The organism is Paraburkholderia sp. SIMBA_027, assembly GCF_046535315.1.
Taxonomy (GTDB): domain Bacteria; phylum Pseudomonadota; class Gammaproteobacteria; order Burkholderiales; family Burkholderiaceae; genus Paraburkholderia; species Paraburkholderia tropica.
The window spans coordinates 1-57,415 of sequence record NZ_JAWRWY010000021.1; the positions used below are offsets into that span (position 1 = coordinate 1).

Sequence of the window (57,415 nt, forward strand, 5' to 3'; positions counted from 1 at the left end):
CGGGCAAGGGCAGCACGACGCGCATCGTCCTGCCGCTCACGCTGGCGATTCTCGACGGCATGTCCGTGAAGGTCGGCAACGAGATCTTCATCCTGCCGCTGAACTTCGTGATGGAGTCGCTGCAACCGCGCCACGAAGACATCTACACCGTCACCAACGGCGACCGCGTGGTGCGCGTGCGCGGCGAATATCTGCCGCTCGTCGCGCTGCACCAGTGCTTCAACGTCGATGGCGCGCGCACGGATCCGACGCAGGGCATCGTCACCATCATGGAGACGGAAGGCCGCCGCTTCGCGATGCTGATCGACGAACTCGTCGGCCAGCAGCAGGTCGTGGTGAAGAACCTCGAAACGAACTACCGCAAGGTGCACGGCATTTCGGCGGCGACCATTCTGGGCGACGGCAGCGTCGCGCTGATTGTCGACGTGGCCGCGCTGAACCGCGAAACGCGTGCGTCGCACGGCGTGGGCGCGGGCATGAAGGGCGGCGCCAACGCGGGTTCGTTCCAGGAATTCGCCTGAGAGCGTGCGTGCGATTGATAGCTGATCGAAACACAACGCATCAACCAACCATTTCCCAACCGTTCAGGGGCTAACGTGGCAGAAGTCCAATCCATCCAGGGCGGCGGCGCGCAGGGCGCAGTCGCTGGCGCGCACCGCCGCGACGCGCAACAGGCCGACGCAGGCGGTCAGGAGTTCCTCGTCTTCACGCTGGGCGCGGAAGAGTACGGCATCGACATTCTCAAGGTCCAGGAAATCCGCGGCTACGAGAGCGTCACGCGCATCGCCAACGCGCCCGATTTCATCAAGGGCGTGATCAATCTGCGCGGCATCATCGTGCCGATCGTGGACATGCGCATCAAGTTTCACCTGGGCCGTGTCGAGTACGACCACCAGACCGTCGTGATCATCCTGAACGTCGCGCATCGCGTGGTGGGCATGGTGGTGGACGGCGTGTCCGACGTGCTCACGCTGCAGGCCGACCAGATCATGCCCGCGCCGGAGTTCGGCGCGACGCTGACGACCGAGTACCTCACGGGTCTCGGCACCGTGGACGGCCGCATGCTGATCCTGATGGACATCGAGAAGCTCATGACGAGCCGCGAGATGGAACTCATCGAGGCGCTCAGCGCTTAAGCGGTCGCGAGCGATCGCAGGCAGTCGCAGGCAGTCGCAGGCAGTCGCAAGCGGGCACGGTTGATACAGGCACGGACAGGTACGACAGGGCAACAAGGCGAGGTAGCTTCGGGGGTGAGGCCGCAAGGCCCGCGTTAGAGGAAGAGCGGAAAGCCGCCGGCATCAGACCGGTCAGAGCGGCGCACCGCCATGACCTCCGGCGCGCCCGCGCCACCGCGGCGAAACGGCCCGCCAACGTCGCACAGGACAGGAGCAAACGATGTTGCACAGATGGTCGATCCGCACGACGCTCACGGGCGTCGGGGTCATTCTCCTGGCGCTGACCGTGCTGGTCGGCGCGCTCGGACTCGTCGCACTCGGCAACGCGGGCGATTCGCTCGCGACGATTGCGCGCGGCGATCTCGTCGCGATGCATTCGCTCAACGACGCGTCGTCGTATCTGCTGCGCTCGCGCGTGTCGCTCGACCGCGCGAATTCGCTCTACGCGGCGGGGCAGAACGACGAGGCGAAGAAGGTCATCGACCGCGCCGACGTGCTGCTCGGCAAGTCGAACGACGCCTGGAAGGTCTTCCAGTCCGCGCCGAAGGCCGGCATCGACGCCGCCACGCTCGACACGCTCAACACCAAACGCGCGTCGCTCCTCAGCGACGGCGTGCAGCCCGAATTCACGGCGCTGCGGGCCAACGATCTGGCGGCGTATCACGCGATCGCCGACACGAAGATCAGCCCGATGTTCGTCGATTACGACAACTCGGCGGCGCCGATCGCGCAGCAGTTGCAGGACGGCGCCCAGGCGCGCGAAGAAAGCGCGCGCTCGCAGATTTCGCTGATGCGCACGCTGATCGGCGCGGTGATTCTGGTCGCGCTGGTGCTCGTGGTGGCGATCCGCTTCGCGATGCGCGGCCTGATCGTGCAGCCGCTCGAAGACGCGGTGAAGAGCTTCGAGCGCATCGCGCAGGGCGATCTCACCGAACGCATCGAGGTCTACAGCAACAACGAGATCGGCCGTCTGTTCGCGGGCGTCAAGCGCATGCAGGACAGCCTCGTTTCGCTCGTCTCTGCCGTGCATAACGGCGCGGGTTCGATCGACGTGGGCGCGCGCGAAATCGCGATGGGCAACACCGATCTCTCGCAGCGCACCGAGCAGCAGGCCGCATCGCTGCAGGAGACGGCGTCGAGTATGGAGCAGCTCACCGGCACCGTGCGCCAGAACGCCGAGAACGCGCGCCAGGCGAGCCAGCTGGCCGTGAACGCGTCCGATATCGCGACGCGCGGCGGCGAGGTGGTCGGCGAAGTGGTGCACACGATGCAGGACATCGCCGCGAGTTCGGCGAAGGTCGTCGACATCATCAGCGTGATCGAGGGCATTGCGTTCCAGACCAATATTCTGGCGCTCAACGCGGCCGTGGAAGCGGCGCGCGCGGGCGAGCAGGGCCGCGGTTTCGCGGTCGTGGCCGGCGAAGTGCGCACGCTCGCGCAGCGCAGCGCGGGCGCGGCCAAGGAAATCAAGGAACTCATCAACGATTCCGCCCAGAAGGTGCAGAGCGGCTCGCAACTGGTGGGCCGCGCGGGCACGACGATGGACGACATCCTTCAGGCCGTGCGTCGCGTGACCGACATCATGGGTGAGATCAGCGCGGCGTCCGAGGAGCAGTCGAGCGGCATCGAGCAGGTCAATCGCGCCGTCACGCAGATGGATACGGTCACGCAGCAGAACGCGGCGCTGGTCGAGCAAGCGGCGGCGGCGGCAGCTTCGCTCGAAGAGCAGACGCGCAATCTGCAAGGCGTGCTGGGCACGTGGCGCACGAACGGGGCCGATCGTGGCGATCGTGGCGATCGTGGCGATCGTGCGGATCGTGCCGATCGCGGCGCGTCGAACGGCGTCTCGCGCGCACATAACGTAACAAAGCCTTCAGTTTCCGCCGCGCCTGCCGTTGCTGCAAAGACGGATGCGCAGTTTGCAGCGGCGCCCGCGAAGCGGGTGACGCCGACGGCGTCCGCCGCCGCCAAACCCGCAGCCGCAGCCGCTGCCACGGCGACGGGTGCGAAGGCGGCACCGGCCGCGAAGGCGGCGGTACGCGCCGAGCCGCAGGCGGCGCTGGTCAGGGTGGCGGCTTCCGCGAAGGACGATTCCGACTGGGAAACGTTCTGAGCGTGAGCAGGGTCGGCGGCAGAGGCAACGGTTAAAGCAGCAGAGCAGCAAAAACGCAGCAAAAACGCATCACGGCAATCATCCACGCAACAACCAAGAAGTAGACACACGCAGACGAGAACGGCAATGCAACTGAGCGCATCATCACGGCAAGAATCGCCCCGCGCCGCTGCCCGCAAGGCAGCGCCCGCGCCGCGCGCCGCGCTTGCGCACGCATTGCAGGCGCTCGGAAGTGCGCAGACACTCGCGGCAATGCGCGCAGCGCGCGTAGGGGCAAGATCATGAAGTCGCTGCGGTTTTCCCGCACCGGAAGCACTACCCAGGCCGATCGCGGCGAGCGTGGCGACGCAACGCGTCTCGCGTCCGGCGCATCGGGCGAAGGCGCCGCGCGCGACTTCGACTTCACGACGGCGGACTTCGAGCGCATCCGCTCGTTGATCCATCGCCGCGCGGGCATTTCGCTCTCGGACCACAAGCGCGACATGGCCTACAGCCGACTCGCGCGGCGTCTGCGCGCGCTCGGTCTCGACAGCTTCCGCGAGTATCTCGACGAACTCGAAAAGCGCAACGACGCGAGCGAGTGGGAAGCGTTCACCAACGCGCTCACGACCAACCTCACGGCGTTCTTCCGCGAGGCGCATCACTTCCCGATCCTCGCGGATTTCGTGAAGCGCCGCCCGCAGCCGGTTTCGGTGTGGTGCTCGGCGGCATCGACGGGCGAGGAACCGTACTCGATCGCGATGACGCTGATCGAGGCGCTCGGCGACCGCGCCGCCCGCGAGGCGCGCGTGCTGGCCACCGATCTGGACACCCAGGTGCTCGCGAAAGCGGACGCGGGCGTCTACGCCTACGACCAGGTCAAGCACCTCACGCCCGAACGTCTGAAGCGCTTCTTCCTGAAGGGCACGGGCTCGCATGCGGGCCTCGTGAAGGTGCGCCCGGAACTGCGTCAGATGATCAAGTTCGAGCAGCTCAATCTCACCGACGCGGACTACGGCCTGCGCCAGAACTTCGACGCGATCTTCTGCCGCAACGTGATGATCTACTTCGACAAGCCGACCCAGGCGCAGGTGCTCACGCGCTTCGAGCCGCTGATGAAGCCGGACGGCCTGCTGTTCGCGGGGCATTCGGAGAACTTCACCTACGTGACGCAGGCCTTCCGCCTGCGCGGCCAGACCGTCTACGAACTCACGCGTGGACGCGGCGCGGCGACGTCCGCCGCAAGCGCGACGGGTAGCACGGCAAGCAGCGCGACCGGCAGCGCGAAAGCGCCCGCGAAGTCCGAAGCAGGAGCGAGCGTATGAGCACACGCCTGCCGATCGCGACCAATCGCTACTTCGACGCGCACTTCCAGCGCCCCGGCGTGAAGCTGCTGCCGAACGAATTCTTCACCACGAACGAAGACATGGTGCTCGTCACCGTGCTCGGTTCGTGCGTGGCGGCCTGCATCCAGGACCGCACCGCGGGCATCGGCGGCATGAATCACTTCATGCTCCCCGACGACGGCGCCGACGCGGGCACCGCGCCCGTGGGCTCCGACGCGATGCGCTACGGCGCCTACGCGATGGAAGTGCTGATCAACGAACTGATCAAGGCAGGCGGCCGCCGCGAGCGCTTCGAAGCCAAGGTGTTCGGCGGCGCGGCCGTGCTGGCGGGCATGACGACGATGAATATCGGCGACCGCAACGCCGCGTTCGTGCGCCGTTATCTGGCGACGGAAAGCATCCGCATCGTCGCCGAGGATCTGCAGGGCTCGCATCCGCGCAAGGTCGCGTTTTTGCCGCGCACGGGCCAGGTGATGGTCAAGAAGCTGCGTCTGTCGCAGGACACGGGCGTGGCCGAGCGCGAACAGGCGCTCGCCCAGCAGACGGCCGAAGCGCGCGCCGAGCGTCTTGCACGCGCGCGCGCCCGCGTCGAGCTGTTCGGACTCAATGGCGCGGCGCGCCCGGGCGCGCCTGGCGCGGCGGGCGGCGCTGCCGGCAACCACTTTTCAACATCCACGCCGCAGCCGGCGCGGCCGCGCGTCGAGCTGTTCGGCGCGGGCTCGACCCCGGCCACGCGGCTTCCCGGTCATGACAACGCCCGGACAGTAGAGGAGGCGTGAACGCTGTGCAAAAAATCAAGGTTCTCTGCGTCGACGATTCGGCGCTGATCCGCAGCCTGATGACGGAGATCATCAACAGTCAGCCGGATATGACCGTCGTCGCGACCGCGCCCGACCCGCTCGTGGCGCGCGAGCTGATCAAGCAGCACAACCCCGACGTGCTCACGCTCGACGTGGAAATGCCGCGCATGGACGGTCTCGACTTCCTCGAGAAGCTCATGCGCCTGCGCCCGATGCCGGTCGTGATGGTCTCGTCGCTGACCGAGCGCGGCAATGAAATCACGCTGCGCGCGCTGGAACTGGGCGCGGTCGATTTCGTGACCAAGCCGAAGGTCGGTATCCGCGACGGCATGCTCGACTACGCCGAAAAGCTCGCCGACAAGGTGCGCGCCGCCGCCCGCGCCCGCGTGCGTCCGGCCGCGCCCGCGCGTGCCCACGCCGCGCCGGCCGCCGGTCATCCGGTCGCCGCGCATGGCGCCGCGCACGCCCCGGCCGCCGCCGCGCCGATGATCAACAATCCGCTCGTGTCGACCGAAAAGCTGATCATCGTCGGCGCGTCGACGGGCGGTACCGAGGCGATCCGCGAAGTGCTGCAACCGCTGCCGCCCGACGCGCCCGCGGTGCTGATCGCACAGCACATGCCGCCCGGTTTCACGAAGTCGTTCGCGCAGCGCCTGAACGGGCTGTGCCGCATCACCGTGAAGGAAGCGGAGCACGGCGAACGCGTGCTGCCCGGCCACGCCTACATCGCGCCGGGTCACGCGCATCTGCTGCTCGCGCGTAGCGGTGCGAACTACATCGCGCATCTGTCCGACGACCCGCCGGTGAACCGGCATCGTCCGTCGGTGGACGTGCTGTTCCGCTCGGCCGCGCAGCACGCGGGCAAGAACGCGATCGGCGTGATTCTGACCGGCATGGGCCGCGACGGCGCGGCCGGTCTGCTGGAAATGCGCAAGGCCGGCGCGTTCACGCTCGCGCAGGACGAGGCGAGCTGCATCGTGTTCGGCATGCCGCGCGAAGCCATCGCACTCGGGGCCGCCGACGAGGTCGCTTCGCTCGCCGACATGAGCCGCCGCGTGATGACGCGTCTCGCTTCGATGGGCGATCGCGTCCAGCGCGTGTAATATGCCCGCCCGCACCGGGCGCGTACTTTTACGAGAGATCGTGTGGCTTTATAAGGCTTACACGATCGATCACGATTAATTTATCTGGATAGGCGTCGCGCTTGTCTGGATAATTGCCCAGGTTTTAGCCTGGAGGAATGGAACCGAGATGGACAAGGGAATGAAGATTCTGGTGGTGGACGACTTTCCGACGATGCGCCGGATCGTCCGCAACCTGCTCAAGGAGCTGGGCTATGCGAACGTCGACGAAGCCGAAGACGGCGCAGCGGGCCTCGCGCGCCTGCGCGGCGGCAACTACGAGTTCGTGATTTCCGACTGGAACATGCCGAACCTCGACGGCCTCGCGATGCTCAAGGAAATCCGCGCCGACGCTTCGCTGTCGCACCTGCCGGTGCTGATGGTGACGGCCGAGTCGAAGAAGGAAAACATCATCGCCGCGGCCCAGGCTGGCGCGAGCGGCTACGTCGTCAAGCCGTTCACGGCTGCGACGCTCGACGAGAAGCTCAACAAGATTCTCGAAAAGATGGCGAAGACCGGGAGCTGACGTGAACGAGCCCATTGATGCGGCGCACGACGGCGCTGCGGAGTCGGGCGATCTCGCGACGGACCGCATCCTCGCGCGCATCGGCCAGCTGACGCGCACGTTGCGCGATTCGATGCGCGAGCTCGGTCTCGACAAGCACGTGGAGCGCGCCGCCGAAGCGGTGCCCGACGCGCGGGACCGGCTGCGCTACGTCGCCAACATGACGGAGCAGGCCGCCGAGCGCGTGTTGTCGGCCATCGAGGTCGCCAAACCGATGCAGGAACAGGTCGAAGCCGACGCCAAGGTGCTGTCGTCGCGCTGGGCGACCTGGTACGACGCGCCGATCGGCCGCGAGGAAGTCCGCTCGCTGATGGACGACACGCGCCAGTTCCTCGACGGCGTGCCGCAAGTCACCACGGCGACGAATCAGCAACTGCTCGAAATCATGCTCGCGCAGGATTTCCAGGATCTGACCGGCCAGGTGATCAAGAAGATCATGGACGTGGTCTATGTGATCGAGCAGCAACTGCTGACGGTGCTGGTCGAGAACATCGCGCCCGAGCGGCGCGAGCAGTTCGCGGCCACGGCCGCGCTGCTGGCGGAGGCGCAGGCTAGCAGCACGGGCAGCCCGGAAGGCCTGCTCAACGGCCCGCAGATCAATCCGGAAGGCAAGACCGACGTCGTGCAGGACCAGGCGCAGGTCGACGATCTGCTCGCAAGCCTCGGTTTCTAAGCCGGGGCAGGAAGGACAGGCAGTACAGGCTGAACAAATCGGAACAAGCGGGAAAGCAGGGCTGGCGCAACAGAACGGAATACACAGGCAGCCGGACGCGGCGGTGAGGTGGGGAACGCCCGCCGCCATGCACGAGACCATGTCGGCGCGCTGCGCCGCAACATGGCTGCGTCTGGCCAAACAGCCATCTGTCGTGTGTAATCTTCGACAGGCATACTAGACAACGAACGCTGTTGTCCCGCCGCGGCGCGTGTCGCGGTGGAGTCAGACAGCGCAGCCAGCCGCTTCCCGTTTTGCCGTCGCCCCGGTTCGACTGCTCGACTTTTCGGCCGGGACGTCGCGCCACAGGCGGGAGCGTGCCACCGAGAGAAAGGGAGGGCCGCCTTGTATCCGCAAGCCTCGTCCGTCGCATCCGCCGCGACCCGCCGTGCCGGTTCGTCCGGCTCGCGTCTGTCTGTTTGTTCTTCGGTTTTTCAACGCGGGCTTAAGTCCGGGTTCAAGCCCGGGTTCAAGCCGACCGCGAATTCGGCTTCCGCTTCGCATTCCCATTCCGCATTAACGGTTTTTGGCGCACTGCAACACGCAATGGCAGCGCTCGTCTGCGCGGCGGGTGTGCTGTTTGTTGCCCAGCCGGCCAGCGCCGCGCTCGGCGGCGCGCCCATGGCCACGCCGGCCGGCGCGACCGTCGGCGCGCCCAGCGCCGCGAATACGGCCGTGTCCGCCGTGAAGCGGCAGGCTGTGCTGGCGAGCGCCGCGGCGGCGTCCACCACCTCGACGACTTCCGGTACGTCGGCCTACACGGTGCGCGAAACCACGCTCGCCAACGGCACCGTCGTGCGCGAGTATCTTTCGTCGGCGGGCACGGTGTTCGGCGTCGCGTGGAACGGGCCGCAGCCGCCCGACCTCGCCTCGCTGCTCGGCAGCTACTTTCCGCAATATGTCGCCGGCGTGAAGGCCAATCGCGCGGCGGGCCTGCGCGGGCCGGGCGCGGTCGACAGCAGCGCGCTCGTGGTCCATTCGGGCGGCCACATGGGCGCGTTCTCGGGCGAGGCGTGGCTGCCGCAGGCGCTGCCGTCGGGCGTCAGCGCCTCCGACATTCAATGACGAACGGGAGACGACGCGTGTACACCATCGGCATCTCCAAGGCAGTCGGACGCGCCCTGCGCGAAAGTCCCGTCATCGTCCGCGGCGCGTTGCTGGCCGCGTGTTTCGCGCTCGCGGCGGGCCTCGCGGCCTGCGGCGGCGGCGGCGGATCGGACAGCAACTCAAGCAGCAACAGCGCCGGCAACACCTCGCAACTGCCCGCCGGCCCCACGCAGCAGCCCATCGCCGTCGGCGCCGCCAATACCGTGGGCGTCACGGTCAATGCCGGCATCACCGGCAACATGCCGAACATTCCCACCATCAGCGTGACGGTGTGCGCGGCCGGCACGAGCACCTGCCAGACCATCAACAACGTTCAGGTCGATACGGCGTCGTACGGGCTGCGCATCGCCGCTTCCGCGCTCAACAACACGATGACGAGCGCGCTGCCGCTCACGACCGCGTCCTCGGGCGGCACGCTCGCCGAGTGCACGGCGTTCGCCGACGGCTACACGTGGGGCACGGTGCGCAACGCCGACGTGACGATCGGCGGCGAAAAAGCCAGCAACATTGCGATCCAGGTGATCGGCGACCTCAGCACGAGCAGCGTGCCGCAAGCCTGCGCGAGCTACGGCAGTTCGCAGAACTCGACGCAGGATCTGGGCGCGAACGGGCTGATCGGCATCGGCGTGGCGCCGTGGGACTGCGGCTCGCGCTGCGCGACCAACATCAGCAACAGCAGCAGCTACTACAGTTGCCCGGGCGGCACCAATTGCAGTACCGTCGCGGTCGCGACCAGCGCGCAGGTCGCCAATCCCGTCGCGCACTTCGCGACCGACAACAACGGCGTGATCCTGCAGATGGCCCCCGTGTCGCAGACGGGCCAGGCCAGCGCGACCGGCACTCTGGTGTTCGGCATCGGCACGCAGTCGAACAACACGATGAGCGCCAGCCAGAGCTTCGCGACCGACCAGTGGGGCGATGTCGTCGGCAACTACAAGGGGCGCTCGCTCGCGGCGTTCCTCGATTCGGGTTCGAACGGCCTGTTCTTCAACGACAGCTCGATCGCGCAGTGCGGCGGCAATCTCGGCACCTTCTATTGCCCGTCCACGCCGCTCGCGCTCTCGGCGACGCTGACCGATCTCAACAACAAGTCGGCGACCGTGAACTTCAACGTGGTGAGCGCCCAGGTCCTGCTCGGCAGCGGCAGCAATTTCGTCGCGAACGATCTCGCGGGCGAGTTCGGCTCGAACGCGAACCTCGACCTCGGTCTGCCGTTCTTCTACGGCCGCTACGTCTATTACGGATACGACCAGACCGCCACCGGCGGCACGCAGACGCCTTACTTCGCGTTCTGAGCGCCCTGAATGCCTGAACGCCCGAACGCCCGAATGCCTCGCGCCGCCCCCACGCGGCGTGAGGCGATTCCGTTCATCCCCTCATTATTGCGACGACCCACCACGCCCGCGTCAAACCCGCGCTAAACCCGCCCGCGCGCCTTCCCGCGCCGGTTCCGGCCGCCCATCCGGCGAAATACCCCGGTTTCACCGCCTTACTCCGCCAATCGCCGCTTGCTCCGCGCGGCAATAATCGCTCTCACTGAAAAAGGCTGTGCGCCGTCACCGTTGGGGTGGCGGACCGCGCGCGGCGCCGACCGGAGCATCCGTGGCAGAGGACAGCGACCTCGAAAAAACCGAATCAGCCACTCCCAAGCGCCTCGAAAAGGCGCGTGAGGAGGGGCAGGTTGCGCGTTCGCGGGAGCTTTCCACGTTCGCGCTGCTGTCGGCGGGATTCTTCGGCATCTGGCTGCTGTCGGGCACGATCGGCGAGCATTTGCAGGCGATGCTGCGCGGCGCGCTGACGTTCAACCACGACAGCGCTTTCGAGACCAAACGCATGCTCACGGGCGCCGGCGTGGCCTCGCGCGAGGGCTTGATGGCGCTGTTCCCGGTGCTCGCGCTCACGGGCGCGGCCGCGCTGCTCGCGCCGATGGCGCTCGGCGGCTGGCTCTTTTCCACCAAGTCGCTCGAATTGAAGTTCGACCGGCTGAACCCGATTTCGGGTCTCGGCCGCATCTTCTCGATCAACGGTCCGATCCAGCTCGGCATGTCGATGGTGAAGACGATCATGGTCGGCGCGATCGGCGGCTCGGCCGTCTGGAATCGCCGCGACGAGATTCTCGGTCTCGCGATGCAGCCCGCGCCGCGCGCGTTCGCCGATGCGTTTCACCTGATCGCCGTGTGCTGCGGCACGACCGTCGCGGGTATGTTCGTGGTGGCCGCCCTCGACGTGCCGTATCAGCTCTGGTCGTATCACCGCAAGCTGCGCATGACGAAGGAAGAAGTGAAGCGCGAGCATCGCGAGAACGAAGGCGATCCGCACGTGAAGGGCCGCATTCGCCAGCAGCAGCGCGCGATGGCGCGCCGCCGCATGATGGCGCAGATTCCGAAGGCCGACGTGGTGGTGACCAACCCGACGCACTTCGCGGTCGCGATCCAGTACACCGACGGCGAAATGCGCGCCCCGAAGGTCGTCGCCAAGGGCGTGAACCTCGTGGCCGCGCGCATCCGCGACCTGGCCACCGAGCACAACGTGCCGCTGCTCGAAGCGCCGCCGCTGGCGCGCGCGCTCTATTACAACGTCGATCTGAACCGCGAGATTCCCGGCCCGCTCTACGGCGCGGTCGCGCAGGTGCTCGCGTGGGTCTATCAGCTCAAACGCTTCCGCGAACACGGCGGCGACGTGCCGATGGCGCCGACCGATCTCGACGTGCCGGCCGACCTCGACAAGGGCGCCGTGAGCGACGACGACGCCGCCGAAGAGGCCGACGACGCGCTCTCGCCCGAGGATCGCGCAGCCGCCGACGCCGCGCGCAACGCCAACACCACCGCATCGAACCCCGCAGGCCGCGCCGACACCGCGCGCGGCGGCAATGAAGGAGCAACAGAATGAACGCCCGCACCGGTTTCCTGTCGCGGCGCCCGGAGGTGCTGCAAAGCACGAATCTGCGCGCGCTGGCAGGGCCGATCCTGATCTGCATGATCCTCGGCATGATGATCCTGCCGTTGCCGCCGTTCCTGCTGGATCTGCTGTTCACCTTCAATATCGCGCTTTCGGTGATGGTGCTGCTCGTCAGCATGTACACCATGAAGCCGCTCGATTTCGCGGCGTTCCCGAGCGTGCTGCTGTTCTCCACGCTGCTGCGCCTGTCGCTGAACGTGGCGTCCACGCGCGTCGTGCTGCTCGAAGGCCACACCGGCCCCGGCGCGGCCGGTCAGGTGATCGAGTCGTTCGGCCACTTCCTCGTCGGCGGCAACTTCGCCGTGGGTATCGTGGTGTTCGTGATCCTGATGGTGATCAACTTCATGGTGATCACGAAGGGCGCGGGCCGTATCGCGGAAGTGTCGGCGCGCTTCACGCTCGACGCGATGCCCGGCAAGCAGATGGCGATCGACGCCGATCTGAACGCCGGTCTCATCAACGAAGAAGCCGCCCGCAAGCGCCGTACGGAAATCGCCCAGGAAGCCGAGTTCTACGGCTCGATGGACGGTGCGAGCAAGTTCGTGCGCGGCGATGCGATCGCCGGTCTGCTGATCATGGCGATCAACATCATCGGCGGCCTGATCGTCGGCGTGGTGCAGCACGGCATGCCGTTCGCGGCGGCGGGCGAGACCTACACGCTGCTGACGATCGGTGACGGTCTCGTCGCGCAGATCCCGTCGCTCGTGATCTCGACGGCCGCCGGCGTGATCGTCTCGCGCGTGGCGACCAATGAAGACATCGGCACGCAGCTGACCGGCCAGCTCTTCACGAATCCGCGCGTGCTGTTGATCACGGGTTCGATCATCCTGATGATGGGCCTGATTCCGGGCATGCCGCACTTCGCGTTCTTGCTGCTGGGCGGCGGCGCGATCCAGCTTGGCCGCGTGATGAAGAAGGCCGCCGAGGCGAAGAAGGCGAGCAGCGTGCTCGCGGATATCGCGCCGGCCGCCGTCGCGCCGGTCGAGAACACCGAGGCGAGCTGGGACGACGTCACGCTCATCGATACGCTCGGTCTCGAAGTGGGCTATCGCATCATTCCGCTCGTCGACAAGAACACCGACGGCGAACTGCTCAAGCGCATCAAGAGCATCCGCAAGAAGTTCGCGCAGGAAATCGGTTTCCTGCCGCCGGTCATTCATATTCGCGACAACCTGGAACTGCGTCCGAACGCTTACCGCATCGCGCTCAAGGGCGTGGAAGTGGGCACCGGTGAGGCGTTCCCGGGCCAGTGGCTCGCGATCAATCCGGGTCAGGTGAGCGCGGTGCTGCCGGGCATGCCGACCACCGATCCGGCGTTCGGGCTGCCCGCCATCTGGATCGATTCGAACATGCGCGAACAGGCGCAGGTGTTCGGCTACACGGTGGTCGATTCGAGCACCGTGGTGGCGACTCACCTGAACCACCTCGTGGTGACGCATGCCGCCGAACTGCTCGGCCGCCGCGAAGTGCAGTCGCTGCTCGAACGCGTGCAGAAAGACACGCCGTCGCTCGTGGACGACCTCGTGCCGAAGGTGCTGTCGATCACGACGCTGCAGAAAGTGCTGCAGAATCTGCTGGAAGAAGGCGTGCCGATCCGCGACATGCGCACGATCATGGAATCGCTTTCCGAGCACACGCCGCGCTTGACCGACGCGCACGATCTCACGGCGGCGGTGCGCATCTCGCTGGGCCGCGCGATCACACAGCAGTGGTTCCCGGGCAGCGGCGACATGCAGGTGATGGGGCTCGATGCGAATCTGGAGCGCGTGCTCTCGCAGACGCTGACCTCGGGCCCGAATCCGGGCCTGGAGCCGGGCCTCGCGCACACGCTGCTTACGCAGACCGAAGCGGCGATGCAGCGTCAGCAGGCGATGGGCTTGTCGCCGGTGCTGCTGGTGCAGCATGCGCTGCGTCCGATGCTCTCGCGCTTCCTGCGCCGCAGCTTGCCGCAGCTCAAGGTGCTCTCGTATGCCGAGGTGCCCGATACGCGCAACGTGCGCGTGGTGAACGTGGTGGGGGCGAACTGAGGGTGAGTTTGCAGTGAATTTCTGGAAAGCCCGCCGGGAGGTTTCTGGCGGGCTTTTTTGCGTCATGGCTGCGGTTCAGCGCAGACGCGTATGCGCCTTGCGGTACGCCTCGCGCGCTTCACGCCTGCCGACGGCAATCACGAGCACGACGAGTTCGCCCTCTATCACGCGATACACGAGCCGGTAGCCCGAGGCCACGAGCTTGATCTTGTAGCAATCCGGCAGCCCGGCGAGACGCGCCGATTCAACGTGCGGCGCGCGCAGACGCTCCGCCAGTTTCTTGCGGAACTGCTCGCGCACGGTGGCGTCGAGATGCTGCCATTCCTTGAGCGCGGACTTGAAGAACTTCAGGTCATAGATCGTCAAGCTTGACGCTCACGATTTCGTCGCCGCTGCGTGAGCGGACGAGTTCGGCCAGCTCGATGTCTTCGAGCCGGTCGCAGATGGCTTCCCACTCGCTCGCGGGGATCAGGTAGGCCACCGGCTTGTTGCGGTTGAGGATGGCGACGGGGCCGTCGGCTTTCTCGATTGCAGCCATGGGATTCATCTTCAGTTCGCTGATACCTATCGAGGCTCTTGCCAGAATGCTTTCCATCGTACGGACTCCTGAAGCGCGGCGAATAAAATGCTCCCGGCGCCTAGTGACGCCGATCAATCGACCAGATTATAGGTCAAATGGTTAGTCGCTTATTTGGTCGATCCATCCGTGCGGCGACGCCCCCGCTGCGAGTCGGCAAGCTTCTCGCCACGTTCGGCGCGCGCTCGACGCCGCGCTCGCCCCCTCGACCGCCGTCGTCCGATGCACCGCGCACCCCGCCGTGCGCCGCGCCCGCGGCCCATCCCCCGAATTGCCCACATTTCCCCGTCCTGATCCACCGATCGTAGAAGGCTCACCTTCGAAATAATTCCAACATCGGAGAAGGGCATGCGCGACGCGCGGCTCGCAGTGATCCAGTGCAATCGACCGGCGGCGCCAGGCCGCTCACCTCAATCAGGGGCATAGCTTGAACATTCGCAAATTCATCGGTGGCAATAGCCGCGACGCTTTGCGCCTCGTGCGCGAGGCGCTGGGTGCGGACGCCGTCGTGCTGTCGAACCGCACGCTCGACGACGGCAGCGTCGAGATCGTCGCGCTCGCCGACAGCGACCTCGCGGCGATCGCGCCTGCGGAAGGTGCGGCGGGTGCAGCGGCCCTCGGTGCGGCGTTCGGCGGTTTGCCCTTTGGTGGTTCGTCGTCGCAAGGCGGTGCGCCGTCGCAGAACGGCGGCGCGCTCGCGCAGAAGCCGGCGCGTCTCGCGCTGCCTGCGGCTGCGTCGTCGACGCCTGTGTCGGGCAATCCCTACGCGAGCGGCGTGCCGGACGTGTTCTCGTCGGTGTTCGGCGCGAGCCCGGAAGTCGGCGCGGACCCCGCTGCCGCAGCCGCCGCCGACGAGCACGCCGACGCCGATAACGGCGACGACGCAGGCGTCTCGCTCGCGCAATCGATCCAAGCCAGGACCGCTCCGAACGACGCGCCCGAAGTCCCGGCGCAGCCGTTCGCCGCGTCGCGTGCGGCCGCCGGCCAGCACGCCCAGCAATCGACGATGCCGCCGACCGCGCAAGCCATGCAGTCGCAGCAGGCCACGCAGCCCTTCGGCACGCTGAAGGCCGCGCCCGCTGCGAGCCAGACGTCGGCGCGCGACGCCGCGTCGCTGCTCGAACAGGCGGTGTCGCAGTCGTTCCCGCAGTCGTTCCAGGAGTCGGGCGCGCCGCGCACGATGGCCGAAACGAATCCCTGGCTGATCGACCACGCGCGTCGCATCGCCAGCCAGCAGAACGGCCAGGACACGCGCACGCCGGGCCTCACGCCCGCCGCCGCGATGGCGCGCGGCTTCGGCACGACCGCCGATCCCGTGCATCCCGCCGACGTCGACGCCACGCAGCCCGACTGGGCGCTCAAGGCCGCCCACGTCGCGGCTCGCCGCGCGGCCCGCAGCATCGGCCAGAGCGCCGACGCCGCCGGTCCCGCGCCCGACGAAGACGGCGCGAAGTCGTCCGCCACGGCGGCGACCGTCAGCGAAGCGATTCGCGCGCGCATCGAGCAGGTGGTCAACGAAACGGTGATGAACGAACTGGCCTCCATGCGCGGCATGATGGAAGAGCAGTTCGCCGGTCTGCTGTGGGGCGAGCGCCAGCGCCGCAGCCCGGTGCAGGGCGCGCTCACCAAACAGCTTTTCGCGGCCGGTTTTTCGGCGCAGCTCGTCAAGATGATGATCGAGCGCCTGCCGGACGTGGAGACCGAGGAAGCCGGCATGGAATGGCTCCAGTCGGTGCTCGAATCGAATCTTCCCGTGCTGGAAGACGAAGAAGCGCTGATGGAGCGCGGCGGCGTGTTCGCGCTGATGGGCCCGACGGGCGTCGGCAAGACCACGACCACGGCCAAGCTCGCCGCGCGCTGCGTGATGCGCTTCGGCGCGAGCAAGGTTGCGCTGCTCACGACCGACAGCTACCGGATCGGCGGCCACGAGCAACTGCGCATCTTCGGCAAGATCCTCGGTGTGTCCGTGCACGCGGTGCGCGACGGCGCGGATCTGCAACTCGCGCTCACCGAACTCAAGAACAAGCACATCGTGCTGATCGACACGATCGGCATGAGCCAGCGCGACCGCGCCGTGGCCGACCAGATCGCCATGCTCTGCGGCGCGGGCCGTCCGGTGCGGCGCCTTCTGCTGCTCTCGGCGACCAACCACGGCGACACGCTCAACGAAGTCGTGCAGGCCTACCAGAGCGGTCCGGACAACTCGCCGCTCACCGGCTGCATCCTCACCAAGCTCGACGAGGCGACCAACCTCGGCAGCACGCTCGACACGGTCCTGCGCTACAAGCTGCCGGTGCACTACGTCTCGACCGGCCAGAAGGTGCCCGAGAACCTGTACGTGGCCACGCGCCGCTTCCTGATTCGCAGCGCGTTCTGCGTGCCGCGCGACCGCTCGCCGTTCGTGCCGCACGAGGACGACATTCCTGCATTGCTCTCCGCGCTGTCGAATCGTTCGAACGCGCAAGCACCCGAGGTCCGGTTTGGATAAGTTCGTGATCGATCAGGCCGAAGGCCTGCGGCGTCTGCTTGCGCGAGAAGGCTCGCGCGTGATCGCGGTGACAGGCGGCCCCGGCGCGCCGGGACGCACGACCGCCGTGATCAATCTGGCGGCGGCGCTGACCGGCCATGGCAAGGACGTGCTCGTCATCGACGAATGTCTCGGGCCGCGCTCGGTGAGCGCGCTGCTCGGCGGCATTCGCGGCGCGGGCAACTTCGCGGCGGTGATGCGCGGCGAGATGGGGCTCGACGAAGCCGCTGGGCGTCACGCGCTCGGCTTTCGCGTGCTGGCCGTCTCGCGCGAGCATCGCTCGCAGTACACCAGCGCGCAACTGAACAAGGTGCTGACCGGCCCGGCTGACATCGTCCTCATCGACGCCCAGCTCGACGCCGACGGCGCACTGTCGCCGCTCGCGATGCACGCGCACGACGTGCTGATCGTCATGCGCGTCGCCGCGCAGGCGATCACCGACGCCTACGCGTGCATGAAACGGCTGCATTTCGCGCACGCGATTGGCCAGTTCCGCGTGCTCGCGAACCACGTGGCGAGCGCGACCGACGCGCACGCCGCGTTCGACAACCTCGCGGGCGTCGCCAGCCGCTACCTGACGGTCTCGCTCGAGAACGCCGGGTGCGTGGCCGCCGACCCGCACATGCCGCGTGCGGTGCAACTGTCGCGCTGCATCGTCGACGCCTTCCCTTCGACGGCCGCCGCGCGGGATTTCCGCCATGTGGCCGCCGAACTGCCGCATTGGCCGATGCGCCCGGCGCTGTCCGCGCGCTCGTCCAATGCGGCGGATTTCGCCGAAGCGGTGGCGTCGTCGGATGCCGAAGTCAAGGCGGCGCGCGCGAGCGCGGCCGCAGCGGCTTCGGCCGGGCAGATGAACGCCGCGGCCGCGAGCCACGCCAACGTGCCGCGCGCGCCGATCGTCGAGACCGCGCCTGCCGGCGTGGCCGCCGCCGCCGTCTCGGCGCACGCAGCACATGCAGCACAAACTGAATCATTCGTTTCGACCGTCACAGGCGTCCCATCCGCGCCCGCGCCGGCCCACGCCGGATGGCGGGCGGACCCGCCCGTGCAGCGCCCCGCGCCGCAGCACGCATGACGTGCGGCGGACGGCAGGCGCAGCAAGGGAAAAGAGAAGCAGGAGAGCATGATGTATAACGCTCAAGGAAAAATTTCGCAGGCCGATGTCCTCGCGAAATACGCGCCGCTGGTCAGGCGTCTGGGTCTGCAGCTCGTGGCGAAAATGCCTGCGAGCGTGGATCTGGACGACCTCATCCAGGCCGGCATGATCGGTCTGATGGATGCGGCCAACCGCTACAAGGAAGACCAGGGCGCGCAGTTCGAGACCTACGCGAGCCAGCGCATCCGCGGGGCGATGCTCGACGAGCTGCGCAGCAACGACTGGCTGCCGCGCAGCCTGCGCCGCACCTCGCGCGAGGTGGAGAGCGCCGTGCATCAGGTGGAGCAGCGGCTCGGACGCTCGGCGAGTGAAACCGAGATCGCCGACCATCTGAGCATGCCGCTCGACGAGTATCAGTCGATGCTGCAGGACCTGCATGGCAGCCAGCTGATCTACTACGAAGACTTCGACCGTTCCGCCGAGGACGAGCCGTTCCTCGACCGCTATTGCGTCGATCATTCGGATCCGCTCTCGGCGCTGCTCGACGACAGCCTGCGCGGCGCGCTCGTCGAAGCGATCGAACGCCTGCCCGAGCGCGAGAAGCTGCTCATGTCGCTCTACTACGAGCGCGGCATGAACCTGCGCGAGATCGGCGCGGTGATGGAAGTGAGCGAGTCGCGCGTGTGCCAGTTGCACAGCCAGGCGGTGGCGCGTCTGCGTACGCGTCTGCGCGAGATGTCCTGGGCCGGCACCGAGAATTAAGCGGCGGCGGGTTCGGGGCGAGAAGAGCCGGAGTGCGCAAGCGCTCCGGTTTTTTTATGGGCGCTCGACTGCGCCGATGGCGTTCGCGACGCGCGCGAAGCGCAAAACAAAAAAGCCGAAGCAATCCGCTTCGGCTTTTTTTGTCGCTGCGCGGCGTTGTGCGGCGCGCTTTAATCCCGGCTCACAGCCCGCTTCACAACCCGTTTTACAACCCGAACGCGGGCAAACGGCCGTCGGGACCGTACAGCATCGTCGCGCCGGTATTGGTCTCGCCGCGCAGGATCGCCAGCGCACGGCGGTTATGTTCCATGCGCGTGCGGATCATCATGCCGATGGTGAGATTCTGGCGTCGCGCGCGCTCGGTCGAACCCTTGAGCAGCGCCCATTGACCCGTGAGACGCGTGTCGCCGTCGCAGGCCAGTTCGATGCCCTTGCGGCCGCCCGGCAGACCGAGACCGGCCAGCTGCGCGTCGCGCACCTTTTCGAGCCCGGCCAGGCGCTGCGTGAGCGTCGACTTCTGCTCGACGATCTGCGGCAGCGAATCCATGCCGTCGGCCGAGGTGAGCGCCTTCTCTTCGAAGGCGAGCAGCGACGCGAAAGCCTCAACAGCGGCGTGTTCGTCGATCAGTGTGGCGAGCAGGTCGTCTTTCATCGGTACCACCAGTCAAAGCGGATTGCGGGCCGGCGAAGGCGATCAGTTGCCCGTTGCCGGCTGCTTGATCAGACCGCGCGCCGTGTCGAGGATCCCATCGGCGATCTTGCCGGTGTCGATCTGCAGCGTGCCGTTCTTGATAGCGTCCTTGATCGACTGGACGTGATCCATGTCGATGTCGGCGCTATCGCTCGACGGCGCCGAACGCAGCGTCGAGGACAGCGAGGAAAGGCTCACGTTGGCGTCTCCGGGAGTGCTGCCCGTCGACGCGGTGCTGGCGGACGCGGCGGGAGACGCCGTGCTGCCGGCGCCGATGGCGCTCGCGGTATCGCCTTGGCCGGTGCGCGCCAGGCTGTCTTGCAGCGGGCGCGCTTCGTTGCGATTGGAGGTGTCGATGTTCACGATGGGGCTTCCTGATCCGTATGCCCTTGATAACGGCGGGCGCGGCGCGAACTTTAGCGGAAAAAGTCCCGGCGTTACATGCTGTTACGTGTGCTGGCGCACATGGCGCGCAGCCCCGTTTTGCGCCGTCCCGGCCGTTATTTCGACCCTAAATCTGGATCTCCACCGTCGAGGCGTCCTTCACGACGCCGCTGATGATCTGCCCGTTGGGCGTGCGCACGCGCACCATCTGTCCGGGCGCGGCATTGTTGAGCACGCTGCCCTCGGAGGAAATCGTGAAATTCGGGCCCACGGCGACCACCTTGACCGTCTGGCCGATGACCACCGACGAAGCGCTGCGCAGCATGTCGGAGCGCAGCGGCAGGCCTTGCGTGATGCGCATGAGCGCGACCGCGCCGTTGGCCTGTTGCGGATCGGTGATGATGGTCTGCGGCAGGCTCGCGAGGTCGCCGTCGCGCGGCAGGTAGTCGGCGGCGGAGAGCGCCTCGCCTGCGTTGATCTGACGCGCGGCCACGTAGTAGGTCACGTTGATCGCGATGCGGCCGATCACGTAGAGCGTCCACGGCTTCGCGCCCACGCAGCGCACGCCCACGGTCGTGCGGCCCCACATGCGCGCGCCCGGCGGCATGAACGGTTCGAGCGCGGCGCAGGCCGCGAGGCCGCGCGGGAAGACCTGCGCGACCGTGATGCTGACCTTGCCCGGCAAGCCCGCCGACTGCTGCTGGAGGAAGGCGAGAGCGGTGGCGCGGATCCGTTCGCCGTCTTCCTGACCCGGCGGCACCGCGGCGGCCTGGGCCTGCGCCTGCGCGGCGGCGTTCATCGACGCGGCGTTGGCGGCATTGGCGTTCACGCTCACATTCGCGTTGACGGCGGCGCGCGGCGCGTAGCTCGCGCGCATGATCGCGCCGTTCGCGTTCGCGCCGGCATTCGTGGCATTGATCCGGGCGGCATTGACCACCGCCGGCACATTCGGCTGCGCGACACGCGGCGCGGCCTGCACCGTCACGGGTGCGATGGCGCGTTGCGGCGTGCTCGCGGCGCCGGGCGCGCCGACCGTCACGATGCTGGGCGCGTCGTTCTGGGCGGCGGCGTTGCCGCGCTCGCCCGCGCCGGGGATCGTGATCATGCCGGGCTGTTGCGTCTCGGCTTCGGCGCGCGATTCTGCGTTGGTGTGCGTGAGCAGCGCCGCGCGATCGGCGTACGCCTTCGCGTTGGCGGCGGGATCGGCGGCCTTCGCGGGCTGCGCGAGCATCGCGGTCATCTTCGCGGCGTCCGAACCGGCGCGGTCGCCGGGGCCCGCGATGTAGATCTGCTGGCTGGACGCGCCGGACGCATCGCTTTGCGCCTGCGCCGCCGAAACGAAGCCCAGCACGCCGAACCATGCCGCCGTGACGGCCGCGAGCCGGTGCGCCGTCGCGCGTCGCGCGTTCGGGTTGGCAGTCTGCGGCATCGTCGTTCTCCCTCTATTGCATTGACACGCATCGCATTCTAGGCGTCGGCCCCCGCTCGCTAACGTCGAATAGAGGGGGGCTTTACCGGCTATTCGTCCGATTGGTTCTTGCGTCGCCCGCCTACTATTCCTCTCCATGCGAAAAGGCCTGCGCGGCCGATCCACCGGTTGGATGCGCACTGCATGCGCCAACGCAGCCTTTCATTTCGTGTAACGGAGAACGCCCGATGCTGGACAAACTCGATGCCGAATTCGCCTTTGGACGCGAAGCGCTCGATGTGCGCGCGACGCGCCAGGCGCTGATCTCGTCGAACATCGCGAACGCCGACACGCCTGGCTACCAGGCGCGCGACGTCGACTTCTCGTCCTCGCTCGCCGGCGCGCTGCGCCACGCTGGAGCGGGTTCGTCGGCCGGCGGCGCGGCAGGCAACTTCCAGCCGCTCGTGATGGCGCAGCCCGCGGGCGTGACGAGCGGCATGTCGATGGCCTCGACGGAAGCCGGTCACATGCCCGGCAACGCGAAGCTCGTCGCGACGGGCGGCCCGACCGAGGCGTATTCGAGCCCGGTGATGTACCGCAACCCGACGCAGCCCGCGCTCGACGGCAACACGGTCGACCTCGACACCGAACGCGTGCAGTTCGCGGACAACGCGCTGCACTTCGAGTCGGGCATGACCGTGCTCTCGAGCCAGATCAAGACGATGCTCTCGGCGATCCAGTCTGGCTCGTAAGCCGACCGCCGCACGCTACGCAAGAACACACCGCAGCATTTTGTGAGGTCACCGAAACCATGCCATCCCTGATGAATATCTTCAGCGTTGCCGGGTCCGCCATGTCGGCGGAATCGCAGCGCCTGAACGTGACGGCGTCCAACCTCGCCAACGCGGACAGCACGACCGGCCCGGACGGCCAGCCCTACAAGGCCAAGCAGGTTGTGTTCGCGGTCGATCCGCTCGGCGGCGCGCGCAGCGCGTCCGGTCAGCAGGTGGGCGGCGTGAAGGTGACGGGCGTGATCGACGACCCGACGCCGATGAAGCAGACCTACGACCCGGACAACCCCTCCGCCAACGCGGACGGCTACGTGACCATGCCGAACGTGGACCCGGTTCAGGAGATGGTGAACATGATCTCGGCGTCGCGCTCGTATCAGGCGAACATCGAGACGCTGAACACCGCGAAGACGCTGATGCTCAAGACGCTCACGATCGGTACGTAACGAAGCGCACAGCAAAGGCACGCAGGAAGACCCCTGAAACAGGCGTCCGACGCCGCGGCGAAAGCGGCGCGAGACTACACCACACACCACACGCTACCCAGTTTAGCCGGGCGTATCCGAGGAGAACGCGTTGACTTCCAGCAGCACCACCATCGGCGGCAGCTCCGCCACCGTGTCGCAAAGCCTGCTCGACACCATGAACGGCACGTCGTCGAGTTCGTCGACGTCCTCGTCGAGCGGCACGAGCGGCACCAGCGGCAGCGATCTGCAAAACACTTTCCTGCAACTGCTCGTCGCGCAGCTCAAGAACCAGGATCCGACCGATCCGATGGACAGCTCGCAGATGACTTCGCAGCTCGCCCAGATCAACACCGTCTCGGGCATCGCGAACCTGAACACCTCGCTGACGTCGCTGTCGACGCAGCTGTCGGCGGGCCAGAACGCCCAGGCCGCGCTGCTGATCGGCTCGACGGTGCTGGCCTCGGGCACGACCGCGACGGTGTCGAGCGGCTCGGCGCCGCAGCTCGGCGTGCAGCTCACGTCGGCGGCGTCCGACGTCAAGCTCACGATCACCAACTCCGCGGGCAAGGTCGTCAACACGCTCGACCTCGGCGCGCAGTCGGCCGGCACCGTGCCGATCACCTGGAACGGCACGGACGCCTCGGGCGCCACGGTCGCGGACGGCGATTACACGGTCAGCGCCAGCGCCACCATCAACGGTCAGGCGGCCACCGCCACCGCGCTCGTCGCGAGCAAGGTGCAGGCCGTCATCCAGCAGACGGATGGCACCGCGAGCCTGTCGCTCGCCAATGGCAAGACGGTCGCGCTCTCGAGCGTGGCCGGCATTCTCTAAACGACATCGCGGAGTAGAAACTCATGGGCTACCAGCAAGGTTTGAGCGGCCTCGCCGCTTCGTCGAACGATCTCGACGTGATCGGCAACAACATCGCCAACGCCAATACCGTCGGCTTCAAGCAGAGCACGGCGCAGTTCGCGGACGTCTACGCGAACACCATCGCGACCTCGGTCAACACGCAGATCGGTCTGGGCGCGGCGCTCTCCGAAGTGCAGCAGAACTTCTCGCAGGGCACGATCACGACGACCGGCCAGGCGCTCGACGTCGCCATCAACGGCAACGGCTTCTTCCAGATGTCGAACAACGGCACCGTCACGTACTCGCGTAACGGCGTGTTCCAGCTCAACAAGAGCGGCTACATCACCGACGCGGCCGGCAACGACCTGATGGGCTACGCCGCCGACAGCACCGGCGTCGTGAACACCGCGCAAACGGTGCCGATCCAGGTGCCGACGACCAACATCGCGCCGGTCACGACCAGCAACATCACGGCGCAGGTCAACCTGAACGCGCAATCGACCACGCCGACCGCGACGCCGTTCTCGGAAACCGACTCGAACACGTACAACTACTCGACCTCGGTCACGGCGTACGACTCGCTCGGCGGCAAGCAGCAGGTCAACATGTACTTCGTGAAGGACGCGACGAGCGGCCAGTGGGACGTCTACGCGGGCACCACGGGCAACGCCACGGAAATCGGCACGATGACCTACGACTCGTCGGGCAACCTGACGGGCACGACCGACGCCGCGGGCGTCGCGACCACGCTGGGCCAGCTCTCGCTCACGATCAACCCGACCGACGGCTCGGCGACCAACCAGAAGATCACGCTCGACGTCACCGGCTCGACGCAGTACGGCAGCGCCAACGGCGTGAACAACCTGGACCAGGACGGTTACCCGAGCGGCACGCTGTCGAACTTCTCGATCGGCGCCGACGGCACCATCACGGGCAACTACTCGAACGGCCAGACGATGACGCTCGGCCAGATCGTGCTCGCCAACTTCAACAACCCGAACGGCCTGCAGAACCTCGGCGGCAACCAGTTCGCCGCGACCTCGGCGTCGGGCGTCGCGCAGGTTTCCGTGCCGGGCAGCACGAACCACGGCACGCTCACGGGCGGCGCGGTGGAGTCGTCGAACGTCGACCTGACGAACCAGCTCGTCGACCTGATCACGGCGCAGCGCAACTATCAGGCGAACGCACAGACCATCAAGACGCAGCAGACCGTCGACCAGACGCTGCTGCAGATGTAAGCGCGCCACGCCATTAACGCACCGGGCACATCATGGACCGACTGATCTATACCGCGATGACGGGCGCGAGCCAGGCGCTCGAGCAGCAAGCCGTCGTCGCGAACAACCTGGCGAACGTCTCGACCACGGGCTTTCGCGCGCAGCTCGCGAATTTCCGCTCCGTGCCGATGTCGTTCGGCGACGGCTCGACCGTCAACGACTCGACCACGCGCACCTTCGTGCTCTCGGCGACGCCTGGCTCCGACATGACGCCCGGTGCAATCTCGCGCACCGGCAATCCGCTCGATATCGCGGTGCAGGGCAACGGCTTCATCGCCGTGCAGACCGCCGACGGCAATGAGGCGTACACGCGAGCCGGCAACCTGCACGTCGACGAAAACGGCCAGCTCGTCACGGCCAACAACCTGCAGGTGATCGGCGGCGGCGGCCCGATCGCGGTGCCGCCCGGTTCGGCGGTCACGATCGGCTCGGACGGCACGGTATCGGCAATCGCCCCGGGCAGCCCGGCGAGCGCCATCGCCATGATCGACCAGATCAAGTTCGTGAACCCGCCCGCCGGCGCGCTCACGCGCGGCGACGACGGCCTGTTTCACACCGGCGACGGCAATCCGGCCGACGCGGACCAGTCGGTCCAGGTCGCGACGGAATCGCTCGAAGGCAGCAACGTCAATCCGGTGGCCGCGATGGTCTCGATGATCACCAACGCCCGGCAGTTCCAGATGCAGACGAAGCTCTTGCAGAACGCCGACCAGAACGAGCAGTCGGCGAACCAGCTGCTCAACTTCAGCTAAGACATTTAAAGGCCGCAGGCTCTACCGCAGACGCCGCGCCGGGAGAAATACACCGTGAACCGATCGCTCTACATCGCCGCCACCGGCATGAACGCCCAGCAGGCGCAGATGGACGTGATCTCGAATAACCTCGCGAACGTGAGCACCAATGGCTTCAAGGGCTCGCGCGCGGTGTTCGAGGACCTCATGTACCAGACGCTGCGTCAACCGGGCGCGAACTCCACGCAGACCACCGAACTGCCCTCGGGCAGCCAGGTCGGCACCGGCGTGCAGCAGGTCGCGACCGAGCGCCTCTACACGCAGGGCAACCTGCAGCAGACCGGCAATTCGAAGGACGTGGCGATCAACGGCGCGGGCTTCTTCCAGGTGCAGATGCCCGACGGCACGACGCAGTACACGCGCGACGGTTCGTTCCAGACCAACTCGCAGGGCCAGCTCGTGACGTCGAGCGGCTACCAGGTGATCCCGGCGATCACGGTGCCGGCCAACGCCACCTCGCTGACCATCGGCAGCGACGGCGTGGTGACGATCACGACGCCGGGCTCGGCGAACGCGACGACCATCGGCTCGCTGCAACTCGCCATGTTCATCAACCCGACCGGCCTGCAGTCGAACGGCCAGAATCTCGCGTCGGAAACGGCTTCGTCGGGCGCGCCCACGGTCACCACGCCGGGCCTGAACGGCTCGGGCTCGCTCAATCAGGGCTACGTGGAATCGTCGAACGTGAACGTGGTGCAGGAACTCGTGAACATGATCGAGACGCAGCGCGCATACGAAATCAACAGCAAGGCGGTCACGACGTCCGACCAGATGCTGCAGACGCTGAGCCAGATGCAGGTCTGATGACCGCGGCACAGCGTTCAGGAAACCGGTAGCAACAGTAATTCGGAATCGAAGTGGTGAGGAGCATGGGCCAGTCCGTTCAATTCAACTCTCGCGCCTGCGCGCGGCGTCAGGCGATGCGTGTCGCCGTGGCGGCGGCCGCGCTCGCTGCGCTGGCGGGCTGCGCCTATATCCCCAACCGGCAGCCGATCGTGCAGCAGCCGATGACGGCATTGCCGCCGGCGCCGCCCGTCAACAGCTCGCCGGGCTCGATCTACAACCCGGGCTACGTGGGCCGTCCGTTGTTCGAGGATCAGCGTCCGCGCAACACCGGCGACATCCTCACCATCGTCATTTCCGAAAACATCAACGCGACGAAGTCCTCGGGCGCCAACACCAAGCGCGGCGGCAGCACGGCCTTCAACGTGCCGACCGCGGGCTTCGCGCCGGGCTTCTTCTCGCGCGCGAACCTCTCGGCCACGGGCGCGAACCAGTTCGACGCGACGGGCGGCGCGAACGCGTCCAACACGTTCACGGGCGTGATCACCGTGACGGTGACGAACGTGCTGCCAAACGGCAACCTGGTGGTGTCGGGCGAAAAGCAGATGCTCATCAACCAGGGCAACGAGTACGTGCGCTTCTCGGGCGTCGTGAATCCGAACACTGTTGCCGGAGACAACTCCGTGCTCTCGACCGACGTCGCCGACGCGAAGATCGAATACTCCGCGAAGGGCGTGATCGACGAAGCCGAGACGATGGGCTGGCTGCAACGCTTTTTCCTGAATCTCGCACCATGGTGAAGATCCGTTTCCAGCGCACGCGCCGCTCGCGCGTGAAAGACCTGCTCGCCGCCTTCGGCGTCGCGGCCGGTTTCGTGTTCGCGTGCGGTGCGCTGCTCGCGTACGCCACGCCCGCGCGCGCCGAACGCGTGAAGGACCTCGTGACCTTCGCCGGCGTGCGCGACAACCCGCTGATCGGCTATGGCCTCGTGGTGGGTCTCGACGGCACGGGCGACCAGACGACGCAGGCGCCGTTCACGACGCAGACGCTCGCGAACATGCTCGCGAACCTCGGCATCTCGATCAACAACACGTCGAGTTCGTCGGGCTCCTCGCAGACGCTGAACAACATGCAGCTCAAGAACGTCGCGGCGGTGATCGTCACGGCGACGCTGCCGCCGTTCGCGCGTCCCGGCGAGCAGATCGACGTGACGGTGTCGTCGCTCGCGAACGCCAAGAGCATTCGCGGCGGCACGCTGCTGCTCACGCCGCTCAAGGGCGCGGACGGCCAGGTCTACGCGCTCGCGCAGGGCAACGTGGCGGTGGGCGGCGCGGGCGCGTCGGCCAACGGCAGCCGCGTGCAGGTGAACCAGCTCGCGGCCGGCCGCATCTCGGCGGGCGCGACGGTCGAGCGCGCCGTGCCCTCGCCGGTCGCGCAGCAGGGCGGCATCCTGCAGATGGAAGTCAACGACATGGACTACGACACGACGCAGCGCATCGTGGCGGCCGTCAACAACCTGTTCGGCGACGGCACGGCGGCGGCCGTCGACGGCCGCACGATCCAGGTGCGCGGCCCGAGCGATCCGGCCTCGCAGGTGGGTTTCATCGCGCAGATCCAGAATCTCGATGTGCGCCCCGCGCAACCGGCGGCGAAGGTGATTCTCAACGCGCGGACCGGCTCGATCGTGATGAACCAGATGGTCACGCTCGAAAGCTGCGCGGTCGCGCACGGCAATCTCTCGGTGGTCGTCAACACGCAGACGGCCGTGAGCCAGCCGGGTGCGCTCTCGAACGGGCAGACCGTAGCGGCGCGGCAGTCGCAGATCCAGCTCAAGCAGGATAATGGCTCGCTCAAACTGGTCACGGCGGGCGCGAATCTCGCGGAAGTCGTGAAGGCGCTCAACGCGCTTGGCGCAACGCCGGCGGATCTGATGTCGATCCTCCAGGCGATGAAGGCGGCGGGCGCTTTGCGTGCCGACCTCGAAATTATCTAAGGACGTGAAGAATGGATAACTCGAATATCGGCGGCAGCAGCGGTAACAGCGGCCTCGACCTGACCAATCGCTTCGCGCTGGACGTGCAGGGCTTCGACGCCATGCGCGCCGCCGCCAACGCCTCGCCGCAGCAGGGCGTGAAGGCCGCCGCGAAGCAGTTCGACGCCGTCTTCACGCAGATGATGCTCAAGAGCATGCGCGATGCGACGCCCGACGACGGTCCGCTCGACTCGAAGGACGGCGCGCAGTTCACCTCGATGATGGATCAGCAGCTCGCGCAGCAGATGTCGAACAAGGGCGTCGGCGTCGCGAACGCGATGATCAAGCAGCTCATGCGCAGCATGGGCGGCCAGGGCGGCATGGATGGCGCGAGCGGTTCGAGCGGCGCGGGCGGCATCGCCAGCGCGATGCAGGGCCTTTCGGGTTCGGGCGGCAGCGGCAGCGAAGGCAACCTCGCGATGCTCAACGCGCTCGGCCGCGCCTACGGCAACGCGGCCGCCAACGGCGCGCTCGGCAAGGGCCAGGGCTGGGACGCGAACAGCGCGCTCACGCCAGCCGTGCGCGGCAACGGCGACGACAAGGTCGACGCCTTCGTCAACAAGCTCGCCACCGGCGCGCAGCAGGCGAGCGCGACGACCGGCATTCCGGCGCGCTTCATCGTCGGCCAGGCGGCGCTGGAGTCGGGCTGGGGCAAGCGCGAGATCATGAAGGCGGACGGCAGCACGAGTCACAACGTGTTCGGCATCAAGGCGACCAAGGACTGGACCGGCAAGACCGTCACGACCATGACGACCGAATACGTGCACGGCAAGCCGCAGCGCGTGGCGGAGAAGTTCCGCGCCTACGACTCGTACGAAGAGGCGATGACCGACTACGCTAGCATGCTCAAGAACAATCCGCGCTACGCCTCGGTGATCAACGGCTCGCACAGCGCCGAGAGCTTCGCGCACGGCATGCAGCGCGCCGGTTATGCGACCGATCCGCACTACGCGAAGAAGCTGCTGTCGATCATGCAGCAGATGGTCTGATCGGCGGCAAACGGTCTGCCGATTTTCACGCGCGCGGGCGGCGTCACCGGCCCGCACTGTCTTGACCGGCCGCGTTTCCCGTGCGTTTCCCGTGCACTTCTCGCGGCCGTTTTCATCGGATTTCACGGTTTTTTCGCACATTCGTCCGGCTGCGATCGCATAACGCGCGTTAGCGTCATGCAAACGTTCCCTCGCCGACGATAACCGCACAATGCGCGCACGTTGAGCGACGATCCGCGCGCCAATTGCGCCGAACTGTGCGCCGCAACACAGTTTTTTTGTGGGCGCCCCCTAAATTTCCTCGTTCGTCTGCCGCTAATGCAGGCGAGATCGAAAAGATTCAGGGGCGGCAGAACCGCCCGGACGGCGCACGACGGGCTCCCCGACGCGCGCCGGCATCTCCACGAAATTCCGGCAGGCCGATGAATACCGTTCAGTCGAATCAACAGGAAGCCTCCGAGGGCGAAGTCACCGACTTTGGCCGGCGCAATCCGCTGGAAGTCGGGGTGCAGTTGCGCAACCTCGCCAACCGGGGCGATTTCCTCACCTTGCAATATCGCGGCGGCCAACTGGTCACGCGCATTCTCGACGTCGACACGCGCGAGCGTACCTTCACGTTCGACTGGGGCGCGTTGCCCGAGCAGAACGCCGAAGTGCTGGCGGCGCAGGAATGTCAGTTCCACGCTTCGCCCGACGGCGTGCGCGTGGAGTTTTCCACGGGCGCACCGCGCGAGACCACGTTCGAAGGGCGGCCGGCGTTCGTCGCCGGTTTCCCCGACGTGCTGTTCTACGTGCAGCGGCGCGAGTATTTCCGCGTCGATACGCCGGTGCTCGAGCCGTGCCTGTGCCGCGGCGCGCTGCCCGCGGACGGCCTGCGTTTCCAGTTCGAAGTGCACGATCTGTCGCTCGGCGGCATCGGTCTGCGCACGACCGATCCGCGCGCGGCCGAATTCGAAATGGGCTTGACGATCCGCGACGTGGAGCTCGATCTGCGCTCGCACGGCACGCTGCGCGTCGATCTGGCGCTGGCCGTGCTGCGCTTCATCGATCTGCCGAACGGCGACCGCCGCTATCACCTGGGCTTCCGCTTCGACGCGCTGCCCGGTGCGTCGGAAAACAGCCTGCAGCGCTATATCACGCAGCTCGAAATGAAGCGGCGCGCGTTCCAGCGCGCCTGATGCGTCCACGGCGCGCCGGAGCTTTCGCGCGCGCCGTGTCCGTCTCGCCGCAGCGTTGCGGCAGCCGTATCGGAATACACCGTTAAAACGGGCCGCGAACAGGCCTGAAAGCGCGCCTGAAAAGCGCCAGTGCAAGACGTGGCGAGCCACGGCAAGCCGCTTCGCGCCAGTCGTTTCGGACTGCCGGACGTTGTTGCGCGTTACCGCTTCTTGCATCACGTTGCCGCATGCCGCGATCGCCGCTGCGCATGCCTCGCGCATCGTCCTGCCCGCGCGCGTTTCGCCGCTATTCCGGGCAAACGTTTTCTGCACGAAATTCCCGATCCTTACGCTTAATTTTCGCCTCGCGCTGCCGTTATAAAAGGGGTTCACCCACGCGGCCCGAGCGATCAACGTCTCGACGGCCGTTCACGAGGATCATGCATGTCCAACATTTTCTCGATCGGCCTGAGCGGCTTGCAGGCGGCCCAGATCGGTATCGCCACTGCTGGCGAGAACATCAGCAATTCGTCTACCGCGGGTTACAACGTGGAAAACGCGGTGTTTACCGAGGCGAACGGGCAAAATTCGGGCAGCGGCTACATCGGCGCCGGCGTCAATACGGCCACGGTGCAGCGCGCCTATAGCCAGTACATCACGACGTCGCTGAACAACGCGCAGTCGACCAACAGCGCGCTGACGGCGTCGTACACGCTCGCGACCCAGCTCTCGAACCTCGTGGGCAGCCCGACGTCGGGCATCGCATCGTCGATCACGGGTTTCTTCTCGGGTCTGCAGGACGTGTCGAATTCGCCGGCCAGCACGGCGACGCGCCAGACCGCGCTGTCCGACGCGCAGTCGCTCGCCGACCAGATCAACGCGGCCGGCCAGCAGTACGACTCGCTGCGCCAGAGCGTGAACACGCAGCTTTCGAACGCCGTTTCGCAGATCAACACCTACACGCAGCAGATCGCGCAGCTCAACACGCAGATCGCCACGGCGAGCGCGTCGGGCCAGCAGCCGAACCAGCTCCTCGACCAGCGCGACCTCGCGGTGTCGAATCTGTCGCAGCTCGTGGGCGTGCAGGTCGTACAGAACAGCAGCGGCTACAGCCTGTTCCTCGGCAACGGCCAGCCGCTCGTGGTCAGCGGCCAGAACTACAACCTGACGACGCAGCCGTCGAGCACCAATCCGACCGAAATGACGGTGGCCTGGCAAGGTCTGCCGGGCTCGACCACCGCCGCGCAGCCGCTCACCAGCGCGGCGCTGCAAGGCGGCACGGTGGGCGGCCTTGTGTCGTTCGTGCAGGGCACGCTCGATCCGGCCGAAGCGCAGCTTGGCGCGATCGCGACCAGCTTCGCCGCGCAGGTCAACGCGCAGAACGCGCTGGGCCTCACGCAAGGCGGCACGGCGGGCGGCGACCTGTTCACGGTCGGCGCGCCGGTCGTCACGGGCAATCTGAACAACACGGGCAACGCCACGGTGGCGGCCTCGCTCACGAACGCCGTGAGCCCGCCGACCGACAACTTCGCGGTCTCGTATTCGAGCGGCACCTGGACGCTGACCGACACCACGACCAACACGGTCGTCGGTTCGTCGACCACGCAGCCGAGCACGACGAGCCCGCTCACGGGCGGCGGCCTGTCGGTCACAACCACGGGCACGATGGCCGACGGCGATTCGTTCTCGATCCAGCCGACGGCGGGCGCGCTCGACACCTTCTCGGTGGCGACGAGCGATCCCTCGGCGATCGCAGCGGCTTCGCCCGTGCTGGTGTCGGCGCCGACCACCAACACCGGCACGGCCGTGGTGACGCAGGGCGCGGTGACCTCGGGCTACACGATCGCCTCGACGCCGACCACGCTCACCTACGATTCGACGCTGGGCACGCTCTCGGGCTTCTCGCCGAACTCGACGGTCACCGTGACGGTGCCGGGCTCCAGCACGCCGACGACCTACACGATCGACGCGACCGGCACGACCACGATTCCGTACGACTCGACCACGGGCGCGACCATCGCGATCTCGTCGGCGACGACGGGCGACATGAACAATGTGAGCTTCACGCTCACCGGCGCACCCGCGAACGGCGACACCTTCACCATCGCGCAGAATTCCGGCGCGGCGCAGGACGGCCGCAACGCGCTGGCGATGGCGAACCTGACCTCGGGCACGGCGTTCAGCAATTCGCAGACGCTCACCAACGCGTACTCGAACTACGTGAACTCGATCGGCAATACGGCGAGCCAGTTGAAGGCGTCGAGCACCTCGCAGACCTCGCTCGTCACGCAGCTCACCTCGCAGCAGCAGTCGGTGCAGGGCGTGAACCTCGACGAAGAAGCGGCGAACCTGCTGCAGTACCAGCAGCTCTATCAGGCCAACAGCAAGGTGATCCAGACGGCGGCGTCGCTGTTCCAGACCCTGATCGGCATTTTCCAGTGAGGCGCTGAACCATGCGTATCGCGACTTCCCAGATCTACAGCTCCAGCGTGGCGACGATGGAGAACCAGCAGTCCCAGTTGCTCAACGTGCAGCAGCAGATTTCGACCGGCGTCGCCATTGCGAACCCGGCCGACAATCCGCTCGGCGCGGCGCAGGCCGTGCAGCTCTCGGCGACCGGCGCGACGCTCACGCAGTACGCGTCGAACCAGACCGCCGCGCTCTCGTCGCTGCAGCTCGAAGACTCCACGCTGTCGAGCGTGACGACCACGCTGCAAAGCATCAACCAGCAACTGCAGTCGGCGGTGAACGGCGGTCTCAACGACTCCGACCGCCAGGCGCTCGCGCAGCAGCTGCAAGGCGAACGCAACCAGTTGCTCACGCTCGCCAACACCACGGACGGTCAGGGCAACTACCTGTTCTCGGGCTTCCAGAGCACCACGGCCGTGTTCGCGAACAAGAGCGGCGGCGGCGTGGTCTACAACGGCGACAGCGGCCAGCGCACGATCCAGGTGGCCGGTTCGCGCACGATCGCGATCAGCGACACAGGCTCGTCGGTGTTCCAGAGCGTGTCGGCGGTCGGATCGTCGGCCGTGCCGCGCGGCAACCCGGCGAACACCGGCACGGGCGTGATCGGCGGCGTGACGGTGACGGACACCACGCAGGCGACCAACAACCACGATCTGTCGATCGAGTTCAGCGACGCGAGCGGCTCGCTCACCTATTCGGTGCTCGACAATTCGACGTCGCCCGCCACGACGCTGTCGTCGAATCAGGCTTACACGGACGGCCAGGCGATCAGCCTCGGCACCGGCATGAACGTGACGATCACGGGCACGCCCGCGAGCGGCGACAACTTCTCGATCACGCCCGCCACGGACTCGCAGAACAGCGACATGTTCGCGAGCATCGACGCCGCCATCGCCGCGCTGCAAACGCCGGTCACGGGCGACCTCGCCGCGAAGGCCACGCTCACGAATGCGCTGACGACCGCGCTGACCTCGGTCGGCAACTCGCTGTCGAACGTCATCACGACGCAGGCATCGGTCGGCGGCCGCGAGCAGGAAGTGAAGGCGCTGCAGGCCGTCACGTCGACGAACTCGCTGCAAACGACGTCGAACCTCAGCGACCTGACGAGCACCGACATGACCGCGGCGATCTCGCAGTACGAGCAGATCTCGAACGCGCTGTCGGCTTCGCAGAAGAGCTTCGCGGCCACGCAGAATCTCTCGCTGTTCCAGTACATCAACCCGTAACACCTTCGGGTTGTTCGATGCAAAAAAACGGCGGTGCGCGAGAAGCGCACCGCCGTTTTTTCATGCCCGATATCAGCGGAAAAGCGCCGCGACGAAAACTACGGCACCGGCTTGAGCGCGGCCGCCACGCGGCCCATCTGCTCCAGCCCGCCGTCGATCAGGCGCGCGAAATAAGGAATCATGTTCGGCGTCATCGCCATGATCAGCAGCATGCCGACGAGCATGGTGATCGCGAAGCCGATCTGGAAGATACCGATCTGCGGCGCGGCGCGGTTGAGAATGCCGAGCGACAGATTGGTGATGAGCAGCGCCACCACCACGGGCAGCGAGAGCAGCAGGCCCGCGTTGAACACCGTCGCGCCCCAGTTCGCGAGCAGCCGGTAGCCGTTTGCGGAAAGCACGTTGGCCGAGATCGGCACGCTGGTGAAGGTCTGCATGAGCGCGGCGATCATCTGCAGATGGCCGTCGAAGGCGAGAAACGCGAGCATCGCCATCATGTTGAGCCACGACGACAGCGCGGGCGTGCTGCTGTTGGCCTGCGGATCGAAGAACGAGGCGAAGCCGAGGCCCATGCCGAGACCCATCAGGTCGCCGGCAGCCGTCACGACGGCGAACACCATCTGCATGACGAAGCCGAGCGCGATGCCGATCATGAACTGATTGACGAGAATCCACACGCCTTCGGCCGAAAACACCGTGGTCTGCGGCATCGCGCCGAGCGTGGGCGCGACGATCAGCGTGATGAACGCGCCGAGGCCGATCTTCACGCGCATCGGCACCGAGCGGTGGCCGACGATCGGCGCGACCGCGATCAGCGCGAGAATGCGCGTGAACGGCCAGAGAAACGCGGTGAGCCAGCCATTGAGCTGCGCGTAGGTGACGGTGAACATCGTGAGGAATGCGCGGCGGCGCCCGGCTGGGCGCGCCTCAGCCCGCGAGCGACGGAATGCTCGTGAACATCTGATGCATGTAGTCGAGCATGGTGGTCAGCATCCACGGACCGGCGATCACCAGCGTGACCGCGATCGCGATGAGCTTCGGAATGAACGAGAGCGTGCTTTCGTTGATCTGCGTGGCGGCCTGGAACAGGCTCACGATGAGACCCACGGCGAGCGAGACGAGCAAGAGCGGCGCGGCCAGCAGCAGGGCGACGTACATCGCCTGATGCGAGAGCGTCATGACCATTTCGGGCGTCATCGTGGGGTCCTCAGGTGAAGCTCTGCGCGAGCGAGCCGATCAACAGTTGCCAGCCGTCCACGAGCACGAACAGCATGAGCTTGAAGGGCAGCGAGATCGTCGCGGGCGAGACCATCATCATACCCATCGACATCAGCACGCTCGCCACCACCATGTCGATGATGAGGAACGGAATGAAGACCGTGAAGCCGATCTGGAAGCCGGTTTTCAGCTCGCTTGTGACGAATGCGGGCACCAGCAGCGTGAGCGGCACGTCTTCGGGGCCCTGCATGGGCGGCGCGTGCGAGATGCGCGCGAACAGCGCGAGATCGGTCTCGCGGGTCTGGCGCAGCATGAAGGTCTTGAACGGCGCGACGCCGCGCGAGACCGCTTCCTCCATCGGCAGCGTGCCGGCGGAGAAGGGCTTGTAGCCGTCGTTGTACGCCTTGTCGATCACGGGCGACATCACGAACAGCGTGAGAAACAGCGCGAGTCCCACCAGCACCTGGTTGGGCGGCGTGGTGGTCGTGCCGAGCGCCTGACGCAGCAGCGAGAGCACGATGATGATGCGCGTGAAGCTCGTCATCATCAGCACCATCGCGGGCAGGAACGTCAGCATCGTGAGCAGCAGCATCGTCTGCACGCTCAGCGAATAGGTCGTTCCGCCGGCGGGGCCGGGGCTCGTGGTGAAGGCCGGCAGGCCTTGCGGGCCGGTGGCGGCCTGCGCGTGCGCCAGATGCGGCAGCAGCAGCGCCAGGGCGCCCGCGCCGAAGGCGAGCGCGACGGGCAGCGCCGCGCGCGAGAATTTCACCGAAGTCGGGAGGGAAGACGCGCTTGCGCGGCTTGCGTCGCCCGCGTGCGCGTCGTGAAGGGAACTGCCGTGCATTTACTGCGCTCCGCCGTCGTGACGCTTGAAACGTTTGCCGGCTTCGTGTTTCAGCGCGTCACGAAAGCGCTGTCCGAAGCTGCCTTGCAGGGCGGGGTCGCCGCTCGCCGTCACACCGGCCGCATTGGCCACGCCGGCGGCGGGCAGTTCGCCCGCGGGCATCGTGTGCAGCAGGCGCACGCTGCCGGGCGCCGCGCCGAGCACGAGCCAGGTATCGCCGATCTCGACGACCGCCACGCGCTCCTTGCCGCCGAGCGAAGCGCCGCCCACGGTCTTGACGAGCGCATTTTTCGGGCCGTGCTGCAGACCGAGACGCCGCGCGAGCCACGCGCAGCCGAACACCACCGCGATCACCAGCGCGAGCCCGAACACCGTTTGCAGCACCGCGCCGAAACCGAGCGCCGGCACCGCGCTGCCCGCCACGACCGCCGACGCGTTCGAAGCGGACTGCGCCGCCTTGTTCACGGCCTGCAGGTCGGCGGCGTTCGCCGCGACTGCCGCGCCCGCTGCGCCCGACAGGGCCAGCGCGAGCGCGAACTGGAGCGTCTGGCGCGCGTGAGTGACGAGCGCGACGTGAGCGAAACGCGTGACGGGCCCGGCTGCGCGAGTCATCGATTCAGCTTCCGGATCCGTTCGGACGGCGTGATGATGTCGGTCAGACGGATACCGAACTTGTCGTTCACGACCACCACTTCGCCCTGGGCGATCAGGCAGCCGTTCACGAGCACGTCCATCGGCTCGCCGGCGAGGCCGTCGAGCTCCACCACCGAACCTTGCGCGAGTTGCAGCAGGTTGCGGATGGCGATCTTGGTGCGGCCGAGTTCGACGGTCATCTGGACGGGAATGTCCAGAATCATGTCGATGTCGTTGCGCGTCGAGTTCTGGTCGACCTTCGAGAGCGGCTGGAACACGGCAGCGGGTGCCGCAGCGGGCGCGTCGTTGCTGTTCTGCTCGGCCATCGCCGCTGCCCAGTCGTCCAGCGACGCCTCATCGGCGCCCGAACCCGGCACCTCGGCCGCGGCTTCCTGACCCGCTTCGAGCACGGGCTCTTCGCCTTGCGGGCTGTTCACGTCACTCATATCCACCTTCCTTCATCGTGTCGGCTGCGCTGATCATCTTCTGGACCCGCAACGCGTATTGACCATTGAAAATTCCGTAGCCGCATTCCATCACCGGCACGCCGTCGACCTTCGCGACGATGTGCTCGGGAATGTTGACCGGCAGGACGTCGCCCTTCTTCATGTTCAGGATCTGCTCGAACGTGATGGGCACCTGCGCGAGATCTGCGGTGAGCTCCACTTCGGCGGCCTGCACCTGCTGGGACAGCACGCGCACCCAGCGGCGGTCCACGTCGAGCACTTCGCCCTGCAGCGGCGAGGCGAGCACGTCGCGGATCGGCTCGATCATCGAGTACGGCATGCAGATGTGCAGCGTGCCGCCCGTCGGGCCGAATTCGATCGAGAACTGCGTGACGATCACGATCTCGTTGGGCGTCGCGACGTTGGCGAACTGCGTGTGCATTTCCGAGCGCACGTATTCGAACGTCAGCGGGCGCACGCTCTTCCATGCCGTCGTGTAGTGCTCGAAGACGAGGTTCAGCAGGCGCGCGATGATGCGCTGCTCGGTCTGCGTGAAGTCGCGCCCTTCCACACGCGTGTGGAAGCGGCCGTCGCCGCCGAACAGGTTGTCGACCACGAAGAACACGAGGTTCGGATCGAACACGAACAGCGAGGTGCCGCGCAGCGGCTTCACGTGGACGAGGTTCAGATTCGTCGGAATCGGCAGGTTGCGCGTGAATTCGCTGTACTTCTGCACGCGCACGGGACCGACCGAAATTTCGGCCGTGCGGCGCATGAAGTTGAAAATGCCCACGCGCAACAGACGCGCAAAACGCTCGTTGATGATTTCGAGGCCGGGCATCCGGCCGCGCACGATGCGTTCCTGCGTCGCGATGTTGTAGGGCCGCACGCCCTGCTTTTCGGACGAGCTGGAGTCGCTGTCGACTTCGCCGGTGACGCCCTTGAGGAGGGCATCGACCTCCTCCTGCGACATGAACTCGTCGTGACCACCCATGCTCATGATGCGAGGCTCCCGGATATCTTCGCGCTGTGCATGGCGTTACTGCACGACGAATTCGGTGAACAGCACGTCTTCGACCTTGGCGGGCTGGCCGCGCGGGTCGGAGGGCTGCGAGATCAGCGCGGCCAGCTCGGTGGCGAGCGCGCGCTTGCCGTCGAGCGGCGCGAGATCGGACGGATGCTTGTTCGAGAGCGCCAGCAGCACGCGGCTGCGGATCTCCGGCATGTGCGCGACGAGCGCGTCCTGGGTCGCCTGGCTGTCGAGCTTGAGCGTGAGGCCGATGCGCAGATAGTGCGTGTCGCCGTCGTCGGACTGCAGGTTCACCGTCATCGGTTCGAGCGCGTAGTAGACCGGCACGGGCGGCGGCGGCGGTGCGCTCGCCGTGGCGGCGGCCGGATGACGCGACATGAAGAACCACACGCCCGCGCCGGCGGCGCCCGCGGCAAGGATCGCGATGATCACGATGAGAAGGATCCGCTTGAGCGGTCCGGGTTTCGCGCCCTGGGGCGCAGCTTGATCTTTTGCGGTCGTGGTCGCCATGTCGGTCGTAAGCCTGGGTGGTGCGGTGTTGGGGCCGAGTGTGGGGCCGTCGGGAAAACGCCCGCCGGTCGCGCAAGTTGCGCGCCGCGTGCGACATCAATCCCGGCAGCCTGCATTGTTCCGGCTTTTGCCTTACAGCGAAGGGAGGAATAGACGGGGGATTTCCGGCTATCTCGTGGTTTTGTTGCAGGTGCGGCGCGCACGCCGGAAAGCGCCGATGCGCGCGGCATCCCGGGCGTTGCGGCGCGCTGCCGTCACGTTGGAGAGCGATGCCCGAAGAAGGGCGCGCGATGGGGTCCGATCAGGGGCGATCTGAGTCGATCGACGGCGCGTGGTGCAAGAGCGACCGGTCGGGCGGTGCGATGCGCGCGCCGCCCGCCATTGCCAGGCGTCGTCAGACGTTCCTGGCGGCGATTGCCATCAGGCGAAGGTGTCGATCAGGCCGACGGTGCGCGTGGTCGGCGCCGTGGTGGTGCTGCCGATGGCGTCGTCGACGCCGCTGCCGGAGGCGAGGCTGCTGCCGCCCGAACGCGACGAACGCGAACCGCTGCCCGAGCCGCTGCCGCTGTCCTGTTGCGCCTGCTGGTTCATCTGACGCGAGAAGCCGTCGCTGACGCTCGCGCTGCCCAGACCGATGCCGTTTTCCTGCATCTGCTCGCGCAGTTTCGGCAGGGCCGCTTCGACGGCCTCGCGCACCTGCTGATGCTGCGAGACGAAGAGCGCGTGGGCGTGGTTCTCGGAGACCTGCAGCACGACTTGCAGCGGGCCGAGATCCTTCGGATTGAGCGTGAGTTCCGCCGAGCTCTGGTGCGCGTTCGAGAGGAACACGACCTTCTGGCTGAGCGCGTCTTCCCAGTCGCTCGTGCCCACCTGCGGCGCGAGCGCGGCCGATGCCGCCGCCGACGCCGCCGGATTGGTGGTCGCCGCCGCCGCCTGGGTGGCCTGCGCCTGAGCCGCGGCGGCTGCGGCCGCCTGGGTGGCCGCGAGCGCGTCGGTGGCCGCGTTCGCGGCGGCTTGCTGGACCGGCGTGGCCTGCTGCGCCACGGCCGCCGTGAGTGCGGTGGCCGCGGTCTGCGAGGCGGCGTCCGCGGTGACGGCCGTGGCTGCCTTGGCGTCGCCGGTCGCGCCGGTGGTCTTGTCGTCGAGTGCGGTGCTCAGGCCTTTGGCCTTCGCCTGCGCGCCCAGATGCGCGGCGAAGCCGTTGGCGATCGCCTGGCCCGTCGTGGCCGCGTCCTGCGTGGTCGCGCCGCCGTGCGCCGACAGCGTGGCCGCGCCGCTGCGCAGCTTTTGCAGCGCGGCGGTGAGCGCGTCGCCGACCGACTTCGAATCGGTGGTCGCGGTGGCGGTGGTGCCGTCCGCGGCCGTCGCGGCCGTGCCCGCCGCGGCGGCGGCGAGACCCGCGAGCGTGGCGTCGGTGGCTTGCGTCGTGCCGTCGCCGCTGCCGTCGTCCTGAGCCTGCTGGCCCGACTGCTGCGCGGCCTGCTGGGCTTGTTGCGCCTGCTGGGCCTGCGCGGCGGCCTGGGCGCCCGCGGCATCGGCCTGCTGCTGGTTGGTGCGGGCGTCGTCGCCGCGATGGTCGGTCTTCGAGGTGCTGTGCGTGCCGCTCGACGAGCTGCTGCCCGAAGTCGATTGCGACGACGACTGGCTCGATTGCGACGCTTGCGACGACTGCGAGGACGACGCGTTCTGCGACGCGTTCGCGTTGTTCGACGCGTTGGCGTTGTTGTACGCCTGCGAGGCGCTGGACTGCGCGTATTGCTGCGGCGTCGGCTGGCTCAGCGCGGTCTGCGCGGCGATGCTCTGCTGGAGCGTCTGAGCGAAGCCCTGGCTCGCCTGATCAGCCTGGCTGCCCGCGGAGGCGGCGCCGCTGGAGGCGGGGTCGACGGCTCCGAAGAGCGAACTGACTGCGGAAAGAAGCGACATGGTGTCTGCCCCGGATAACGTAACGGTGTGGATCGCGTGGTGGATCTTTGTGCGAGTTATAGGTACGGCTGGATACGGCTAACGGCTTCGATGGCCCGCTTCATGAATGATGCTGCGACGCGCGCATGCGCAGCGCGCGGGCGGCGAATTCATCGGAATCGCGCTGCTCGCGTTTGGCTTCCACGCGCGCCTGCACGGCGTCCTGGCGCGACTGCAGCACCTCGTACGAGCCGAGCTTCTGCTTGGTGCGCAGCCACTCGGGCTTCGTGGCCTCGACGCGCTGCGTCGCCTGCTCGAGCAAGCGGCGCTGCTGCTCGATGGCGGCGTCGAGCGTGTCGATGAACGCCTGGAAGTTGCGCACGTTGCCCGCGGCCATGCCCTTGCGGGCCGACTCGGTGAAGCGCGTATGGTACTCGTCGCGGTAGTCGATCAGCGACTTCAGCTGCTTCTCGATCTCCGCGCGTTCGCGCTGCACGCGGCCGAGCTTCTGCGTGGCGGCGTCGACGTCGTCCTGCGCGAGGCCGATCAGGGTCTGCAATGCGGTCTGCCGGGTCATCATCTATTCCCCTGTCCAATGAGCGCGCCGAGCATATCGACGCTCTGATCGTAGTTCGCGCTTTCGCGAAAGCCCTGCTGAAGAAAGGCCTCGATGCGCGGATAAAGTGCAATGGCGCGGTCGAGCACGGCGTCGCGCCCGCTCACGTACGCGCCGACGTTGATGAGATCGCGGTTGCGCTGGTAGCGCGAGAGCATCTGCTTGAACGCGCGCGTCTGGTTCAGATGCTGGTCGTCGATCAGCGCCGTCATCGCGCGGCTGATCGACGCTTCGATGTCGATGGCCGGATAGTGACCGGCTTCGGCGAGCGCGCGCGACAGCACGATGTGGCCGTCCAGAATCGCGCGCGCCGAGTCGGCGATCGGGTCCTGCTGGTCGTCGCCTTCGGTGAGCACGGTGTAGAACGCCGTGATCGAGCCGCCGCCTTCGGGGCCGTTGCCGGTGCGCTCGACGAGCGCGGGCAGCTTCGCGAACACCGAGGGCGGATAGCCCTTGGTCGCGGGCGGCTCGCCGATCGCCAGCGCGATCTCGCGCTGCGCCATCGCGTAACGCGTGAGCGAATCCATCAGCAGCAGCACGTGCTTGCCCTGATCGCGGAAATATTCGGCCAGCGAGGTCGTGTACGCGGCGGCCTGCATGCGCAGCAGCGGCGAGACGTCGGCCGGCGCGGCCACCACGACCGAGCGCGCGAGCCCTTCCTCGCCGAGGATCTGCTCGATGAATTCCTTCACTTCGCGGCCCCGCTCGCCGATCAGGCCGATCACGATGACTTCGGCGCTGGTGGCGCGGGCCATCGTGCCGAGCAGCACCGATTTACCGACGCCCGAGCCCGCGAACAGGCCCATGCGCTGGCCGCGCCCGACCGTGAGCAGTGCGTTGATCGCGCGCACGCCGACGTCGAGCACCTTGTGGATCGGCTCGCGGTTCAGCGGGTTGATGACGGGCGCGGTGAGCGGCGCGTCGGCTTCCGTGTTGATCGGGCCGAAGCCGTCGAGCGGCTTGCCCGAGGCGTCGACCACGCGGCCCAGCATGCCCCAGCCGACCGGCAGGCGCTTGGCGCCCGCCATCGGATCGGCGATCGGCGCGCTTTCGAGCGGCCACACGCGCGCGCCCGGCAGCAGGCCCGCGACTTCGGTGGTCGGCATCAGGAACAGCTTGTCGCCGGAAAAGCCCACCACTTCGGCTTCGGCCATCGGCAGCGAGCTGCCCGGCGGGAGTTCGATCACGACTTCCGCGCCCACGGCGAGGCGCAGGCCCACGGCTTCGAGCACGAGACCGGCGGCGCGCGTGAGGCGGCCGCAGCCGCGCAGCGGCAGCGCGAGGGCGTTGCGCTCGCGCACGCTGTTCAGGCGCGCCTTCCAGCTCGCGTGATGCGGATTGTTCGGGTCGAAATTCGCGGGCGGCGTGTACGGAGCCGGCGCGGGCGCAAGCACGGGTTCGGGCGCGAGGCCTGGTGCCGGGCTGTCCGGCGCGGCGGGCAGGCCGGCGAGACGCTCGGCCGCCGCACCCATGTCGGCGGAAAAATTCGGTGCGGGAAAGTGCGGCAGGTCGGGCAGCACGAATTCGGAGTCGCCGTCGACCAGCATGCCGTCGGTCTGGGCCGCGTCGTGCACGCCGGGGCCGAACGAGGCGAGCGCCAGTTCCTGTTCGAGCGGCGTGAGGCCGCCCGTGTGGATCGCCTGATGCACGGTCTGATGCAGCGCCGAATTCACCATGGCCGCGCCTTCCCGAGCGCTGCGGCGACGCGCTCCCAGCGCGTGCCGATGCCCGCGTCCGTCTCGCCGGTGGCGGCCTGCGCACGGCAGCCGCCGCGTTCCAGCGAGGCGTCGGTGCGCACGGTCCAGCCGCGCGCCTGCAAATCTTCGAGGAGATAGGCCTCGACCACCGGCAGATCGGCCGGGCTCACCACCAGTTGCGGCGAGCCGGACAACTGCGGCTCGTGCGCGAGCACTTCACGCGCCGCGGCGAGCAGCGCCGTCGGGTCGTGCTGTACATGCTGGCGGACCACCTGCTGGGCGATGTCGAGCGCCAGCTCGACGAGCGTTTCGGCCACGCCCGCTTCGGCGGTCGTCAGCGCGTCGGAAAAACGTTGCGCGATCGCCGACAACTGCGCCGCCACGGCGCGCGCCTCGCCGAGTCCCTGTTCGAAACCCTGCTTCTGGCCCTGGTCGTAGCCGGCCTGGTAGCCGAGCGCCTGGCCCGCCACGTGGCCGGACGTCAGACCGGCCTGGTGGGCGTTGTCGCGGATACGCTGCAGCTCCGCCTCGAACGCCGCCGTTTCGTCCGGCGTGGGCGGCGGCGGGGGAGGCGGAGGCGGATCGAAGCACGCCATCTCCCAGCGCTGATACGCCGAGAGTTGACGGTGCAACGGTTGTGAGGCTTCGTCAGACATAAGCGTCTTCTGCCTTGCCGCCGATCACGATCTGGCCGCTTTCGGCGAGGTTGCGCACGATCTGCAGGATACGCCGCTGCTGCGCTTCGACTTCCGAAACGCGCACGGGGCCGCGCGCGTCCAGGTCTTCGGCGAGCAGTTCCGCGGCGCGCTGCGACATGTTCGCGAGGAACTTCTGGCGCAGCGCGGGCGGGGCGCCCTTGAGCGAGATGATGAGCGATTCGGACTCGACTTCCTTGAGCAGCAGCTGAATCGCGCGGTCTTCGAGATCCAGCAGGTTCTCGAACACGAACATCTGGTCGATGATCTTCTGGGCAAGCTCGGCGTCGTACTGGCGGACCGTTTCGATCACGCCTTCCTCGTGCTGGCTCGTCATGAAGTTCAGGATTTCGGCGGCCGTGCGGATGCCGCCCATCGGGCTGCGCTTGAGGTTGTCGCTGCCCGACAGCAGGCCCATGAGCACGTCGTCGAGTTCGCGCAGCGCCTGCGGCTGGATGCCGTCGAGCGTGGCGATACGCAGCAGCACGTCGTTACGCAGACGCTCCGTGAAGCACGAGGCGATTTCGGACGCCTGATCGCGGTCCAGGTGAACCAGGATCGTGGCGATGATCTGCGGGTGCTCGTTCTTGATGAGTTCCGCGACCGAGCCCGAGTCCATCCACTTCAGGCCTTCGATACCGCTCGTGTCGCCGCCTTGCAGAATGCGGTCGATCACCGCACCGGCCTTGTCCTCGCCGAGCGCCTTGGTCAGCACGCTGCGGATGTAGTCGTTCGAGTCGAGCGACAGCGCCGTGTGCTGCTCGGCTTCCTTGACGAACTCGTGCAGCACCGCGTCGATCTCTTCGCGCTTGACGTTCTTCAGCGCGGCCATCGCCGCGCCGATCTTCTGCACTTCGCGCGGCCCGAGGAACTTGAAGACCTGAGAGGCCTCTTCCTCGCCGATCGACATGAGCAGCAGTGCGCTCTTGACAGCTCCTTCAGCGCTCATCGTTCACCCAGCTCTTGACAACGGTTGCGACAATCTTCGGATCCTGGCGCGCGATGTTGCGCGCGAATTCCAGGTTGCGTTCGAACTTCTGTTTCTCGTTTTCGAGGGCCAGCAGATCGCTGTCGCCCTCGACCACGCCGCCCGTGCCTTCGATCTTCTCGACTTGCGGCAGGCCGTCCAGCAGGAGCGGCTCGGCGTCGCCCCCGAGCGCCGGGCCCGCGGCGGCGGCAACCGGCTCCGGCGGCGGGAAGGCGCGGCGCAGCGCCGGCTTCACCATCACGAAGTACAGGAACAGGGCCACCGCGCCGATGCCGAGCCAGGTCGCGATCTGCTTGGCCAGCGCGATCATGTCCGGCTGGCGCCACCACGGCAGGTTGGCGTTCGGATCGACGTCGGTCTGGAACGCGGCGTTGACCACGTTCACCGAGTCGCCGCGCTTGATGTCGTAGCCCATCGCGTCCTTCACGAGCTGTTCGACCTGCGCGAGCTTCTGCGCGTCGAGCGGCTGCATCGTGGCGTGGCCCTTGGCGTCCACCTTCTGCTGATAGTTCACGATCACGGCCACCGAGAGGCGCTTGATGTCGCCCGGCGACTGCTGGAAGTGACGCACCGTCTTGTCCAGCTCGTAGTTCGTGGTGGTGTCGCGGTGATCCGAAATCGGCGTCGAGGCGGCCGCGCCGCTCGCGCCCGCGGGCGCGTTGATCGGCGCCGAGGCCGGCTGCGGCGGCTGGTTCGAGAGCGCGCCCGGCACGCCGCCCGCGCCCGACTGCTGCATGTCGGTGGCGATGTTCTGCTGCTGGCTGCGGATCGAGGCCTGCTGCGGATTGGCGTTCGGGCCGTAGTTCTCCGAGGTCTGTTCGAGCTTCGAGAAGTCCACGTCGGCGCTGACCTGCGAGCGCGCGTTGCCCGAGCCGAACAGCGGCGCGAGGATCGCGTCGATGCGCGACTGGGTGTCGTGTTCGATCTGGCGCACGTACTTGAGCTGCGAGGCGTCGAGGCCCGCGCTGGCGGCGTTTTGCGTGAGCAGATTGCCGTCCTGGTCGACCACGGTGACGTTGCGCACCGGCAGATCGGGCACGGCCGACGAAATCATGTGCGTGACCGCGGCCACCTGGCCTTCGTCGAGCACGCGGCCCGGATACAGATTGACGAGCACCGACGCCGAAGGCGCTTCGCGCTCGCGCACGAACACCGAGGGCTTCGGAATGGCCAGATGCACGCGCGCCGACTTGACGCTCTGGATCGACTGGATGGTCTGTTCGAGTTCGCCTTCGAGGGCGCGCTGGTAATTGACCTGTTCGGCGAACTGGCTGATGCCGAACTTCTGGTTGTCCATCAGTTCGAAGCCGACCGAACCGTTCTTCGGCAGGCCTTGCTGCGCAAGGCGCAGGCGCATTTCGTTGACCTGCTCGGACGGCACCAGAATGGCGCCGCCGCCGTCGGACAGCTTGTAGGGCACGTTGGCGGCTTGCAGCGCCGTGATGATGGAGCCGCCGTCACGGTCGGACAGGTTGCTGTAGAGCACCTTGTAGTCCGGCGCGCGCGACCACAGCACGAGGCCCGCGACCACCGCGACGAGCACGGCGACGGCGACGATCAGCGGCGCACGCGGGTTGCCGCGCACGCTGCGCAGCGACGAGAGCGAACCGAGGCGCTGCGCGAAGCCGCCGCCCAGGTCGTCCGCGGCGCCGGATGCCGCGCCACCGGCGCCTGTGGCGGCGCCGCTGGTGGCGAGGCCCATGCGGGCGTCGGGGTTGATCAAAGAGTTGGCAGACGAATCCATGCGACGGGTTTCTCCGGGAGACTTGCACGTCCCTGCGGCGCGCGCGCGGCAGAGACTTTCACGACAGGGATTATCCGAGAGCCGTGGCAAGCCGATTGCGCGAATAGAGCCGGGTTTTCCCCCTAGTTTCGGGGCTGCTCAAAATGTCCGACTGCTATATTTCTCGCAGACTCGGCACCCTGCGTACGCGGACCGGGTCCGGGGGCGTCGCCCCCCGCGCACCCGGACCGGGGTTGCGCGGGCCGCCGCCGCCGCGCAACTCTCTTTATCGTGGAGCAAACATGACGGTGCCAGTCAACCCACTCACGTCGGCGCTAGCGCAGATGCAGGCCATGGCCGCCCAGGCCGCGGGCAGCGCCACGGCGGCTGAATCCGGCTCGGGTGCGGCGAGCGGCGGCGAGTTCGCCGCGGCGCTCAAGGCGTCGCTCGACAAGATCAGCGACGATCAGCAGAAGGCCGTCGGCGAGTCGCAGGCGTTCGAATTGGGGGCCAGCAACGTTTCGCTCAACGATGTCATGGTCGACATGCAGAAGGCCAATATCGGCTTCCAGTTCGGCCTGCAGGTGCGCAACAAGCTCGTCGCGGCCTACACCGACATCATGCAGATTCAGGTGTAAGCCGGGACGCGCGAACCCCTTCCGACTGTCAGCCCATTAAAGCTTCTCCTCATACTTTCCGATAACACGGCTAGAACCGGTTCGCGCGCCCACGGGCGGCGCGGATCCGGAAGCACCGATTCCACAGCCGCACGTTCGAAGGAGAAGCGCCGATGTTTTCCCCTGCCCAATCTGGAGCCAACGCCTATGCACGCGTCGGTGTCGAAACGGGGATTATGGGCGCCAGTCCGCACAAGCTGATCGCGCTCCTGTACGAAGGCGCGCGCAAGGCGATTGCGCAAGCCCGCCTGCATCTGCAGATGGGCAACGTGGGGCCGCGTGGCGAGGCGATCGGCAAGGCCATCCGGATCGTCGAAAGCGGGCTTCAGCTGGCGTTGAACGTCGAGGCGGGCGGGGAAATCGCGCAGCGCCTGAATGCACTCTACAGCTACATGACGCGACGTTTGCTCGAAGCGAATATTCAACAGAGCGAGTCCATGCTGGTCGAAGTCGATGGCCTGCTGGCAACGCTCGAGGAAGCCTGGTTGGGGATTGCGCCGGAGGTGGAACAGATGGCCCAGCAGCAGCGGGCATCCGGGCCTTCGTCCGGCTCATTGACGAGATGAGTTCGAAAGCAGACTACTTCGCCCACTATGAAGCGATCGCGGCAGTGTCTGGGCAGATGCTCAGCGCGGCGCGCGGCGCACACTGGAACGATCTGATCGGCCTCCAGGAGGAATACCGCCACCTCGTCGAAGCGCTCAAGGACGCCGATCTCGGCGTCCGGCTCAGCACCACCGAGCGCGCGCGCAAATACGAGCTGATCCGGCAGATCCTCGCCGACGACGCAGCGATCCGCGACCTCGCGAGTCCGTGCATGGCGCGCCTGTCGGCGCTCTTTCAAGGCACGGCGCAGCCCGCGCGGGTCCTGCAGGAGCTGTACGGCGCGCGCTAGCCGCAGGCCGCGGCGGACCTGCCGGCGCAGCGCGCCGGGCGCCGCCCATTCTGGAACGTCCCCTGAAACCGGCTGACGACGTCGGCGCCCCGGACCGGGAGCCGAACCCGGCCACTGAACTGGCCCCACGCTCCGCATGAACGGAATCGACACGAGCGCCGCCGCGCTGATCGCGAGCCGCGTAGGCGCGCTGGGCCCGACCGGCGCGCAAGGCAGCGCCGGCACCGCGCAGGCGGGCGTGTCCGCGCTGGCGGGCGGCGTCACCGCGCTGCCCGAGGCGCAGGCCGTCAATTCGCCGCAGGCGTCGGCGCAAACCGAGCTGTCGGCCGTCGCGCTCGCGCTCGACGCGATCATCCGCTCGGGCGGCGACGCCACGCCCGCCGTGGTCGGCAGCGCGCCCGTCTGGGCCAATCCGGGCGCCGATCCGGGCGCGGCCGCCAATACCGCCACCAACGCCAATTTGCCGCTGCCGGGACTCGCGCAGGCCGAAGCCGCGCTCGAAAGCGCCTTGCTCGCGGATCTCGCGGCGACGGCGCAAGCCGGCGCGAATGGCGTGAACGGGGCGGCTGGGGCAACCGGAACGACCGGCGCGGCCAACGCCGCCGATGCCGCGAATCAAGCCACGAATCAAGCCACACCAGGCAACGCCGCGCAGGCCACCGGCAACGCACAAGGCACGCAGGGCGCCGCGCTCGCGGCCCAATCCGGCCCCGTGGCCGCGCTGACGGCGGCGCTCGCGCAGACGGTCGCGTCGAGCGGCCTGTTCTACGAATCGCATCTCGCGCAATGGCTGCAAGGCCAGCGCTCGCCCGCCGAACTCGCCGACGAACCGCAGAACCGGCTCGCGGGCACGCAATTGCCGCTCGACTGGAGCAGCGCCGCCGACGACATCGACGACGTGTTCTGGACCGACGTGCCGTCCGCCTCGCAGACGGCCGCGCGCGCCGCCGCCGATGCGGCGTCCGCCCAGCCGCGCAACACCGCCGGCACGACGGGCGCCGACGCGGGCAACGCCGCCTCGCAGAACGCCGCGCGCGCGAACACCTTGCTCGGCGACACGCTGCTGCCCGCGCTGCACACCCAGGCGGGCACGGCGGCGGGCGTCCATCAGGCGCTGCTGCCGATCGTGCGTCAGCAACTCGATCTGCTCGCGACCGGCGAATTCCGCTGGACCGGCGAGGCGTGGCCCGGCGTGCGTCTCGACTGGAGCATCCAGCAGGAAGACTACGACGCCCACGAGGTCCACAACCAGCGCGGCCCGCGCCGCAGCGCCGACGACGACACGCCGTGGCGCACGCGCCTGACGCTCGCGCTGCCGTCGCTCGGCACCGTCGACGCGGAACTCACGCTCACCGGATCGGCGCTCGCCGTGCGCGTGCAGGCCAGCCCCGGCGGCGCGCAGCAACTGACGGCGCACAGCGAGGTGCTGCGCGGACGCATCGCGGCGCTCGGACTCGCGCTGGCCGGATTGTCGATCCGCGAAATCGGCGGTGGCATCGCCGGTGGTGCAGGTGGAGCAGGCGGCGCGGGTCAGGCCGCGCGCGCCGCCGACGCTTACGCGCACCATGCGGCGCAGGCCGAACAGGCCGAACAGGCCGAACAGGCCGAACAGGCCGAACAGGCGGCAGCCGCTGCGGCGACGCACGCCTACGCGGACGCGTCCGCCGATGCGGTGTCGGATGCGCATCCGGCGTCGTCAACCGACTGGGAACTGGGATGAGCCGCACGAACCGCAAGAGCGCCGCGGCGCTCGCCTACGACGACGCCGCCTCGCCCGACGCCGCGCCGCGCGTGGTCGCGAAGGGCTACGGCCTCGTCGCCGAGATGATCGTGCAGCGCGCGAAGGAAGCCGGCCTCTATGTGCACGAGGCGCCGGAAATGGTGTCGCTGCTAATGCAGGTCGATCTGGATTCGCAGGTGCCGCCGCAGCTTTATCAGGCGGTGGCGGAACTGCTCGCCTGGCTGCACGGGCTCGAAGTCGCGGGCAACGCGCAAGCCGCCGCCGCTGCCGCCGCGAATGGCCAGCAATCAGCCGCAGGCGCGGCGGGCGCGGCCCGCAACACGCCCGATCCGAAATCGCTGTCGATCAATCCGTTCCGCTTTCCGGCCTTGCCGGAGTGAGGCACGCGACGCCAGGCCGCTGGCTTCAGAACCGCAACATCACGCGAATCAGCGTGTTGAACAGCTTGCCGTAAGGCGGCGCGATCAGCCCGCGCGCGTTCAGGCGCGCCTGGGTGAACACGGGTTTCATCTTCGAGAAGGTCTGAAATCCCTCGTAGCCGTGATATGCGCCCATGCCGCTCGCGCCCACGCCGCCGAACGGCAGCCCCTCCGCGGCGATATGCATCAGCGTTTCGTTCACCGACATGCCGCCCGCCACGGTCTCGCGCGTCACGCGATCGACCGTGCGCGCGTCGTCGGCGTAGAGATAGAGCGCGAGCGGGCGCGGACGCGCGTTCACGTAGCGCAGCGCCTCGTCGAGCGTGTCGTAGGGCACGATCGGCAGCAGCGGCCCGAAAATTTCCTCCTGCATCAATAGCGTGTCGTCGGGTGCGTTCGTCACGATCACGGGCGCGAACTGACGCGTCGCGGCGTCGCGCGGACCGAGCGGATGCAGTTGCGCGCCCGCGGCCTGGGCTTCGTCGGCGAGTCGTTCGAGACGCTCGAAATGGCGCGGCGAAATGATCGAGGTGTAATCGCGGTTGGTCGCGAATTGCGGATAGAGCGTCTCGAAGCGCGTGCGCGCGCGGGCGATGAACGCCGCTTCGCTGCCGCGCGGCAGCAGCACGTAATCGGGCGCGATGCAGGTCTGCCCGGCGTTGAGCGTCTTGCCGAGCAGCAGGCTGTCGACGGCGTAGTCAAAGCGCGCCTGCGTGCCGATCAGCGCGGGCGACTTGCCGCCGAGTTCGAGCGTGACCGGCGTGAGATGGTTGGCCGCCGCGCGCATCACTTCGTGGCCGATGCGCGTCGAGCCCGTGAACAGCAGATGGTCGAACGGCAGCGCGCTGAAGGCCGCGCCCACGGCCGCGTCGCCGTTCACGACCGCCACGTGGTCGGGCGCGAAGGCCTGCGCGATCAGATCGGCGAACAGCGCGGATGTGCGCGGCGTCAGCTCCGACATCTTGATCAGCGCGCGGTTGCCCGCCGCGAGCGCGCAGACGAGCGGACTCGCGCCCAGCAGCAGTGGATAGTTCCACGGCACGACGATGCCCGCCACGCCGAGCGGCTGCGGCACGACTTTCGCGCGGCCCGGCGCGAGCCACTTGCCCGCGCGGCGGCGCTGCGGACGCATCCAGCGCTCGCCGTGCTTGAGCGCGGCGTCGATTTCCTGCTTGAGCACCACGAATTCCGCGAGCGCGACCTCGGCTTTCGAGCGCTGGCCGAAATCCGCGTTCATCGCGTCGGCAAGCGCGTCCTGATTCGCGAACAGCACGTCGCGCAGCGTGCGCAGATGACGCGCGCGCGTGCTCCACGCCGGAAACGGCTCGCGCAGGAAGGCTTCGCGCTGCGTGGCGAGCAGCGCGGCGAGCGTGTCCGGCGTGTGCTCGCCGGTTGTGCTCGCGGCGCTTGCGCCGGGAGCGGGCTGCGGAGCAAGCGTTTCGGGCAGATCCTGCTTCATGGTCGGTCCTTGATGGAGTGAGGCGCGCGGGCGCTTGAGTTTTTGTGTTCGCTTTTTATCGCGCCAGATAGTCGGCGGGCAGCGCGCGTTCGATCAGCGCGGCGTGGTCGAAGCGCGCGGGCAGCGTGCCGAACACGCGGTCGCAGTCGGCGGCGTGTTCGTCGAGCCGCGTGGCGATGAACGCGTCGGCGACCTCGGGCGGTCCGGCGCGCAACAGCATCGCCTGCGCGATCAGCACGATCTGCTGCGCGATGCGCCGCGCGCTCGCCTCGCGCGATCCCGGCGCGCCGTTGAGCAGCGCCGCGAGCCGGTCGAGCGCGGCTGTGAGCACGGGATGATCGGCCGCTTCGCGACGCCACGCAAGAAAGAGCGCCTGGGCGGCGTCGGCCTCGCGTTCGAGCGCGCGCAGCACGTCGAGACACATCACGTTGCCCGACCCTTCCCAGATCGAGTTGACGGGCGCCTCGCGGTAGAAGCGCGCCATCGGCCCTTCCTCGACGTAGCCGTTGCCGCCCCAGACTTCCATCGCCTCGCCCGTGAACGCGAGCGTGCGCTTGCAGACCCAGAACTTTGCGGCGGGCGTGACGATGCGCCGCCACGCGCGCGCTTCGAGCGCCTCGGCGTTTTCCTCGCCGGGCTGCGCCGCCTGCGCGCTCTGCTCGAATGCGTGCGCGAGGCGCATGAACAGCACCGTCGCGGCTTCGGATTCGAGCGCGAGGTCGGCGAGCACGTTCTGCATCAGCGGCTGCTGCGCGAGCGGACGGCCGAACGCGCTGCGATGGCGCGCGTGATGGATCGCCTGCACGAGCGCCGCGCGCATCAGCGCCGCGCTGCCGATCACGCAGTCGAGCCGCGTGAAATTCGCCATTTCGATGATGGTCGGCACGCCGCGGCCTTCGTCGCCGATCATCACGCCCTCGGCGTCGAAGAATTCGACTTCGCTGCTCGCGTTCGAGCGGTTGCCGAGCTTCTCTTTCAGACGCTGCACGTTGACGGCGTTCTTCGTGCCGTCCGGCAGGAAGCGCGGCACGAAGAAGCACGAGAGGCCGTCGTGTTCGGTCGTGCGCGCGAGCACGAGGTGCGCGTCGCATTGCGGCGCGGAAAAGAACCACTTGTGGCCGGTCAGCAGATAGCGCGCGCCGCGTCCGCTCTGCGCGCCCGCCGGACGCGCTTCGGTGCGGTTGCTGCGCACGTCGGAGCCGCCCTGCTTTTCGGTCATGCCCATGCCGATCATCATCGAGCGCTTGTGGGCGAGCGGCACGTCGCGCGGGTCGTGCTCGCGCGTGTAGAGCTTGTCGCGCAGCGTCTCGAACAGCGCCGCCTCGCGCTGTAGAACCGGAATGCTGGCGAACGTCATGGTGAGCGGGCAGAGCGAGCCCGATTCGAGCTGCGCGTGCAGAAAATAGCCCGCGCAGCGCGCGGCCATCGCGCTGGGACGCGGCTCGGAGAACGGCAGCGCGTGCAGGCCTTCGGCGCGCAGCAGCGCGAGCAACGCGTGCCACGCAGGATGAAATTCGATGGCGTCGATGCGCTCGCCGCGCGCGCTGTGCGTGTGCAGTTCGGGCGCGTGGCGGTTGGCGAGATCGGCGAGCGCCTGCACCTCGGCTTCGCCGAGCTTGGCGCCATGACGCGCGAGCGCATCGCGATGCCACTGCGCGCCGGCGCGCGCGAGCGCTTCGCCGAGCGCGGCATCGGTGGAAAAAAGGTTGTAATCGGCGAGCGGCGGCGCCTGATTCGTGACTTCGTGCGTGGTGCCGGAGCGATGCTGGCGCGACGCGGCGTCGGTCGCCTCGGTCGCGTCAGGTGCGCTGGCCGGGTGCGTCGGGGCGATTGGGTTCATCGAGGCGGTCTCCATCGGCGGCGCGCGTCGGGCGCGCGGTGTCATCGTGCCTGATCTGACGAAAAGCCCACGCGCGGCGTGCGCGCGAGGCCGTCATGCTCGTTCGTGATGCGCACCGATGGCGGCCCGCGCCGCACGCGTCCAGACTATATGCGCAGTCTGGACCCATGCGGCGGGCCGGTTACTGGGCGCTCCAGCGCTCCCTGTGCTGCTTGCTGGAATCGTTTTTGTAACCGCCGACGCCGGGCGCCGGACGGTCCTTCATGTTAGTCGCCAATGAGACATCGTGTAATGGCAGGATTAGAGGGAACGCTCTGAGATAAAAGCTGACCCCGGTGCCTGACACTTCCTACAATCGGCCACAAACGTGAAATCGAACGAGCGTGCAACTAGGGTGCCTCAAGCGCCGCCCGGCTGCAACGCGAGATAACGCGACGTCCGCGCGACGTCCGCGAGACATCCACGAGCCTGAGAGGCAGCGTTCGCTGCATGGGCTGAAGGCACGCGCGCGAGCGCCGGGCCGCGCCAAAAGGAGGAGACATGCAATACGACTACGTGATCGTAGGTGGCGGTTCGGGCGGCGCATCGCTGGCGGGACGCCTCGCCGAACGCTGTCCCGACGCGAGCATCGCACTGATCGAAGCCGGTCCGCACACCGAGCGCAATCTCTTCGTCAACATGCCGATGGGCGTGGCGGCGCTCGTGCCGTTTCGCAACAAAAACAACTACGCCTATCAGACGGTGCCGCAGCCGGGCCTGAACGGACGACGCGGCTACCAGCCGCGCGGCCGCGGCTTCGGCGGCTCCAGCGCCATCAACGCGATGATCTACACGCGCGGCCATCCGCTCGACTACGACGAATGGGCGCGGCTCGGCTGCACGGGCTGGGCGTGGGACGACGTGCTGCCGTACTTCCTGCGCGCCGAGGACAACGCGCGCGGCGCGAATGCGTGGCACGGCGCGGGCGGCCCGCTCGGCGTGTCCGATCTGCGCGAGCGCAACGCGGTCGCGGAGCGCTTCGTGCAGGCCGCGCTCGAAGCGGGTTTCCCCGCCAACGACGACTTCAACGGCGCGCGTCAGGAAGGCGTCGGCTTCTATCAGGTCACGCAGCGCGGCGGTGAGCGCTGCACGGTGGCGCGCGCGTATCTCTATGGGAAGCCGCGCCCGAATCTGCATCTGATCGCCGATGCCACCGTGCTGCGCGTGAGCTTCGACGGCGTGCGCGCGACCGGCGTCGACGTCGTGCGCGCGGGCCGCAGCGAGCGCATCGAGGCGCGCGCCGAGGTGATCCTCGCGGCAGGCGCGTTCAACACGCCGCAACTGTTGATGTGCTCGGGCATCGGGCCGGCCGCGCATCTGCGAGAACATGGCATTGCCGTGCAGCACGACGCGCCGGATGTCGGCCGCAATCTGATCGACCACATCGACTTCACTTATAACAAGCGCGTGCATTCGAGCGAGACCGTCGGTTATTCGCTGCGCGGCGCGGCCAGGATGGTGCCGGGCCTCGTGCGTTATTTGCGCGGGCGACGCGGCATGTTCACGACCAACGTGGCGGAGGCGGGCGGGTTTCTGAAAAGCCGTCCGGAGCTGGAGCGGCCCGATCTGCAACTGCACTTCTGCACCGCGCTCGTCGACGATCACAGCCGCCGCCTGCACTGGGGGCACGGCTATTCGCTGCACGTCTGCGTGCTGCGCCCGGCGAGCCGCGGCACCGTCACGCTCGCGAGCGCCGATGCGCGCGAAGCGCCGGTGATCGATCCGCGCTTTCTGTCCGATGCGCGCGACCTCGATCTGCTCGTCGAAGGCGCGCGCATCGCGCGGCGCATTCTCGACGCGCCCGCGCTGCTGCGCATGGGCGGGCGCGAGATCTACACGCAGGCGGGGCAGAGCGACGCCGAGCTGCGCGCGACCATCGCCACGCACGCCGATACGATCTATCACCCGGTCGCGACCTGCCGCATGGGCAGCGACGCGCAATCGGTCGTCGACCCGCAGTTGCGCGTGCGCGGCGCGACGCATCTGCGTATCGCCGACGCCTCGGTGATGCCGACGCTCATCGGCGGCAACACCAATGCGCCGACCGTGATGATCGGCGAGCGCGCGGCGGATCTGATCGTCGCGGCCCGACGCGAAAGCGCGTCCACGCACAGCGCGCAAATGACGGCCTGACACGCGCATTCTTTTCGCAAGCGAGCGGTGGTGCGCTCACTCGGACGAATCTCAAAGCACTCGGAAGACACGCGAAGCCAGCGAGACGCTCGACGTCTCGCTGGCTTTTTCAATTGACGAAAATTGCTTAAAAAGCGGCTTTTTCGTTAAAGATTGTGTGAACTTCGCGGTATCCGCAATTTCGAGATTTCGGAGTCCCTATAATCGCGCGGCACCTTGGGCGTGTCAGTTGGCGCGTCCGCGAACTGGGAGGAACCGCCTCGATGAGCATCAACGTATTTCACCTGCTGGAAACGGTCCTGAGCGACGACGTCGTCCGCAACCTGTCCGGCCGCTTCGGCCTCTCGCCCGATCTCACGCGCAAGGTCACCGGCGCGGTCGCGCCGGCGCTCGTCGCGGCGATCATGCATCGCGGCAGCACCGCCGACGGCGCGCGCAGCCTGTTCTCCACCATCATGTCGCCCGACGTGAACGCGAGCATCGGCAAGCAGTTGCCCGAACTGCTGTCGAGCACCGCGGGCCTGAGCCAGCTCGAAACGCTGGGCCGCGACCTGGTGCAGAAGGCGGCGGGCGTGAACGTCGGCGCACTCGCCGACGCAGTCGCGGCGCAAACGGGCGCGGCGCAATCCACGGCGTTCTCGCTGACCGGCGTGGTCGGCGCGGCGCTAATGGGCATTCTCAAGCAGCACTTTACGTCGTCCCAGGGTTTCGTCGGCCAGTTGCCGACGCTGCTCGGCCATCAACTCTCGTCGGTCAACGCGAGCCTCACCGACCGCCTCGCGAGCGCGGTCGGCCTCGGCAGCGCGGGCGCGTTCGCGGGCTCGGTGCTCATGCGCCTGAAGGACGTGTCGGCGCATCTCGACCATCCGCAGCCGCCGGCGCGTCCGGTGTCGGCCTCGCTGCCGCCGCAAACCGTCGGCGACAGCACGCCGCCGATCGTCGCCGAAAAGCGCGGGCATTCGTGGCTCTGGTGGCTGCTCGCCGCGCTCGCGCTGATCGTGGCGTTCTTCGCGCTGCGCTCGTGCCATCGCGAGGAACCGGTGCAGGACGATCAGGCGGCCTCGGCGCCGGCGGCGGTCGCGGCTTCGGAAGCCAGCGCGGCCGACAATGCGTCGGCGCCCGCGATCACCTCGGCGGCGTCTGATGCGTCGGCGGCATCGGCGGCCAGTGCTGTTGTTGCGCCCGCGCCCACGCAGGATTCGCATCTCTCGTTCGCGGTCGACAAAAACGGCGAGCCGACGATCACGGCCACGGTCGGCACCGAAGCCGAGAAGGCGCAGCTCGTCGACGCGCTCACGAAGCGGTTCGGCGACGGCAAGTTCAACGCCAACGTGACGGTCGACGCCGCCACGAAGCCCGCCGACTGGCTCGCGCACCTCGACGGCCTGCTGCCGCTGATGGCGCTGCCCGGCGCGGAAGTGAAGATCGACGGCTCGCACGTCGAACTGAGCGGCACGGCCGCCGACGCCAAGCTCGGCTGGCTCGACAAGCTCAAGGCGCTGTTCGGCTCGGGCTTCGACATCGGCGTGTTCAACGTCCAGAAGGCCGTGGCCGACGCCACGCAGTCGTTCCGCGACGCCGTGAAGGGCCTGTTCGTCAGCGACAGCTCGTGCGCGGGCAGCGACGTGGCGAAGGTGCTCAACCTGCAGGTCATCAACTTCAAGACCGCAAGCTCGGTGATTCCGGCCTCGGCCGCGCAGGATCTGCGCGACTCGGCCAAGGCGCTG

Annotated in this window: 53 protein-coding genes and 1 pseudogene (1 of these 54 cut by a window edge); 34 read left to right on the plus strand and 20 right to left on the minus strand. The window is 67.6% G+C overall.

Going from position 1 to position 57,415, the window contains the following annotated elements:
* From SB764_RS31830 to flhA, 12 genes are all read left to right on the plus strand, one after another.
* Positions 1–521, plus strand: a 521-nt coding sequence (locus SB764_RS31830; RefSeq protein ID WP_410865928.1) for a chemotaxis protein CheW, incomplete at its 5' end; no start/stop codon positions are given.
* A gap of 75 nt (positions 522–596) precedes the next feature.
* Positions 597–1,136: a chemotaxis protein CheW gene (locus tag SB764_RS31835; protein ID WP_065065599.1), complete on the plus strand. Its 540-nt coding sequence runs from the start codon at positions 597–599 to the stop codon at positions 1,134–1,136.
* Positions 1,137–1,395: 259 nt separating this feature from the next.
* On the plus strand, positions 1,396–3,288 hold the full coding sequence (locus SB764_RS31840) for a methyl-accepting chemotaxis protein (RefSeq protein WP_410865929.1): 1,893 nt from the start codon (positions 1,396–1,398) through the stop codon (positions 3,286–3,288).
* Between the two features lie 281 nt (positions 3,289–3,569).
* Complete coding sequence (locus tag SB764_RS31845; protein WP_124262287.1) at positions 3,570–4,592, plus strand: CheR family methyltransferase; 1,023 nt, start codon at positions 3,570–3,572, stop codon at positions 4,590–4,592.
* Positions 4,589–5,392, plus strand: coding sequence for a chemoreceptor glutamine deamidase CheD (cheD, locus tag SB764_RS31850; RefSeq protein ID WP_065065603.1), 804 nt, complete (start codon positions 4,589–4,591; stop codon positions 5,390–5,392). Before SB764_RS31845 ends, cheD begins: the two co-directional genes overlap by 4 nt.
* Before the next feature lie 5 nt (positions 5,393–5,397).
* Positions 5,398–6,516: a chemotaxis response regulator protein-glutamate methylesterase gene (locus SB764_RS31855; protein ID WP_065065659.1), complete on the plus strand. Its 1,119-nt coding sequence runs from the start codon at positions 5,398–5,400 to the stop codon at positions 6,514–6,516.
* A gap of 148 nt (positions 6,517–6,664) precedes the next feature.
* Positions 6,665–7,060, plus strand: coding sequence for a chemotaxis response regulator CheY (gene cheY / locus SB764_RS31860; protein WP_065065604.1), 396 nt, complete (start codon positions 6,665–6,667; stop codon positions 7,058–7,060).
* Position 7,061: 1 nt separating this feature from the next.
* Positions 7,062–7,772, plus strand: coding sequence for a protein phosphatase CheZ (gene cheZ / locus SB764_RS31865; RefSeq protein WP_065065605.1), 711 nt, complete (start codon positions 7,062–7,064; stop codon positions 7,770–7,772).
* 585 nt (positions 7,773–8,357) lie between these two features.
* The gene (locus SB764_RS31870; protein ID WP_410865930.1) at positions 8,358–8,876 is read left to right on the plus strand and encodes a DUF2844 domain-containing protein; all 519 of its coding nucleotides are present in this window, start codon (positions 8,358–8,360) and stop codon (positions 8,874–8,876) included.
* A gap of 17 nt (positions 8,877–8,893) precedes the next feature.
* Positions 8,894–10,213 carry a DUF3443 domain-containing protein gene (locus tag SB764_RS31875; RefSeq protein ID WP_234774504.1) on the plus strand — a complete coding sequence of 440 codons (1,320 nt, stop codon included), beginning with the start codon at positions 8,894–8,896 and terminating at the stop codon, positions 10,211–10,213.
* A 307-nt stretch (positions 10,214–10,520) separates the two neighbouring features.
* Complete coding sequence (gene flhB, locus SB764_RS31880) at positions 10,521–11,807, plus strand: flagellar biosynthesis protein FlhB (protein WP_110327917.1); 1,287 nt, start codon at positions 10,521–10,523, stop codon at positions 11,805–11,807.
* A complete protein-coding gene (gene flhA, locus SB764_RS31885) occupies positions 11,804–13,903 on the plus strand; it encodes a flagellar biosynthesis protein FlhA (protein WP_410865931.1) in 2,100 nt (699 codons plus the stop codon). Before flhB ends, flhA begins: the two co-directional genes overlap by 4 nt.
* A gap of 75 nt (positions 13,904–13,978) precedes the next feature.
* On the opposite strand, the gene SB764_RS31890 is transcribed toward flhA, so the two are convergent.
* Both SB764_RS31890 and SB764_RS31895 read right to left on the minus strand, forming a co-directional pair.
* Positions 13,979–14,269, minus strand: coding sequence for a type II toxin-antitoxin system RelE family toxin (locus tag SB764_RS31890; protein ID WP_065065608.1), 291 nt, complete (start codon positions 14,267–14,269; stop codon positions 13,979–13,981).
* The gene (locus tag SB764_RS31895) at positions 14,256–14,498 is read right to left on the minus strand and encodes a type II toxin-antitoxin system Phd/YefM family antitoxin (RefSeq protein WP_074982803.1); all 243 of its coding nucleotides are present in this window, start codon (positions 14,496–14,498) and stop codon (positions 14,256–14,258) included. Before SB764_RS31895 ends, SB764_RS31890 begins: the two co-directional genes overlap by 14 nt.
* A 409-nt stretch (positions 14,499–14,907) precedes the next feature.
* Here SB764_RS31895 and flhF point away from each other — a divergent pair, with 409 nt between their 5' ends.
* The 3 genes and pseudogenes from flhF (at position 14,908) to SB764_RS31910 (ending at position 18,865) form a co-directional block, all read left to right on the plus strand.
* The gene (gene flhF / locus SB764_RS31900) at positions 14,908–16,968 is read left to right on the plus strand and encodes a flagellar biosynthesis protein FlhF (protein WP_110327879.1); all 2,061 of its coding nucleotides are present in this window, start codon (positions 14,908–14,910) and stop codon (positions 16,966–16,968) included.
* Positions 16,961–17,743 (plus strand): annotated as a pseudogene (locus tag SB764_RS31905) (MinD/ParA family protein); the annotation flags it as partial. The gene flhF and the pseudogene SB764_RS31905, both read left to right, overlap by 8 nt.
* Positions 17,744–18,133: 390 nt before the next feature.
* On the plus strand, positions 18,134–18,865 hold the full coding sequence (locus SB764_RS31910; RefSeq protein ID WP_065065662.1) for an RNA polymerase sigma factor FliA: 732 nt from the start codon (positions 18,134–18,136) through the stop codon (positions 18,863–18,865).
* A 205-nt stretch (positions 18,866–19,070) separates the two neighbouring features.
* Here SB764_RS31910 and SB764_RS31915 read toward each other — a convergent pair whose 3' ends face one another.
* The 3 genes from SB764_RS31915 to flgA all read right to left on the minus strand — a co-directional run bounded on the left by SB764_RS31915 (position 19,071) and on the right by flgA (position 21,369).
* Positions 19,071–19,517 (minus strand): flagella synthesis protein FlgN, encoded by a 447-nt coding sequence (locus SB764_RS31915; protein WP_065065611.1) that lies wholly within the window; start codon positions 19,515–19,517, stop codon positions 19,071–19,073.
* 42 nt (positions 19,518–19,559) lie between these two features.
* Complete coding sequence (gene flgM / locus SB764_RS31920; RefSeq protein WP_065065612.1) at positions 19,560–19,919, minus strand: flagellar biosynthesis anti-sigma factor FlgM; 360 nt, start codon at positions 19,917–19,919, stop codon at positions 19,560–19,562.
* A 148-nt stretch (positions 19,920–20,067) separates the two neighbouring features.
* Entirely contained in the window at positions 20,068–21,369 is a 1,302-nt protein-coding gene (gene flgA, locus SB764_RS31925; RefSeq protein ID WP_410865932.1) for a flagellar basal body P-ring formation chaperone FlgA, read from the minus strand.
* A gap of 227 nt (positions 21,370–21,596) precedes the next feature.
* Between flgA and SB764_RS31930 the strand changes: the two genes are divergently transcribed.
* The 12 genes from SB764_RS31930 (at position 21,597) to flgL (ending at position 34,183) form a co-directional block, all read left to right on the plus strand.
* The gene (locus tag SB764_RS31930) at positions 21,597–22,100 is read left to right on the plus strand and encodes a flagellar basal body protein (protein WP_065065614.1); all 504 of its coding nucleotides are present in this window, start codon (positions 21,597–21,599) and stop codon (positions 22,098–22,100) included.
* A 59-nt stretch (positions 22,101–22,159) separates the two neighbouring features.
* Positions 22,160–22,585, plus strand: a complete 426-nt coding sequence (flgC, locus tag SB764_RS31935; RefSeq protein ID WP_065065615.1) for a flagellar basal body rod protein FlgC — start codon at positions 22,160–22,162, stop codon at positions 22,583–22,585.
* A 196-nt stretch (positions 22,586–22,781) separates the two neighbouring features.
* On the plus strand, positions 22,782–23,438 hold the full coding sequence (locus SB764_RS31940; RefSeq protein ID WP_080180625.1) for a flagellar hook assembly protein FlgD: 657 nt from the start codon (positions 22,782–22,784) through the stop codon (positions 23,436–23,438).
* A 23-nt stretch (positions 23,439–23,461) separates the two neighbouring features.
* Positions 23,462–24,697 carry a flagellar hook protein FlgE gene (gene flgE, locus SB764_RS31945; protein ID WP_065065617.1) on the plus strand — a complete coding sequence of 412 codons (1,236 nt, stop codon included), beginning with the start codon at positions 23,462–23,464 and terminating at the stop codon, positions 24,695–24,697.
* A gap of 32 nt (positions 24,698–24,729) precedes the next feature.
* Positions 24,730–25,488, plus strand: a complete 759-nt coding sequence (gene flgF / locus SB764_RS31950) for a flagellar basal-body rod protein FlgF (RefSeq protein WP_065065618.1) — start codon at positions 24,730–24,732, stop codon at positions 25,486–25,488.
* Positions 25,489–25,542: 54 nt separating this feature from the next.
* A complete protein-coding gene (gene flgG / locus SB764_RS31955) occupies positions 25,543–26,331 on the plus strand; it encodes a flagellar basal-body rod protein FlgG (RefSeq protein ID WP_065065619.1) in 789 nt (262 codons plus the stop codon).
* A 65-nt stretch (positions 26,332–26,396) separates the two neighbouring features.
* Positions 26,397–27,110 (plus strand): flagellar basal body L-ring protein FlgH, encoded by a 714-nt coding sequence (flgH, locus tag SB764_RS31960; protein ID WP_080180613.1) that lies wholly within the window; start codon positions 26,397–26,399, stop codon positions 27,108–27,110.
* Entirely contained in the window at positions 27,104–28,303 is a 1,200-nt protein-coding gene (locus SB764_RS31965; protein ID WP_065065620.1) for a flagellar basal body P-ring protein FlgI, read from the plus strand. Before flgH ends, SB764_RS31965 begins: the two co-directional genes overlap by 7 nt.
* An 11-nt stretch (positions 28,304–28,314) precedes the next feature.
* Positions 28,315–29,331, plus strand: coding sequence for a flagellar assembly peptidoglycan hydrolase FlgJ (gene flgJ / locus SB764_RS31970; RefSeq protein WP_065065621.1), 1,017 nt, complete (start codon positions 28,315–28,317; stop codon positions 29,329–29,331).
* 422 nt (positions 29,332–29,753) lie between these two features.
* The gene (locus SB764_RS31975; RefSeq protein WP_065065622.1) at positions 29,754–30,509 is read left to right on the plus strand and encodes a flagellar brake protein; all 756 of its coding nucleotides are present in this window, start codon (positions 29,754–29,756) and stop codon (positions 30,507–30,509) included.
* Between the two features lie 423 nt (positions 30,510–30,932).
* Positions 30,933–32,930 carry a flagellar hook-associated protein FlgK gene (gene flgK, locus SB764_RS31980; protein WP_074982798.1) on the plus strand — a complete coding sequence of 666 codons (1,998 nt, stop codon included), beginning with the start codon at positions 30,933–30,935 and terminating at the stop codon, positions 32,928–32,930.
* Between the two features lie 11 nt (positions 32,931–32,941).
* On the plus strand, positions 32,942–34,183 hold the full coding sequence (gene flgL / locus SB764_RS31985; protein ID WP_065065625.1) for a flagellar hook-associated protein FlgL: 1,242 nt from the start codon (positions 32,942–32,944) through the stop codon (positions 34,181–34,183).
* 98 nt (positions 34,184–34,281) lie between these two features.
* Here the strand turns inward: flgL and fliR are convergent, their stop codons facing one another.
* The 13 genes from fliR to fliF all read right to left on the minus strand — a co-directional run bounded on the left by fliR (position 34,282) and on the right by fliF (position 46,506).
* Positions 34,282–35,073 carry a flagellar biosynthetic protein FliR gene (gene fliR / locus SB764_RS31990; RefSeq protein WP_065065626.1) on the minus strand — a complete coding sequence of 264 codons (792 nt, stop codon included), beginning with the start codon at positions 35,071–35,073 and terminating at the stop codon, positions 34,282–34,284.
* A 37-nt stretch (positions 35,074–35,110) separates the two neighbouring features.
* Entirely contained in the window at positions 35,111–35,380 is a 270-nt protein-coding gene (gene fliQ / locus SB764_RS31995) for a flagellar biosynthesis protein FliQ (RefSeq protein ID WP_065065627.1), read from the minus strand.
* A gap of 10 nt (positions 35,381–35,390) precedes the next feature.
* A complete protein-coding gene (gene fliP / locus SB764_RS32000) occupies positions 35,391–36,245 on the minus strand; it encodes a flagellar type III secretion system pore protein FliP (RefSeq protein ID WP_065065628.1) in 855 nt (284 codons plus the stop codon).
* On the minus strand, positions 36,246–36,857 hold the full coding sequence (fliO, locus tag SB764_RS32005; RefSeq protein WP_080180614.1) for a flagellar biosynthetic protein FliO: 612 nt from the start codon (positions 36,855–36,857) through the stop codon (positions 36,246–36,248).
* Positions 36,854–37,324: a flagellar motor switch protein FliN gene (gene fliN, locus SB764_RS32010; RefSeq protein ID WP_065065629.1), complete on the minus strand. Its 471-nt coding sequence runs from the start codon at positions 37,322–37,324 to the stop codon at positions 36,854–36,856. The genes fliO and fliN overlap by 4 nt, the downstream gene beginning before the upstream one ends.
* Positions 37,317–38,318 carry a flagellar motor switch protein FliM gene (gene fliM / locus SB764_RS32015; RefSeq protein WP_065065630.1) on the minus strand — a complete coding sequence of 334 codons (1,002 nt, stop codon included), beginning with the start codon at positions 38,316–38,318 and terminating at the stop codon, positions 37,317–37,319. The genes fliN and fliM overlap by 8 nt, the downstream gene beginning before the upstream one ends.
* Before the next feature lie 45 nt (positions 38,319–38,363).
* A complete protein-coding gene (gene fliL / locus SB764_RS32020) occupies positions 38,364–38,864 on the minus strand; it encodes a flagellar basal body-associated protein FliL (RefSeq protein WP_065065631.1) in 501 nt (166 codons plus the stop codon).
* 420 nt (positions 38,865–39,284) lie between these two features.
* A complete protein-coding gene (locus SB764_RS32025) occupies positions 39,285–40,787 on the minus strand; it encodes a flagellar hook-length control protein FliK (protein WP_110327881.1) in 1,503 nt (500 codons plus the stop codon).
* A 100-nt stretch (positions 40,788–40,887) separates the two neighbouring features.
* Complete coding sequence (fliJ, locus tag SB764_RS32030) at positions 40,888–41,343, minus strand: flagellar export protein FliJ (protein WP_065065665.1); 456 nt, start codon at positions 41,341–41,343, stop codon at positions 40,888–40,890.
* Positions 41,343–43,058: a flagellar protein export ATPase FliI gene (gene fliI / locus SB764_RS32035; protein ID WP_110327882.1), complete on the minus strand. Its 1,716-nt coding sequence runs from the start codon at positions 43,056–43,058 to the stop codon at positions 41,343–41,345. The genes fliJ and fliI overlap by 1 nt, the downstream gene beginning before the upstream one ends.
* Positions 43,052–43,735: a flagellar assembly protein FliH gene (gene fliH, locus SB764_RS32040; protein ID WP_065065634.1), complete on the minus strand. Its 684-nt coding sequence runs from the start codon at positions 43,733–43,735 to the stop codon at positions 43,052–43,054. The genes fliI and fliH overlap by 7 nt, the downstream gene beginning before the upstream one ends.
* Positions 43,728–44,723 carry a flagellar motor switch protein FliG gene (gene fliG / locus SB764_RS32045; RefSeq protein ID WP_065065635.1) on the minus strand — a complete coding sequence of 332 codons (996 nt, stop codon included), beginning with the start codon at positions 44,721–44,723 and terminating at the stop codon, positions 43,728–43,730. The genes fliH and fliG overlap by 8 nt, the downstream gene beginning before the upstream one ends.
* On the minus strand, positions 44,713–46,506 hold the full coding sequence (fliF, locus tag SB764_RS32050) for a flagellar basal-body MS-ring/collar protein FliF (RefSeq protein WP_065065636.1): 1,794 nt from the start codon (positions 46,504–46,506) through the stop codon (positions 44,713–44,715). Before fliF ends, fliG begins: the two co-directional genes overlap by 11 nt.
* 281 nt (positions 46,507–46,787) lie before the next feature.
* Between fliF and fliE the strand changes: the two genes are divergently transcribed.
* The 5 genes from fliE to SB764_RS32075 all read left to right on the plus strand — a co-directional run bounded on the left by fliE (position 46,788) and on the right by SB764_RS32075 (position 50,178).
* Entirely contained in the window at positions 46,788–47,123 is a 336-nt protein-coding gene (gene fliE / locus SB764_RS32055) for a flagellar hook-basal body complex protein FliE (protein WP_065065637.1), read from the plus strand.
* A 152-nt stretch (positions 47,124–47,275) separates the two neighbouring features.
* Complete coding sequence (fliS, locus tag SB764_RS32060; protein WP_074982791.1) at positions 47,276–47,728, plus strand: flagellar export chaperone FliS; 453 nt, start codon at positions 47,276–47,278, stop codon at positions 47,726–47,728.
* Entirely contained in the window at positions 47,725–48,057 is a 333-nt protein-coding gene (locus tag SB764_RS32065) for a flagellar protein FliT (protein WP_065065639.1), read from the plus strand. Before fliS ends, SB764_RS32065 begins: the two co-directional genes overlap by 4 nt.
* 136 nt (positions 48,058–48,193) lie before the next feature.
* Positions 48,194–49,777 carry a flagellar hook-length control protein FliK gene (locus SB764_RS32070; protein WP_410865933.1) on the plus strand — a complete coding sequence of 528 codons (1,584 nt, stop codon included), beginning with the start codon at positions 48,194–48,196 and terminating at the stop codon, positions 49,775–49,777.
* A complete protein-coding gene (locus tag SB764_RS32075) occupies positions 49,774–50,178 on the plus strand; it encodes an EscU/YscU/HrcU family type III secretion system export apparatus switch protein (protein ID WP_080180615.1) in 405 nt (134 codons plus the stop codon). Before SB764_RS32070 ends, SB764_RS32075 begins: the two co-directional genes overlap by 4 nt.
* Positions 50,179–50,203: 25 nt before the next feature.
* Here SB764_RS32075 and SB764_RS32080 read toward each other — a convergent pair whose 3' ends face one another.
* Together SB764_RS32080 and SB764_RS32085 are read right to left on the minus strand one after the other, a co-directional pair.
* Complete coding sequence (locus SB764_RS32080; protein ID WP_321867068.1) at positions 50,204–51,676, minus strand: coniferyl aldehyde dehydrogenase; 1,473 nt, start codon at positions 51,674–51,676, stop codon at positions 50,204–50,206.
* Positions 51,677–51,731: 55 nt separating this feature from the next.
* The gene (locus SB764_RS32085) at positions 51,732–53,516 is read right to left on the minus strand and encodes an isovaleryl-CoA dehydrogenase (protein WP_410865934.1); all 1,785 of its coding nucleotides are present in this window, start codon (positions 53,514–53,516) and stop codon (positions 51,732–51,734) included.
* Positions 53,517–54,056: 540 nt separating this feature from the next.
* Between SB764_RS32085 and SB764_RS32090 the strand changes: the two genes are divergently transcribed.
* Together SB764_RS32090 and SB764_RS32095 are read left to right on the plus strand one after the other, a co-directional pair.
* Entirely contained in the window at positions 54,057–55,688 is a 1,632-nt protein-coding gene (locus SB764_RS32090; protein ID WP_110327886.1) for a GMC family oxidoreductase, read from the plus strand.
* 263 nt (positions 55,689–55,951) lie between these two features.
* A protein-coding gene (locus SB764_RS32095) for an OmpA family protein (RefSeq protein ID WP_321870799.1) crosses the window boundary here: on the plus strand, positions 55,952–57,415 show its 5' portion. It continues 252 nt past the right edge of the window; only the first 1,464 of its 1,716 coding nucleotides appear in the window; it begins with the start codon at positions 55,952–55,954; its stop codon lies off the right edge, out of view.

Bases quoted from the DNA above. Each gene is read 5' to 3' on its own strand.
- SB764_RS31840 (WP_410865929.1), top strand. From the start codon at position 1,396: ATGTTGCACAGATGGTCGATCCGCACGACGCTCACGGGCGTCGGGGTC.
- SB764_RS31845 (WP_124262287.1), top strand. From the start codon at position 3,570: ATGAAGTCGCTGCGGTTTTCCCGCACCGGAAGCACTACCCAGGCCGAT.
- cheD (WP_065065603.1), top strand. From the start codon at position 4,589: ATGAGCACACGCCTGCCGATCGCGACCAATCGCTACTTCGACGCGCAC.
- cheY (WP_065065604.1), top strand. From the start codon at position 6,665: ATGGACAAGGGAATGAAGATTCTGGTGGTGGACGACTTTCCGACGATG.
- SB764_RS31870 (WP_410865930.1), top strand. From the start codon at position 8,358: ATGGCAGCGCTCGTCTGCGCGGCGGGTGTGCTGTTTGTTGCCCAGCCG.
- flhA (WP_410865931.1), top strand. From the start codon at position 11,804: ATGAACGCCCGCACCGGTTTCCTGTCGCGGCGCCCGGAGGTGCTGCAA.
- SB764_RS31895 (WP_074982803.1), bottom strand. From the start codon at position 14,498: ATGGAAAGCATTCTGGCAAGAGCCTCGATAGGTATCAGCGAACTGAAG.
- SB764_RS31910 (WP_065065662.1), top strand. From the start codon at position 18,134: ATGTATAACGCTCAAGGAAAAATTTCGCAGGCCGATGTCCTCGCGAAA.
- SB764_RS31915 (WP_065065611.1), bottom strand. From the start codon at position 19,517: ATGAAAGACGACCTGCTCGCCACACTGATCGACGAACACGCCGCTGTT.
- flgA (WP_410865932.1), bottom strand. From the start codon at position 21,369: ATGCCGCAGACTGCCAACCCGAACGCGCGACGCGCGACGGCGCACCGG.
- SB764_RS31930 (WP_065065614.1), top strand. From the start codon at position 21,597: ATGCTGGACAAACTCGATGCCGAATTCGCCTTTGGACGCGAAGCGCTC.
- flgC (WP_065065615.1), top strand. From the start codon at position 22,160: ATGCCATCCCTGATGAATATCTTCAGCGTTGCCGGGTCCGCCATGTCG.
- SB764_RS31940 (WP_080180625.1), top strand. From the start codon at position 22,782: ATGAACGGCACGTCGTCGAGTTCGTCGACGTCCTCGTCGAGCGGCACG.
- flgE (WP_065065617.1), top strand. From the start codon at position 23,462: ATGGGCTACCAGCAAGGTTTGAGCGGCCTCGCCGCTTCGTCGAACGAT.
- flgF (WP_065065618.1), top strand. From the start codon at position 24,730: ATGGACCGACTGATCTATACCGCGATGACGGGCGCGAGCCAGGCGCTC.
- flgH (WP_080180613.1), top strand. From the start codon at position 26,397: ATGGGCCAGTCCGTTCAATTCAACTCTCGCGCCTGCGCGCGGCGTCAG.
- SB764_RS31965 (WP_065065620.1), top strand. From the start codon at position 27,104: ATGGTGAAGATCCGTTTCCAGCGCACGCGCCGCTCGCGCGTGAAAGAC.
- flgJ (WP_065065621.1), top strand. From the start codon at position 28,315: ATGGATAACTCGAATATCGGCGGCAGCAGCGGTAACAGCGGCCTCGAC.
- SB764_RS31975 (WP_065065622.1), top strand. From the start codon at position 29,754: ATGAATACCGTTCAGTCGAATCAACAGGAAGCCTCCGAGGGCGAAGTC.
- flgK (WP_074982798.1), top strand. From the start codon at position 30,933: ATGTCCAACATTTTCTCGATCGGCCTGAGCGGCTTGCAGGCGGCCCAG.
- flgL (WP_065065625.1), top strand. From the start codon at position 32,942: ATGCGTATCGCGACTTCCCAGATCTACAGCTCCAGCGTGGCGACGATG.
- fliR (WP_065065626.1), bottom strand. From the start codon at position 35,073: ATGTTCACCGTCACCTACGCGCAGCTCAATGGCTGGCTCACCGCGTTT.
- fliQ (WP_065065627.1), bottom strand. From the start codon at position 35,380: ATGACGCCCGAAATGGTCATGACGCTCTCGCATCAGGCGATGTACGTC.
- fliP (WP_065065628.1), bottom strand. From the start codon at position 36,245: ATGCACGGCAGTTCCCTTCACGACGCGCACGCGGGCGACGCAAGCCGC.
- fliO (WP_080180614.1), bottom strand. From the start codon at position 36,857: ATGACTCGCGCAGCCGGGCCCGTCACGCGTTTCGCTCACGTCGCGCTC.
- fliN (WP_065065629.1), bottom strand. From the start codon at position 37,324: ATGAGTGACGTGAACAGCCCGCAAGGCGAAGAGCCCGTGCTCGAAGCG.
- fliM (WP_065065630.1), bottom strand. From the start codon at position 38,318: ATGGGTGGTCACGACGAGTTCATGTCGCAGGAGGAGGTCGATGCCCTC.
- fliL (WP_065065631.1), bottom strand. From the start codon at position 38,864: ATGGCGACCACGACCGCAAAAGATCAAGCTGCGCCCCAGGGCGCGAAA.
- SB764_RS32025 (WP_110327881.1), bottom strand. From the start codon at position 40,787: ATGTCGCTTCTTTCCGCAGTCAGTTCGCTCTTCGGAGCCGTCGACCCC.
- fliJ (WP_065065665.1), bottom strand. From the start codon at position 41,343: ATGACCCGGCAGACCGCATTGCAGACCCTGATCGGCCTCGCGCAGGAC.
- fliI (WP_110327882.1), bottom strand. From the start codon at position 43,058: ATGGTGAATTCGGCGCTGCATCAGACCGTGCATCAGGCGATCCACACG.
- fliH (WP_065065634.1), bottom strand. From the start codon at position 43,735: ATGTCTGACGAAGCCTCACAACCGTTGCACCGTCAACTCTCGGCGTAT.
- fliG (WP_065065635.1), bottom strand. From the start codon at position 44,723: ATGAGCGCTGAAGGAGCTGTCAAGAGCGCACTGCTGCTCATGTCGATC.
- fliF (WP_065065636.1), bottom strand. From the start codon at position 46,506: ATGGATTCGTCTGCCAACTCTTTGATCAACCCCGACGCCCGCATGGGC.
- fliE (WP_065065637.1), top strand. From the start codon at position 46,788: ATGACGGTGCCAGTCAACCCACTCACGTCGGCGCTAGCGCAGATGCAG.
- fliS (WP_074982791.1), top strand. From the start codon at position 47,276: ATGTTTTCCCCTGCCCAATCTGGAGCCAACGCCTATGCACGCGTCGGT.
- SB764_RS32065 (WP_065065639.1), top strand. From the start codon at position 47,725: ATGAGTTCGAAAGCAGACTACTTCGCCCACTATGAAGCGATCGCGGCA.
- SB764_RS32070 (WP_410865933.1), top strand. From the start codon at position 48,194: ATGAACGGAATCGACACGAGCGCCGCCGCGCTGATCGCGAGCCGCGTA.
- SB764_RS32075 (WP_080180615.1), top strand. From the start codon at position 49,774: ATGAGCCGCACGAACCGCAAGAGCGCCGCGGCGCTCGCCTACGACGAC.
- SB764_RS32080 (WP_321867068.1), bottom strand. From the start codon at position 51,676: ATGAAGCAGGATCTGCCCGAAACGCTTGCTCCGCAGCCCGCTCCCGGC.
- SB764_RS32085 (WP_410865934.1), bottom strand. From the start codon at position 53,516: ATGAACCCAATCGCCCCGACGCACCCGGCCAGCGCACCTGACGCGACC.
- SB764_RS32090 (WP_110327886.1), top strand. From the start codon at position 54,057: ATGCAATACGACTACGTGATCGTAGGTGGCGGTTCGGGCGGCGCATCG.